Source organism: Marivirga aurantiaca, from assembly GCF_016679925.1.
In the GTDB taxonomy this organism is placed as follows: domain Bacteria; phylum Bacteroidota; class Bacteroidia; order Cytophagales; family Cyclobacteriaceae; genus Marivirga; species Marivirga aurantiaca.
On sequence record NZ_JAEQBW010000001.1, the window covers coordinates 1,038,085 to 1,095,755 of the forward strand.

General features: G+C 36.5%; 44 protein-coding genes, 1 tRNA gene and 1 pseudogene (2 of these 46 only partly in view). 20 read left to right on the forward strand and 26 right to left on the reverse strand.

Translation table 11 applies throughout. The annotated features are described in order from the left end of the window. The 19 genes and pseudogenes from JKA74_RS04425 to JKA74_RS04515 form a co-directional block, all read right to left on the reverse strand. Window positions 1-266, reverse strand: the 5' portion of a protein-coding gene (locus tag JKA74_RS04425; RefSeq protein WP_201429939.1) for a hypothetical protein. 262 nt of this gene lie to the left of the window's left edge; only the first 266 of its 528 coding nucleotides appear in the window; its start codon is at window positions 264-266; its stop codon lies off the left edge, out of view. A 198-nt stretch (window positions 267-464) separates the two neighbouring features. Next, window positions 465-665, reverse strand: coding sequence for a hypothetical protein (locus JKA74_RS04430; RefSeq protein ID WP_201429940.1), 201 nt, complete (start codon window positions 663-665; stop codon window positions 465-467). A gap of 225 nt (window positions 666-890) precedes the next feature. Further along, the gene (locus JKA74_RS04435; protein ID WP_201429941.1) at window positions 891-1,202 is read right to left on the reverse strand and encodes a hypothetical protein; all 312 of its coding nucleotides are present in this window, start codon (window positions 1,200-1,202) and stop codon (window positions 891-893) included. Window positions 1,203-1,369: 167 nt separating this feature from the next. Next, window positions 1,370-1,732: a hypothetical protein gene (locus tag JKA74_RS04440; RefSeq protein ID WP_201429942.1), complete on the reverse strand. Its 363-nt coding sequence runs from the start codon at window positions 1,730-1,732 to the stop codon at window positions 1,370-1,372. A gap of 21 nt (window positions 1,733-1,753) precedes the next feature. Continuing rightward, window positions 1,754-2,098 carry a phage holin family protein gene (locus JKA74_RS04445; RefSeq protein ID WP_201429943.1) on the reverse strand — a complete coding sequence of 115 codons (345 nt, stop codon included), beginning with the start codon at window positions 2,096-2,098 and terminating at the stop codon, window positions 1,754-1,756. A 226-nt stretch (window positions 2,099-2,324) separates the two neighbouring features. Continuing rightward, complete coding sequence (locus JKA74_RS04450; protein WP_201429944.1) at window positions 2,325-2,663, reverse strand: YtxH domain-containing protein; 339 nt, start codon at window positions 2,661-2,663, stop codon at window positions 2,325-2,327. A 22-nt stretch (window positions 2,664-2,685) separates the two neighbouring features. Beyond that, window positions 2,686-2,838 (reverse strand): lmo0937 family membrane protein, encoded by a 153-nt coding sequence (locus JKA74_RS04455; protein WP_201429945.1) that lies wholly within the window; start codon window positions 2,836-2,838, stop codon window positions 2,686-2,688. A gap of 54 nt (window positions 2,839-2,892) precedes the next feature. After that, window positions 2,893-3,072, reverse strand: coding sequence for a hypothetical protein (locus JKA74_RS04460; RefSeq protein ID WP_201429946.1), 180 nt, complete (start codon window positions 3,070-3,072; stop codon window positions 2,893-2,895). A 459-nt stretch (window positions 3,073-3,531) separates the two neighbouring features. Then, window positions 3,532-3,924, reverse strand: coding sequence for a group III truncated hemoglobin (locus tag JKA74_RS04465; RefSeq protein WP_201429947.1), 393 nt, complete (start codon window positions 3,922-3,924; stop codon window positions 3,532-3,534). Window positions 3,925-3,993: 69 nt separating this feature from the next. Continuing rightward, entirely contained in the window at window positions 3,994-4,428 is a 435-nt protein-coding gene (locus JKA74_RS04470; RefSeq protein WP_201429948.1) for an RrF2 family transcriptional regulator, read from the reverse strand. Between the two features lie 423 nt (window positions 4,429-4,851). Beyond that, window positions 4,852-4,989, reverse strand: coding sequence for a hypothetical protein (locus JKA74_RS04475; protein WP_201429949.1), 138 nt, complete (start codon window positions 4,987-4,989; stop codon window positions 4,852-4,854). Between the two features lie 349 nt (window positions 4,990-5,338). Next, window positions 5,339-5,797 (reverse strand): cold-shock protein, encoded by a 459-nt coding sequence (locus tag JKA74_RS04480; RefSeq protein ID WP_201429950.1) that lies wholly within the window; start codon window positions 5,795-5,797, stop codon window positions 5,339-5,341. Between the two features lie 221 nt (window positions 5,798-6,018). Beyond that, window positions 6,019-6,933 carry a glutaminase gene (locus JKA74_RS04485; RefSeq protein ID WP_201429951.1) on the reverse strand — a complete coding sequence of 305 codons (915 nt, stop codon included), beginning with the start codon at window positions 6,931-6,933 and terminating at the stop codon, window positions 6,019-6,021. 483 nt (window positions 6,934-7,416) lie between these two features. After that, window positions 7,417-8,046, reverse strand: coding sequence for a 50S ribosomal protein L25/general stress protein Ctc (locus JKA74_RS04490; protein ID WP_201429952.1), 630 nt, complete (start codon window positions 8,044-8,046; stop codon window positions 7,417-7,419). 41 nt (window positions 8,047-8,087) lie between these two features. Further along, window positions 8,088-9,014 (reverse strand): ribose-phosphate pyrophosphokinase, encoded by a 927-nt coding sequence (locus JKA74_RS04495; RefSeq protein ID WP_201429953.1) that lies wholly within the window; start codon window positions 9,012-9,014, stop codon window positions 8,088-8,090. A 62-nt stretch (window positions 9,015-9,076) separates the two neighbouring features. Continuing rightward, window positions 9,077-9,149 (reverse strand) — tRNA-Gln (locus tag JKA74_RS04500). A gap of 240 nt (window positions 9,150-9,389) precedes the next feature. Beyond that, complete coding sequence (locus tag JKA74_RS04505) at window positions 9,390-9,950, reverse strand: DUF4136 domain-containing protein (RefSeq protein ID WP_201429954.1); 561 nt, start codon at window positions 9,948-9,950, stop codon at window positions 9,390-9,392. Between the two features lie 59 nt (window positions 9,951-10,009). After that, window positions 10,010-13,747: pseudogene (purL, locus tag JKA74_RS04510) on the reverse strand (phosphoribosylformylglycinamidine synthase); the annotation flags it as partial. A 173-nt stretch (window positions 13,748-13,920) separates the two neighbouring features. After that, on the reverse strand, window positions 13,921-14,760 hold the full coding sequence (locus JKA74_RS04515) for an alpha/beta fold hydrolase (protein ID WP_201429955.1): 840 nt from the start codon (window positions 14,758-14,760) through the stop codon (window positions 13,921-13,923). Window positions 14,761-14,973: 213 nt separating this feature from the next. On the opposite strand from JKA74_RS04515, the gene JKA74_RS04520 reads away from it, so the two are divergent. The 7 genes from JKA74_RS04520 to JKA74_RS04550 all read left to right on the forward strand — a co-directional run bounded on the left by JKA74_RS04520 (window position 14,974) and on the right by JKA74_RS04550 (window position 24,566). Further along, a complete protein-coding gene (locus JKA74_RS04520; protein ID WP_201429956.1) occupies window positions 14,974-15,588 on the forward strand; it encodes a TetR/AcrR family transcriptional regulator in 615 nt (204 codons plus the stop codon). Then, window positions 15,572-16,963, forward strand: a complete 1,392-nt coding sequence (locus tag JKA74_RS04525; protein ID WP_201429957.1) for a TolC family protein — start codon at window positions 15,572-15,574, stop codon at window positions 16,961-16,963. The genes JKA74_RS04520 and JKA74_RS04525 overlap by 17 nt, the downstream gene beginning before the upstream one ends. A 20-nt stretch (window positions 16,964-16,983) precedes the next feature. Continuing rightward, window positions 16,984-18,126, forward strand: coding sequence for an efflux RND transporter periplasmic adaptor subunit (locus tag JKA74_RS04530; RefSeq protein ID WP_201429958.1), 1,143 nt, complete (start codon window positions 16,984-16,986; stop codon window positions 18,124-18,126). A 22-nt stretch (window positions 18,127-18,148) separates the two neighbouring features. Further along, window positions 18,149-21,550, forward strand: coding sequence for an efflux RND transporter permease subunit (locus tag JKA74_RS04535; protein ID WP_201429959.1), 3,402 nt, complete (start codon window positions 18,149-18,151; stop codon window positions 21,548-21,550). A gap of 314 nt (window positions 21,551-21,864) precedes the next feature. Continuing rightward, window positions 21,865-22,098, forward strand: a complete 234-nt coding sequence (locus tag JKA74_RS04540; protein WP_201429960.1) for an acyl carrier protein — start codon at window positions 21,865-21,867, stop codon at window positions 22,096-22,098. 141 nt (window positions 22,099-22,239) lie between these two features. Further along, window positions 22,240-23,502, forward strand: coding sequence for a metallophosphoesterase (locus JKA74_RS04545; protein WP_201429961.1), 1,263 nt, complete (start codon window positions 22,240-22,242; stop codon window positions 23,500-23,502). A 122-nt stretch (window positions 23,503-23,624) separates the two neighbouring features. Next, window positions 23,625-24,566: a mechanosensitive ion channel family protein gene (locus JKA74_RS04550; protein ID WP_236587497.1), complete on the forward strand. Its 942-nt coding sequence runs from the start codon at window positions 23,625-23,627 to the stop codon at window positions 24,564-24,566. Window positions 24,567-24,684: 118 nt separating this feature from the next. Here the strand turns inward: JKA74_RS04550 and JKA74_RS04555 are convergent, their stop codons facing one another. Next, on the reverse strand, window positions 24,685-27,504 hold the full coding sequence (locus JKA74_RS04555; RefSeq protein ID WP_236587498.1) for a triple tyrosine motif-containing protein: 2,820 nt from the start codon (window positions 27,502-27,504) through the stop codon (window positions 24,685-24,687). Between the two features lie 414 nt (window positions 27,505-27,918). Here JKA74_RS04555 and JKA74_RS04560 point away from each other — a divergent pair, with 414 nt between their 5' ends. From JKA74_RS04560 to JKA74_RS04590, 7 genes are all read left to right on the forward strand, one after another. Then, window positions 27,919-30,987, forward strand: coding sequence for a SusC/RagA family TonB-linked outer membrane protein (locus JKA74_RS04560; protein ID WP_201429963.1), 3,069 nt, complete (start codon window positions 27,919-27,921; stop codon window positions 30,985-30,987). A gap of 4 nt (window positions 30,988-30,991) precedes the next feature. Further along, window positions 30,992-32,584: a RagB/SusD family nutrient uptake outer membrane protein gene (locus JKA74_RS04565; RefSeq protein WP_201429964.1), complete on the forward strand. Its 1,593-nt coding sequence runs from the start codon at window positions 30,992-30,994 to the stop codon at window positions 32,582-32,584. A 29-nt stretch (window positions 32,585-32,613) separates the two neighbouring features. Beyond that, window positions 32,614-34,119: a PKD domain-containing protein gene (locus JKA74_RS04570; protein WP_236587499.1), complete on the forward strand. Its 1,506-nt coding sequence runs from the start codon at window positions 32,614-32,616 to the stop codon at window positions 34,117-34,119. An 89-nt stretch (window positions 34,120-34,208) separates the two neighbouring features. Continuing rightward, window positions 34,209-35,393 carry a family 16 glycosylhydrolase gene (locus JKA74_RS04575; RefSeq protein ID WP_201429966.1) on the forward strand — a complete coding sequence of 395 codons (1,185 nt, stop codon included), beginning with the start codon at window positions 34,209-34,211 and terminating at the stop codon, window positions 35,391-35,393. A gap of 38 nt (window positions 35,394-35,431) precedes the next feature. Next, the gene (gene bglX / locus JKA74_RS04580; RefSeq protein ID WP_201429967.1) at window positions 35,432-37,720 is read left to right on the forward strand and encodes a beta-glucosidase BglX; all 2,289 of its coding nucleotides are present in this window, start codon (window positions 35,432-35,434) and stop codon (window positions 37,718-37,720) included. Then, a complete protein-coding gene (locus JKA74_RS04585; protein WP_201429968.1) occupies window positions 37,717-38,541 on the forward strand; it encodes a glycoside hydrolase family 16 protein in 825 nt (274 codons plus the stop codon). The genes bglX and JKA74_RS04585 overlap by 4 nt, the downstream gene beginning before the upstream one ends. A 137-nt stretch (window positions 38,542-38,678) precedes the next feature. Further along, window positions 38,679-40,088 (forward strand): sugar porter family MFS transporter, encoded by a 1,410-nt coding sequence (locus JKA74_RS04590; RefSeq protein WP_201429969.1) that lies wholly within the window; start codon window positions 38,679-38,681, stop codon window positions 40,086-40,088. Between the two features lie 371 nt (window positions 40,089-40,459). Here JKA74_RS04590 and JKA74_RS04595 read toward each other — a convergent pair whose 3' ends face one another. Beyond that, on the reverse strand, window positions 40,460-41,854 hold the full coding sequence (locus JKA74_RS04595; protein WP_201429970.1) for an alpha-amylase: 1,395 nt from the start codon (window positions 41,852-41,854) through the stop codon (window positions 40,460-40,462). 432 nt (window positions 41,855-42,286) lie between these two features. Here JKA74_RS04595 and JKA74_RS04600 point away from each other — a divergent pair, with 432 nt between their 5' ends. Continuing rightward, the gene (locus tag JKA74_RS04600; protein ID WP_201429971.1) at window positions 42,287-42,850 is read left to right on the forward strand and encodes a 1-acyl-sn-glycerol-3-phosphate acyltransferase; all 564 of its coding nucleotides are present in this window, start codon (window positions 42,287-42,289) and stop codon (window positions 42,848-42,850) included. A gap of 1 nt (window position 42,851) precedes the next feature. On the opposite strand, the gene msrB is transcribed toward JKA74_RS04600, so the two are convergent. Together msrB and JKA74_RS04610 are read right to left on the reverse strand one after the other, a co-directional pair. Next, window positions 42,852-43,358: a peptide-methionine (R)-S-oxide reductase MsrB gene (msrB, locus tag JKA74_RS04605; protein ID WP_201429972.1), complete on the reverse strand. Its 507-nt coding sequence runs from the start codon at window positions 43,356-43,358 to the stop codon at window positions 42,852-42,854. 198 nt (window positions 43,359-43,556) lie between these two features. After that, window positions 43,557-44,420, reverse strand: a complete 864-nt coding sequence (locus tag JKA74_RS04610) for a substrate-binding domain-containing protein (protein WP_201429973.1) — start codon at window positions 44,418-44,420, stop codon at window positions 43,557-43,559. A gap of 246 nt (window positions 44,421-44,666) precedes the next feature. Between JKA74_RS04610 and JKA74_RS04615 the strand changes: the two genes are divergently transcribed. The 4 genes from JKA74_RS04615 (at window position 44,667) to alr (ending at window position 51,774) form a co-directional block, all read left to right on the forward strand. After that, complete coding sequence (locus JKA74_RS04615; RefSeq protein WP_201429974.1) at window positions 44,667-46,976, forward strand: penicillin-binding protein 1A; 2,310 nt, start codon at window positions 44,667-44,669, stop codon at window positions 46,974-46,976. Between the two features lie 249 nt (window positions 46,977-47,225). Beyond that, window positions 47,226-48,446 carry an ATP-grasp domain-containing protein gene (locus JKA74_RS04620; protein WP_201429975.1) on the forward strand — a complete coding sequence of 407 codons (1,221 nt, stop codon included), beginning with the start codon at window positions 47,226-47,228 and terminating at the stop codon, window positions 48,444-48,446. Window positions 48,447-48,628: 182 nt separating this feature from the next. Continuing rightward, window positions 48,629-50,623: a hypothetical protein gene (locus JKA74_RS04625; protein WP_201429976.1), complete on the forward strand. Its 1,995-nt coding sequence runs from the start codon at window positions 48,629-48,631 to the stop codon at window positions 50,621-50,623. Beyond that, window positions 50,617-51,774, forward strand: coding sequence for an alanine racemase (gene alr, locus JKA74_RS04630; RefSeq protein WP_201429977.1), 1,158 nt, complete (start codon window positions 50,617-50,619; stop codon window positions 51,772-51,774). The genes JKA74_RS04625 and alr overlap by 7 nt, the downstream gene beginning before the upstream one ends. Window positions 51,775-51,862: 88 nt before the next feature. Here the strand turns inward: alr and JKA74_RS04635 are convergent, their stop codons facing one another. Continuing rightward, window positions 51,863-54,145, reverse strand: coding sequence for a golvesin C-terminal-like domain-containing protein (locus JKA74_RS04635; protein WP_201429978.1), 2,283 nt, complete (start codon window positions 54,143-54,145; stop codon window positions 51,863-51,865). Window positions 54,146-54,861: 716 nt separating this feature from the next. On the opposite strand from JKA74_RS04635, the gene JKA74_RS04640 reads away from it, so the two are divergent. Continuing rightward, window positions 54,862-55,125: a hypothetical protein gene (locus tag JKA74_RS04640; RefSeq protein ID WP_236587500.1), complete on the forward strand. Its 264-nt coding sequence runs from the start codon at window positions 54,862-54,864 to the stop codon at window positions 55,123-55,125. Between the two features lie 103 nt (window positions 55,126-55,228). Here the strand turns inward: JKA74_RS04640 and JKA74_RS04645 are convergent, their stop codons facing one another. Together JKA74_RS04645 and JKA74_RS04650 are read right to left on the reverse strand one after the other, a co-directional pair. Next, a complete protein-coding gene (locus JKA74_RS04645) occupies window positions 55,229-56,581 on the reverse strand; it encodes a transglutaminase-like domain-containing protein (RefSeq protein ID WP_201429979.1) in 1,353 nt (450 codons plus the stop codon). 89 nt (window positions 56,582-56,670) lie between these two features. Beyond that, on the reverse strand, window positions 56,671-57,671 hold the 3' end of the coding sequence (locus tag JKA74_RS04650) for a PAS domain S-box protein (protein WP_201429980.1). 1,321 nt of this gene lie beyond the right edge of the window; 1,001 of the gene's 2,322 nt are visible here — the last part of the coding sequence; its start codon lies beyond the right edge, outside the window; the stop codon is at window positions 56,671-56,673.

Consider the following 57,671-nt stretch of genomic DNA (forward strand, 5'->3'; position numbering starts at 1 on the left):
CTTTCAATTAACATATAGAGGAAAGTAACACCGAAACTATACCTTTCAGTTTCCTTGTCTTTATAAGGAGCAAAATTCACTTGTCCACCAAATTTTTCAGGTATATATCTAAATGACAAGCCATAGCCTGTAGCAAATCCTGCCCCTGCACCAATACCAAATTTATACTCATTTTGTGAGCTAAGTGAGTCTGAGTCTTGAGCATGGATTTGCATGCTGATAAGCAGACTAACAACAAATACAGTGATTGACAATGGTTTGTGCATTTAATAAAATATTTGAATTTAAACTAATCCGACTTTAAAGTAAAAGTATAATAACAGCATCTATAATCTTTAAAATCTCAGACTATACATGCTGTTATTAGTCACTTACAATTAATGCTATAACAACTAAATCATCATTTTAATATCGTTTCTTATGATAGAGGATACTTAAATAAAAGTTTGAGTTCAAATCTCATATTATTTTTTGCTACGGGAGGTTATTACCCAACCTACAACAAGAATTATGGCACTAATAATTAAGGGTGTCCAATCAGCTGAACTTACTGCTACCTCCATGCCCAAAAAGCTAAAGCTCTCTGAATCCTGCATAGCCTGGATCCCAAAAACAATTGTTCCTATTAAGCCCACTACCAGTAAAATAATACCTGCAACTTTCATGTTATTTGATTTTAGATGAATTTAGAATAATAAATGAATAACTTCTACACAAACGTTACTATGGTAGACAATGTTTTTTTAAGATTAAAGAGTATTAATACAGGATGTTATCCTGAGCTGAATTAAAAATCAGTGTTTATTTGAATAAAAAAATCACTGAATATTTAATCCAGTGATCTTTCCAATTAACCACACTCATCTGAATGAACGTAGACTTTAAATATATTATAACAAAAGAATCAATAATAAAACAATTATAATGATAGCGCCTACTGATAGATAAACTCCATTGCCTGTAGCTTTTAATTCCTTTTTTATTGATTTAACTTCTTTTCTTAATTCTTTTTTTTCCTCACGGCTCATACCTTCTTTGGAAAGATTGTTAATTTCATCCAATCGATTGAGCAAAGAAGTGACGTGTGCCGGAGTAGCTGTGTTTTCTGTAGGGGTTTCTGCTCCGGAATTGGCCGAAGTTTGAATAGGACTTACAATAACTAGTAAACATGCAGTAAGCAATCCGATCGTTAATTTTTTCATGATATTGAGTTTTAGGTGTATAAAATTATCCACGTGTAAAATTCTCTTACTTTTCCTTCATTATTCTTACATAATGATTATTATATATTACATAAATCTTAGAATTCTATCTTCTATTTGTTCCCTCCAATAATTTAAAGAGGCATAATAATTACTCTTAGCCGATTCTATGTGAATTTATTTTTAATCCTTGTTATCACACCAAACAAGTTTCTATTGATTATATAGGAAGAAATATTTCTCACAACCAGAGATGATAGAAAGCCTATCACTGTTTTATGTCGGCCCCAAATCTGATCTATCACTAAATTGGCTCCGGCAATAAGTCCGGCTTTGGATAAACTTCCGGCCACATCACCTGGAGGAATCAGCTCGCCCACTGTGTTTTTGATGAGCCTTGAGGGATTCAAGGAATTTGTGAATTCTTCAAATGAAGCATTTAACGCTGCTTCTTCATTAAATTTCCGGATTTTTAATTCCTTTATATGGGCTTTTAAGTCCTGGTGGTTATTGATAAAAGTAGGTTCCATGTTTCTTATCAGAATAAATGCTTAATAATTTCGGAAGATAGATTTGATTATTAAATCACGGATAGGATTGCGAAGTATCTTTTTCCGACCTAAAATGAATATAATTCCAACCAATAGATAAAAGCCCCCCATAATCAAAAAACCTCCATAAGTGGATTCCAGTAATTCTGATAAATAAAGACTAAGGCCTATACTTAAGAATAAGAGTACCAAATAGAGCACCAATGCTATGATTGACAAAGCTATAACATTGGGAGCAATTGTGGTGGCTCTTTCTGTTGCCTCCAGTTTTGCCAATTTGATATTGGTTTTCACAAACTGCTTTAAATTGCTTGTCAATTCATCAATTTTTGCTTTATCAAACATTATAGGTTGGTTTTCAGAAGGTAATAGTTGAGATATCCGGATTGCGAATTATTTAATTATTATTTATTCAAACCTTTTAACAACTTTTAGGAAGGATGGCAGGATTGCCCATGCTTCTTTAGCAGAATATTTCGTGGGTTCTGGAAACAAATAATTTATTTAAAACGTAATTTTTTCCGCATAAAAAAAGCCATCTAAAAGCAACTTCTTTTAGATGGCTTGAGGTTTATAGGTTCTGTTTTAAGTTATCCGCTTTGCTGGATGTTTCACTGGCTTTTTCCTTCACCATATCCTTGGTAGTTTCTTTTACCTCACTGGATAATTTTTCAGCTTTGGCTTCAGTATATCCAATCAGTCGCATGGCTCTGTCCCTAATGCTCTCGGTTTCCTGCGCCAACTTCTCCTTAAAATCATGCGTCATTTTATTGACTTCTTCAGATAACTTATCCCGCGTTTTGCGTCCATCGGATGGAGCAAATAAAATCCCTAAGGCCGCACCAGATATGGCGCCAATAAGCAAGCCTGCTAATACTTTCCCGTTCCCATTGTTTTGTGTATGTTCCATGATAGTTTTATTTCTTGTTGATTTATATTCTTCCCCCTCTTATTACTCTTAGAATAATTGCAATTATTGCAATAACAATAAGAATGTGGATAATACCACCTGCACTGTAAGCAAAAAAGCCTACCGCCCAGGCAATTATTAAGATTACTGCAATAACATAAAGTAAATTACTCATAGTACTAAAATTTAGTGAATTGTTTATTTGATGAATTTTGATTTAAAATGCGCTTTAATTTGATTTTTCCATATAAGGTAGTATGTCTCTTTCAAAATATACTAACTCTTTCCTTTTGGTGTCTTCTTCTACTTTGCAATAGTAGATACCAGAAACACAACGACTTATATACAATTTCTGGGAGGGGCGTGTTCTTTCATATACAACTTCCCCCTTTTTGTATTTCGTTTCCATAACTGTTGAAGTTTAGTTAAAAAATAGTTTTACTTTTTATAATTATCTATAAATAAATAATTAATACTGGTTCATTTTTATTAAAAAATAATTAGTCTTTTATATGCTTTACTTTCTCTTTTTCGATTAACATTTTTTGAAAAATCATTTTCTCACATTTCAAAGGTCGTCAGATCAATGCTCCATTTTATTACAAAATGCCTGTCAAATCTTATATGTTTTACTGATATTGTTCGATAAAGGTTGCAAATGTTACGATTAAGCACTTTAAACTGTCGATAAAGTATTTTTTCGTTAATTTGAATTGGCGGGAATTTATTGAATTTTTCATCAACGGCAGGGGTAGGGGTGATGTTTGATATTACAACCTCAGAAGTTGTCTGTTAGGAAAGAATGTCGGATAGAAGTATGCTCTATCTATTTTACATTTTAAAAATGAATAATAGGGATATAATGAAATTAGGTAATTGGGCTTGAAGAATTGTTTCTATAAAATTCAATTTTATAGTTAAACATTTCAGCCATTTTTGCGGCTCTCCACTTAGCCTCTTTGGCTTTATCTCCTGTGAAATTTTCATCTATGGTTTGAAAGAATAACTCTATCCATCTTTCAAAATGGGCTTTTTCTACTGGTAAATTTGCATGTGGAGCAAAAGGACTTCCATAGTAGGTATGCTCACCGAGCAATATGGTTTGCCAAAACCTGTACATTTTTTCCAAATGCTCCGGCCAGCGATCACCAATTTGTTTATTGAAAATATCTGCCAGTTTATCGTCTTCCCGAACTTTGCCATAAAAGTTATCAACCAATTCTTTGATATCATTAATATTTAATATTTCCCTTGGCTCCATTATGATAACGATTTAAATCTTATGAAATTTCTTCAGCTTAGTTGACAAACAAACTATGGTTTTAATTACTCACCTTTTCAAAAAAGTCAATCCCACATTAATCCCTGTTGCAAGTTCGTAAACGCTGGTGGTTTCCAACATGTCCTTTAAGCCATCACGGATTACCTTAAATTTATTGTGAACCGGGCAAGGGAATTCCTCATCGCATTGCTTTAACCCTAAGCCACAGCCTCTGAAAATGGCGTCTCCATCTATTGTAGAGACAATCTGAATCAGTTTGATAGAATCAATTTTACTTTTTTCAATTTTAAATCCACCGGACGGTCCTTTCACTGAATCAACAATTTTATTCCTGGCCAATTGTTGCAATATTTTTGCAGTAAAAGCTTCAGGAGAATCAATCTCTTTTGCGATGTCTTTGAGACTTACCCTTTCATTGTCCAAAGACTTTAAGGCTATATAGAGAGTAGCTCTAATTCCATATTCACAGGCTTTTGAAAACATTTTTCTTTTCTTAAGTAACAAAGTTAAGAATATGGATTAAACAGGACAATTTTATCCGATGAATTTTTCATTTCAGTATATATTTATTTCCAATGGTCACACAGGTATAGTCGGGAAAGCTATTCCTCGGCTGGCAACGCAATTAAGTTAAGGCAAATCTCCTTCTCCCTATGGAGAAGGATGCAAGGTTGAGGTTTAAATTAAAACTTAACTTAATAGCATTGGCTGACCATGAGCACTCATGCTCACCTCATTAAAGAAAATATTCGTATAACTACTCAAGGAAGGAGAGTGGGAAAGGGCTTAAAAGAAAAAAAATCATCCTTTGTTTGCCTGAAATGGACAATCAAAAGGATGATTAATAAATTTCATAAACTTCAGTATTAATACTTCACCGGAAAGCAAAGCTTCAATACAAAGAGTTTAGTTTCTTTTTTTACGTGATCTGTTTTTTGAATTTTTATTTGACTTGATTCCGTTATCTTTTTGTGAGGCTGCAGGAACATTCCAGTTTCCTCCAAAATCAGTGTGCTCTTCTCCGTAAGGCAAATTGTTTTTCATAGTTAGCATATTTTATAACCGGAGTAACCGGTTGGTTCATAATTTACTTATGCTTCAAAATTGAAAAAAAAACATTGCCATTATCTTACACCATCTGTTGTAAAACTTACAATTTTTACTGATTTTATCCTTTTAGGTTAGTGAAAGAGTCAAGGGTGCTGTTTCTGAAGATTGCTCATTTAGACTTTTCGAAGACTTTATGGTGAGTATAAAATAGCTTAACTTCCTACTGTGGTATTATAAGGCCGCAGAAAGTATAGCGCAAAAAAAAAGCCTGGACATTTCCAAACTTCGTTTCCCAAATAAAAACCTCTAAGGTATAAACACTACCTTAGGGTAAATAAATATTTTAACTTATCAATTTTACTTTGATAGCATTTAAACCTTTTTGACCCATTTCTGTCTCAAAAGTAACTTTATCATTTTCATGTACATTATCAATAAGCCCGTTCACGTGCACAAAAACACTGTCCTGAGTCTCATGATCTTTTATAAAACCATACCCTTTTGACTCATTGAAGAAAGTAATGGTTCCTTTTCTGATGGCATCAGCCGGGTCAGGAGCTTCTTGCTTGGCTATGCCAATTTGAATGTCTTCAGCCTTGATGTTTTTCTTTTTCTTGGTAGGATCTGGCGGGGTATCCGATATGTTTCCATACTCATCTACATAAGCCATCATTTCATCTACGCTTTTTCCTTTGTCAGAATTCGCTTTTCGCTCTTCCTTTTTTTGTTCTTTGTCCTGCTTCTTTCTTAGCTTTTTCTTTTCTTTTTCTTTTTTATTAAATGTTTCCTGCGATCTACCCATAATTTGATTTGAATGAATTAAAATTTTAAAAGTAACTGATTTATTTTGGTGAAAATACATTCCATAAACAGAATAAATGGATTTTCAGTTCTTTTACTACACAAAGGTAAGTAAAAAGTGGAAACTTTCAATCATGCACATTTCATGATTTGTGAATTAAATGCTTGAAAGAGAATTATTGTAGCCTTAAATGTGAATGTTTTACAGCTATTTTCATTCCTCTAAAAAATAGAATATTTGGTTTCTGTAGTGAACATTTCAAGAAATTCCATCCCTTTGCTTGAATTCCCTTGTTTGTTAAGACGTGGGCTCCATACTACTATGGAGTATTTTCCCGGATGTACAGCTACTATCCCTCCTCCAACTCCACTTTTCCCTGGTAATCCTATTTTAAAAGAAAAGTCACCGGCCTGGTCATAGAAGCCGCAAAGTTGCATAATGGCATTGATTCGCTTCGTTTTACTGGCAGTAATGATTCTTTCCTTTGAGTATGGATTTACCCCATCATTGGCAAGAAAGAGAAAAGTATGAGCCAGTTCTTTGCAGGTCATTTCAATGGAGCATAAATTCACATAGAAGTCCATTACCACTTCAATATCATTGTGGATATTACCGAAGTATTTCATTAGGTTGATCAATGCTGTATTGATATAGCTCATGGATCTTTCTGAGCTTGCAATTTTTTCAGAATATTGTAAATCAGGAATACCAGAAACCTTTCGTACAAACTCCAGGAATTCTTCTTTTGGATTTTTCAGGTAACTTACCAATACATCGCAAACCACTAATGCCCCGGAGTTGATCATAGGATTCCGAGGCTTCCCATTATCATGCTCCAATTGTAATAAAGAATTAAATGGAGTACCTGAAGGTTCCACTCCAACTCTTTTCCAAAGTTTCTCATCTTCTTGCTTATAGGCCATGGCAAGGGAAAGAACTTTTGCTATACTTTGTATAGAGAATTTTTCATCAGCATCGCCAAAACAATAATGCTGGTCATCAATTGTAGTCAAATGAACACCTAACTTATCAGGGTCTATTTTAGCAAGTTCTGGTATATAGTCAGCTACTTTGCCCTTATGAGGCAATTTTTCCAATTCCTTTCTTATTTTATTAAATATTTGGTTGTAATCCATATAGTGGTTTTACGTTTTCAAGGATTTCTGTTACTAACACATCGCTATTATTGCAATTTTATAGAATTCTAATAACCTGAGTTCGACTATTAATGATAGCGTCATGCCGCAAAATAAAGACTTACTTTTTTAAAAAGTCTTTATTTATGCGGTATCTCATACTATATATAATGAGATTACGGATAATTTTCTTTTTTATGAAAAATGTAATCCCGATCCATCGGGACCGAAATAGCCAGTCCCGCACGAGCGGGAACGTTCTAATGAGTTTTTAGCACAAATTTAAAATCGAACTCAGGTTAATATATTAAATGAAATTGATGTGTGTTACAATTCAACGCTTTATTAACAATTCCGGAACTATAGGTGGAGTAGGAGCCAATCTCTTTGATTGTGGTTTATAGAGTAGGGTAGTAAAAATATGAAAAAAAAAATCCTGTACTTGGGAAAGTACAGGATTTTGAATAAAAATATTATTTGGGTTTAACCCTCTATTGGCTCAGATTCAGTATCATCAGCTGCTGCTTCCGCAATTGCTTCTGCTTCATCTTCTGCTGTTTTACCTCTTAGTGCTCTTGGTATCTCAACTACTGCAATTGATGCTGCGGCAGTATCCAATACCTGAATATTTTCCAGGCTTACAGATTCTACTTTTACTGCTTTACCAAAATCAAGGTGTGAAATATCAACTTCAATAAATTCCGGCATATCTTTTGGTAGTGCTTTCAAGGTAAGCGCTCTTCTTTTGTGAATCAAAGTACCACCTTTTGTAACACCAGGAGCTGTTCCAGTCAAATGAACTGGAATGTTCATTTTAATAGGTTTCCCTTTGTGTAACTCTAAGAAATCGGCATGAAGGATCAATTCATTAACAGGATGAAAAGAAATATCCTGTAAAATTGCCTGATATTGTTCGCCTTCAATGTTTAAATTAACAAAGTGTGCTTCTCCTGTGTAAACCAATGGACGAAAAAGAATCATTGGCGCATAGAAGTGAACTTGTTTTTCACCACCATAGATTACTGCAGGAACCATTGCTTCTGCTCTTAATCTTTTCGCCTCTTTTTTGCCAAGATTTGCTCTCTTATACCCTATAATCTCAACTGTTTTCATAATATATTAATTGTTAAAAGTGAATTTTTGTATTGCTGTATTTATATAAATAATGAACTGATTGACTCATGATCGTGAATTTTTCTGATAGCCTTTGCAAACATATCAGCCACAGTCAATACTTTAATTTTATCGAGCTTTTGTTTTAATGGCAATGTGTCTGTAGTAATGAGTTCATCCAGTGTGGAATTGGCCAGGTTTTCGTAAGCATTTCCAGATAATACGGGATGAGTAATTACTGCTCTTACAGTTTTGGCACCTTTTTCTTTTAGTATGTCAGCTGCTTTGCACAATGTACCTGCTGTATCTATCAAATCATCAAAAAGAATAACATCTTTACCATCCACATCACCAATCACTTGCATGGAGGCTATTTCATTGGCTTTTTTTCTGTGTTTGTCGCACACTACCATGTCTACCTGAAAATGCTTGGCATATCTTCTTGCTCTGGCAGTTCCTCCTACATCCGGTGAAGCAAAAATGGTATTTTCATTAATGCTTTCTTTCAAATAAGGAACAAAAATAGCCGATGCATCCATATGATCTACAGGGATGTTGAAGAATCCTTGAATTTGTCCGGCATGCAAATCGCATGTTACTATTCTATCCGCACCGGCAGCTTCCAATATATTGGCAATCATTTTGGCTCCAATAGCCACACGTGGCTTATCTTTCCTATCCTGACGTGCATAGCCAAAATAAGGCACTACTACAGTTACATTTTCAGCACTTGCCCTCTTGGCCCCATCTATCATTAATAGAAGTTCCATGATATTATCTGCAGGAGGGAAGGTAGATTGAATAAGGAATACATGGCTTCCTCTTATTGATTCTGTGAAGTAGGGTGATATTTCACCATCACTAAATTTGTCAAGCGTAATATTCCCAAGCGGCTTCCCATAACTTGCGGCTATTTTTTCGGAAAGATAACTAGATGCTGAGCCTGAAAATATTTTTACAGAGGACATGTTTTTTAAAGTTTATCACTTAAAAATAATCCCGTCCCGAAAAATCGAGACGGGACTTTTTGTTGCCCGACTAGGTCTCGAACCTAGACTCTTCTGTACCAAAAACAGACGTGTTGCCAATTACACCATCGGGCAATTTTTAATCCCCTTATTGCTAAGAGATCACAAAGGTAATAATGAATTTATTTTGTGCAAACATTGAGAGGAAAATAATTGCTAAATATTTTTAGTGAACTCATTATTTGGTTGCAACTTACTTGTTTTTAGATATATACTTCTCCAGTTGAGATAAGAGAAAATTATCTTTATTATGTCCAGGTAGTTTTATTGGGTGTTTTGTCAGCAGGGGTGGGTCATTATTGATGAGATAGTGTTTTAATTATTTTGTAATTCAAGAGGAATGTACCCATAGTTTTTTAAAATGCTAATTATAGCAATTCGGGTTTTTCTAGGGTCTTGAAAAATTCGATCCCTATATAAGTCAGTAGTATACCCTTGCCAAACCATTAAATGCTCTCTATTATCAGTAAAGTTAATCACAAAAGTTCCCCGATTGATGGGCAATTTCCTCTTGTGATATTTTTCATTTCTTTTCTCTTCTTCACTATTTTTAATAAACTTTTTCATATCAGGTTGGCTGTATCCATGATATTTTAGTTTGCCGTTGTAATAGAAGTAATTTACAAGAAGATTAGCATTAATTCTATCAGGTGTAAAGGTGTAACCTAATAATTCCATATGATTAATGATAGTTTTCTTTATCAATTGATCAGTTCTGGAATCAAACTGGTGTGGGGTATTTACAAAGCAGAAGGTTTCATACTGTTCAAAGTTAGCAATAAAGTTATAGTCATATTCTACAGGATACTCCCTGCCCAGATAGCAACCACTAACTAGTAGAAAAAATGTCAGAAGAGTAAGATATTTAAGTACCATAGTATATGTAACTTTGGTACTTAAAAAATGTTACCTGTTTTTTAGCTATTTTAAATAACTTATTTGCTTGTGGAATAATGGTTTTTGACCCAGGAAAAAGCATTGGTTAATGCTTCAACCCATGGTGAAATTTCATCACCGGCTCTGTTTTCAGGGTAGTTGGCCCAATTCCATGGAAATATACTTCTTTCCAGGTGTGGCATAATGGCCAAATGTCTTCCATCTTTTGAGCAAATGGCGGCTGCGTTAAAGTCAGATCCATTTGGATTGCCGGGATAAGCTTCATAGCTGTATTTAGCAGTTATCTGGTAATCTGATTCATCTTTAGGCATGGAGAATCTTCCTTCTCCATGAGCAATCCAGATACCCATACGGCTACCAGCCATACTTGATAACATGATAGAATCGTTTTGGGGAATATCTACATTGACAAAAGCACATTCAAATTTATTGGAGCTATTATGCTTCATACTTATTTTTTGCTTATGTTCAGGATAAATTAAATCAAGAGCAACCATTAGTTGGCAACCATTACACACACCTAAACTTAAGGTGTCTTTACGGGCATAAAAATTCTCTAAAGCAGATTTAGCCTTTTCATTGTATTTAAAAGCCCCGGCCCATCCTTTGGCAGAGCCCAGTACATCTGAATTGGAAAATCCTCCTGTAAAAACAATGAAATTGACGTCTGATAAATCTTCTTCTCCACTCATCAGATCGGTCATATGAATATCCTTTACGTCAAAACCAGCCATATACATCATATAAGCCATTTCACGGTCACTATTGACGCCTTTTTCACGAATAATAGCTGCTTTGATGCCTGATGGAGTATTCCTGTTTTTATCTATGCCCATTGATGCCCAGCTACCTTTAAAATGTTTAGGGAAATCAAATTTCAACTCCTGTACTTTGTAATTGGTAAACCTTTCCAGTGCCAAATCAGCACCACTTTGCTCACGATCCAGTAAATAAGAAGTCTCATACCACTGATCCCTTAATTCCGGAATAGAAAGGACTAAATTTTGAGTGTTTTTTTGAATGGCAATTGTTTTTTGCTGTTGTATCCTGCCCAAATCAAAAAACTCTATGGAATTGCTTTTTAATTCTTCCAAAACAGATAAATCACTCACTTGTAGTAGTAAGCCCGGTTGCTCACTGAATAAAATTTTCACTAAGTCCTCTTCAGGAATGCTAATGAAATTCAGATCCATTCCCCAGGTGTTATGAGGGAAACACATCTCCAATAAGGAAGTAATCATTCCACCGGAGCCAATATCATGGCCTGCCAAAATCCTCCTATCTGAAACTAATTGTTGAACTAATTCGAACGCCTTAATGAAATGCTCAGTATCTTTAATTTCAGAGGTATTTGTACCAAGCTGGTTGATGCTTTGAGCAAAGGCAGAGCCCCCCAATTCAAAATTATCTTTAAATAAATTAATATAAACTATCCTGCTATTATCAACAGGTTTTAAGGCGGTTTCCACTACTTTTTTGATATCAGATACCTCACCACCAGCTGAAATAATTACTGTGCCCGGAGCAAATACTTTTTCTCCGGATGGATATTTTTGTACCATGGAAAGCGAATCTTTTCCTGTAGGAATGTTTATCCCCAATGAAATGGCGAAATCGCTTACGGCCTCAACAGCTTCATATAAACGTGCATTTTCGCCCTCATTTTTAGCAGGCCACATCCAGTTGGCACTTAATGAAATTCCTTTGAGGCCTTCTTCTATTGGAGCCCAGATGATGTTGGTCAATGCTTCTGCTATTGCTAACTGGGAGCCGGATTTAGGATTGACCAATGCAGTGACAGGCGCATGCCCAATGGAAGTAGCAATCCCTTTTTCCCCCTGAAAATCCAGTGCCATTACTGCTACATTGTTCAAAGGTAATTGAACAGGTCCTGTACTTTGTTGCTTGGCCACTTTTCCGGTGACACATCTGTCCACTTTATTAGTTAACCAGTCTTTACAAGCCACCGATTCCAACTTCAGGACATCTTTAATATAATTTTCCAGTAAATCCTGAGTGTAGTTTATTTTAGCAAATTGAGTTTGTTTTTTAGTGTCAGTCAATAATGTCTTGGGAGAATTTCCAAACATTGATGTCAAAGGCCAATCTACCGGATTCTTTTTACCTTCTTTATCTTCAAAACTAAAATGCTTGTCCCCTGTGATTTCTCCTACTACATAAAATGGTGCCCTTTCCCTGTTAGAGACTTTCTCCAGAATGGGTAGGTCTTTTTCTTTAATCACCAGGCCCATTCTTTCTTGTGACTCATTGCCAATGATTTCCTTAGCTGATAGGGTAGAGTCGCCCACCGGTAGCTTTCTTAAATCTATTTTTCCGCCTGTTTCTTCTACTAGCTCAGAAAGACAATTTAAATGCCCGCCTGCTCCATGATCATGGATGGAAATAATAGGGTTATTGCCGGTTTCAGCCATTGCACGTATAGCATTAGCCACTCGTTTCTGCATTTCAGGATTGGCACGTTGTACGGCATTTAACTCAATCTGGCTTTCAAACTGGCCGGTATCTACAGAGGAAACCGCACTTCCGCCCATTCCAATGCGGTAGTTATCACCACCCATTACCACTATTTTATCACCTTTTTGAGGGATGTCTTTTTGGCTTTCTTCCAGAATACCATATCCAATGCCTCCGGCCTGCATAATAACTTTATCGAAGCCGTATTTCTTGTCATTGTTTTCGTGCTCAAAAGTCAGTACAGATCCTGCAATGAGTGGTTGGCCAAATTTGTTTCCAAAATCAGATGCTCCATTGGAAGCTTTAATAAGAATATCCATTGGAGACTGATACAACCATGGTCTTTCTTTCATACCATTTTCCCAGGGTCTGTCATCCTTTAAGCGGGAATAAGAGGTCATGTAAACAGCTGTTCCGGCCAAAGGGACCCCTGCTTTTCCGCCAGCCATTCTGTCTCTTATTTCGCCTCCGGAGCCTGTTGCGGCACCATAAAATGGTTCCACAGTAGTGGGGAAATTATGAGTTTCAGCTTTTAGTGAAATAGTGGAATTAAACTCTTTTTTAGCAAAAAAATCTGCCTTAGTTTGATCAACGGGTGCAAATTGTTGTACTCTGGGGCCTTTAAGATAGGCTACATTATCTTTATAGGCAGAAACTATTCTGTTGGGATTAACCTTTGAAGTTTTTTTAATTAATTGAAATAATGTGGAAGGCATTTCTTTTCCGTCAATCACAAAAGTTCCATTGAAAATCTTGTGCCGACAATGCTCTGAATTTACTTGGGAGAAGCCAAAAACTTCACTGTCAGTTAACGGTCTGCCCAAATCGGAACTCACTTTTTCCAGGTAGGCTACTTCTTCTTCATTAAGAGCTAATCCTTCTTTGTCATTGTAGGCGGAAATATCATTAATCAGGAGTACTTCCTCAGGTTTTTTGTCAATATTAAAAATACTTTCATTTAAACCCTGGTATTTGGCTTGTAACATAGGGTCAATAGGGGTGGAGAGATTTTCTGTTTGATCAAAAGGTTCTATCCTGGATATTCCTGAAATCCCCATAGTTTGCGTGATTTCCACTGCATTGGTGCTCCATGGGCTTATCATTTCTTTTCGGGGGCCTACATAAGTTTCCTGTAGTTCATCCGGAAGCATCATTTTTTCGGCATCAAAAAGCCAAAGAAGCTTTTCCAAATCGATGGTTGTAAATGGTACTTGATGACCTACTGCATAAATCTGATGAGATCTTCCCTTAAAGAAACTTAGCATGATGAATTTATAAAAGTGGATATTTTTTCGAATTGCAAAGGTAGAAAATCTGGCTAATTTATGTACAGTAAGTTTAAGAGTATTTAATCATTTACTGTTGACTTCAGGAATTGAGGTTCAGACTTGTAAAGAGGTGCTTATTTAAAATCTCAATTAGATTAATTGAGGATAAACAAATAATGAAGGCAGATAGTAATTTTACCAATCCTTTAACTTCCCTCATTGTGATTGCGGAATTTAAACAATTCCCGATGCTGGTCCAGGTAAGCCGCTGAATCTTTTATCAAAGAATTATGACCAGCTTCCAATATTATGTTGTGATACTGATGTACGTGTTTCAATAGATCCAACATATTGTTGGCCGTAATGATTTTATCATACTTACCGGTAATCATATAAGTAGGGATTTTATGTTGGTTGATAATTTTCGCTATTTTTTTCAAGTCAAAGGAAAGGAAGCGAAAAGTTACCCAACTTAAATATACTCTTCGTCTTTTTGCGCGGGTATTCATTTGGCTGTTGGCAAATTTGAGCAAGCTTTTATCCACCAAACCTAATTTCTTTGAGAAGTTGATCAGATTATAAAAATATTTGGGCTTCGTGACCATTGCCCTGAAAAATCGCCTGAAAGAAGTCGGATAAGTGGCCAAACTGTACCAAAAGAGTGTTTTAATGCCGTCAGGGGCTATTAATAAAAGCTGATCTATTTTATCCGGAAATGCTTCCAGGCTAGCCATGGCGAATTTTCCTCCCATACTATATCCACAAACAGCAAAAGTTTGGATGGAATGTTTATCAACAATAATCTCTATAATCTTCTTCCAATCTTCTTTCTTAAGTGGGTGGATTTTGTCTTTCCAGTCACTTTCTCCATGATAAAACAAGTCGAAACTATAAATAGTATATATATCCCCCAGTTTTTCCGCAAAAGGCTCATAGTATTTTCCATGCTGCCCGAAACCATGGAAGGCAAACAATATTTGCTTCCCGTTTCCGGATATGCTATAGTCTAAACGATGACCATCATATATAACTCTGTGGGTTTTCATTTAATCCTGTAGATAAACTTTTTGAATGATCAAGCGGTATTTAATTAAAAATACACCCTTAATTATGTGTTTAAGTAACTGATTATCAATTAATTAAAAATTAATCGGTTTTTTTTTCATTTTATCTAAACAAATTCTAAATTTGCCAGTTGGAAACTCAGGAAACTTGAAACAAAACTAAAGTTTCCTGCTTTATTTTTGCAATATACAAATTTGGATACAGAGAAAAACATATTAGAAGGCGCAAGTAACCTTTTCATGCAGTTTGGTTTGAAATCGGTTACCATGGATGACATAGCAAGTAAAGTTGGAGTGAGTAAAAAAACCATTTATCAATTTTATAAAGATAAGGGTGAAATTATTCAAAATTCGTTAAAAAAGCATTTTGAAGAGCACAAAAAGACCATTCTATCTGCTGTAGAAGGAAGCGATACAGCATTGGATGCCATATTTCAAATTTCCAAGTGCATGAAATCGCAGGTAGAATCAGTGAACCCGGTAGTAATGTATGATCTACAAAAGTACTATCCAAGAGCTTATCATCAGGTGTTGGAGTTCAAACAGAAATTTATGTTGGAATTACTTAAGGAAATTCTCAACAAAGGGATCAAGGAAGGATTATTCAGGCCTGAAATTGATGTGCAAATCTTGGCAATTGTACGAATAGAACAGGTTCAGGCAGCTTTTAATACTTCAATTTTTCCGAGAGACAAGTTTGATTTCTTCAAGGTGAATATTCAAATGTTTGATCATTTTGTACATGGTATTATAACAGAAAAAGGTAGAGAAAAATATAATTACTATATGAATCATGAATATAAATTTTAGAGTACTATTAACGACTATAATAGCAGTGAGTCTGTTTTCAAATAGTGGGAATGCACAGGAAATGGATACCAGCAAGCCCCTAAGTTTGGAAGAATGTGTGGCATATGCACTGGAGAATAATTACAATCTGCGTTCCACCAGATTAGAGGAAGCTATTGCAGAAACACAGGTAGGGGAGACAAGGTCAATGGGGTTGCCACAAGCCAAATTTCAAAGTAATTTGAACTATAATTATGAAGTGCAAAAGGCTTTTTTGCCCAATGCTTTATTTCCTGAAGATCCTAATAATCCTAATCCACCGGATCCTGAAGGTTTCACAGCTGTTCAATTTAGTCCAACTTTTGATGGGAATGCTTCATTTTCCGTATCACAATTGTTGTTTGATGGCTCCTATTTTGTTGGGTTGCAAGCGGCCAAAACGTTGAGGGATTTGAGAAGAAAGGAGTCCAATCAATCTGAAATAGAAATTGTGGAAGCCGTAAGCAAGGCTTATTATTTGGTATTGATCAACCTTGAAAGAAAAGAATTGGTAAATGCCAATCTGAAACAATTGGAGAAGGTATTGTCTGATACTAAAGCACAGTATGAAAGCGGGTTTGCTGAAAGAATTGATGTAGACAGGATTCAGGTAAGTTTGAACAACATTATTACTGAGAATAACAGTATTAATAGAAATTTAGCCTATTCGTATGACTTGCTTAAGTTCCAGATGGGTATTCCGGTTTCCAACGAAATCACTTTATCAGGTGACTTATCTTCTATTTCTTTTAGAGCAGAGGAATATTTAGGCACAGAGAATGAGTTTGATTATGAGGATAGAAGTGAATACAATATCCTAAAAGTTAATGAAGAATTAGCAGGTTTGGACCTTCGTAATAACAAGGCTACTCATCTTCCAAGGCTATCTGCCAACTTCAGCTATGGATGGAACACAGGTGCCAATAACACCAGTGAGTTTTTTGATTTCAATGACCGTTGGTTGAGCTTCGGTGTTGTGGGTGTTAGTTTACAATGGGATTTGTTTACTGGCCTGAACAGGAGTAGCAAAATGCAGAAAAACCGCATTCAGCTAGAGCAATTGGGTATTCAAAAAGAGCAGCTGGAAAACTCTATTGACATGGAAATAATGCAGCTCAAGGGAAATCTGGAAAGTGCTAATGAAAGCATGGAAGTTCAAAAGCAGAACATGGAGCTGGCACAGTCTGTCTATGATCAGACGCAGGAGAAATACAAAGTAGGAGTGGGAAGCAATACAGAGTTGCTGGATGCGGAAATAGCTTCCAAAGAAGCACAGACCAACTACTATAACGCATTATATGAAGCCATTATTTCAAAAATAGAATTAGAAAAAGCACTGGGGATTCTTTATAAATAAAAGCATTAATCTAAAATAAAATGACAATAAAAAATACAATATACGGACTACTTCTGATTGGCTTTTTAGGAGCCTGCGAATCTGAATCAGATACTGAAGAACTAAAATCCCGACTTGAAGAACTTAAGCAGGAAATTCAGGAAAGGAATGCTGAAATTAGTGAAATTCAGAAAGAATTGGCGGAAAAAGACCCTCAATTTGCCGATGAAATGGATAAATCTGTTTTGGTGAGAACAACCGAAGTAGATAAAGGATATTTTCAGCATAAAATACAAGTGCAAGGTGAAGTGGCTTCACGGAAAAATATCGATATGAGCGCTGAAACAATGGGGCGAGTGATACAAGTAAATGTTGAGCCTGGCGATATCGTAAAAAGAGGTCAGACACTCATTCGTTTAGATGCTTCCACCCAACAAAATACTCTTAAAGAATTACAGACATCATTGGAACTGGCGACTAATATGTTTGAAAAACAAGAGAAATTATGGGAACAGGAAATTGGATCAGAAGTACAATACCTGGAAGCTAAAAACAGAAAGGAAGCATTGGAAAGACAAATAGAAACTGTTAAGTCGCAGCTGGATATGTCTTATATAAAAGCTCCTTTTAATGGCAGGGTGAATAGTGTGGATGTGAGGATGGGGGAATTAGCCCAACCCGGAGTACCTATCATCACCATAGTAAGTAATGAGGAAATGTATTTAAAGGCGGATGTTTCGGAACAGTATATTGGGGACTTTGAAGCAGGAGATCCTGTTGAGGTTCATCTACCTGCACTAAAGGAGTCATTTGTTTCAAAGGTAAGCTCAATCAGTTATGTGATTAACCCATCAAACAGAACTTTTCAACTGGATGTGAAACTTACTGATTATGTCAATAAAGTAAAGCCTAACCAATTTGCCAGACTGGATTTGGTAGATTATGAAAATGAGGATGCTATAATAATAAAATCAGATATCATTCAACAGGATAATCTGGGGGATTTTGTATATGTAGTGGAAACACAGGATGGAGTGAAAGTAGCCAGAAAAGTACCCATTAAACGTGGTATGACATATGGTGGTAAGACAGAGGTGTTGGAAGGTTTATCTACAGATGATGTTATTATTTCTGAAGGCTATAGAGATGCTGTTGATGGTATTACTGTGAAAGTAGCAAATTAAACGGCCGTTTAAGCACAATTTTATGAGTGAGCAAAAGAAAAAGAAATTAGAGAAAGAGTTTAGATTGACCTCTTTATCAGTAGGAAACAGAACCACTGTTTATGTATTGACTTTTATAATTGTCATTCTGGGGATATTTTCTTATATTAATTTACCTAAAGAAAATTTCCCGGAAATTACACAACCTACTATTTATGTAGGAACTATGCATCCCGGTAATTCACCGGCTGATATGGAGAAGTTGATTACCCGACCTTTAGAGAAGGAAATCAATACCATTTCCTCAGTAGATAATATTCAATCAACTTCGGTTCAGGATTTCTCCACCATTATAGTGGAATTTACAACCGATACTGATGTGCAAAAAGCTTTACAAGAGGTAAAAGATGCAGTAGATAAGGCTAGATCGGAATTACCATCTGACCTGGATGAAGAACCCAACGTTTTTGAATTGAACGTTTCGGAATTCCCTATTTTGAATATCAACTTATCAGGTAATTATAGTGTGGAAACCTTAAATGATTATGCTGAATACCTGGAGGAAGAAATAGAGAAGTTCCCTGAGATGTCTAAGGCTGAAATCCGCGGTGTTGATGAGAAGGAAGTGAGGATTATGGTGGATCCACTGAAAATGGAAGCCCGTAAAGTAAGCTTTTCCGATATTGAAAATGCTGTTCAGGCTGAAAATATGACTATGTCAGGCGGTAATATCAAAATGGGAGATATCAGAAGAACCGTGGCTATTTCAGGAGAATATACAGATCCGAAGCAGTTGGAGAACCTTATTATTAAAAATGAGAATGCCAGAATTGTTTACTTGAAGGATATTGCTGAGATCGCCTTTGATTATAAGGAAAAGCAAAGTTATGCCCGTCTTAACAATAAAGCAGTAGTGATGGTAGACGCTGTAAAACGTAGTGGCGAGAACCTGCTGATATTAACGGATAAAATTTATGAGGTAGTTGATAAAGCGAAGAAAGAAGTTTTTCCTGATGGGCTTGAAGTTGTAATAACCAATGACCAATCTCAACAAACACGTGATCAGGTGAGTAGTCTTGAAAACAATATCATTTCCGGAGTGATTCTGGTAGTGCTTGTATTGTTGTTTTTTTTAGGTAGTAGAAATGCTCTTTTCGTGGGTGTGGCTATTCCAATGTCTATGTTCATGGCATTTATGATCTTAGGGGCACTTGGTATTACCATCAACATGATAGTGTTGTTTTCTTTAATAATGGCTCTCGGTATGTTGGTGGATAACGGCATTGTAGTGGTGGAGAATGTGTATCGCTTGATGGAAGAGGGATATAGTCCGATACAGGCAACTAAGATTGGAGTTGGCGAGGTTGCCTTGCCTATTATTTCCTCAACGGCCACTACATTGGCAGCTTTCCTGCCTCTGGCATTTTGGCCGGGATTGATTGGTGAATTTATGAAATACCTGCCAATTACATTGATAATAACTTTGGGATCGTCACTTTTTGTAGCCTTGGTGATTAATCCGGTGTTTATTGCCTCTTTCATGAAACTGGATGGAGACGAGGAGTTAAATACCAGAAGGATATGGAGAGTAGCAGGTATAGCAATCGTTTTGGGAATTGTTTTCATTCTTTTGAAAGTATTTGTTATTGGGAATCTTTTAGTATTATTTGGCTTGCTTGGATTATTAAATTCATTCATTTTAATGCCGGCTTCCAGAAAGTTCCAAAGAAGCTTTTTGCCCTCTTTAGAAAGGTTGTATTCACGTACTTTGGCTTTTGCTGTCCGGGGTTATAATCCTTATTTCTTCCTTGGAGGAACAGTTGTAGCACTAATAGGTTCGTTGATGCTTTTAGGTGTTTTTACTCCAAATGTATTGTTCTTCCCTGAAAATGAACCTAAATATGTAAATGTATTCATTGAATTTCCAGTGGGAACTGACGTAGAGCATACTAATGAATTTTCCCTAAAGATAGAAGATCAGGTGAAAGATGTAATAACTCCTTATTCTGATATAGTGGAATCAGTAGTGACCAGTGTGGGTAAAGGAGCCAGTGATCCCGGGGATCCGACTGCCGTAGGACAATCCGAAACACCTAATAAAGGTAGGATTACTGTGAATTTTGTTGAGTTTAAATATCGTGATGGTATTTCCACTACGAAAGTAATGAACGAAATCAGAGAGGCTGTGAGTGATTATCCGGGTGTTTCTATTACAGTTGATAAAGATGCAGCAGGCCCACCTACTGGTAAGCCTATTAACATAGAGGTAACGGGTGAAGATTTCGATGAATTAATAAAGTTAACAGAAAGATTGACAGTTTTTATTAATCAACTCAATATTTCAGGTATAGAAAGATTACAAAACGATCTGGAAACCGGAAAGCCGGAATTAAAAATCAATATTGATAGGGAAAAAGCCAGAAGATTTGGTTTGAGTAGCTTCACTATTGCCAATGAAATCCGTACCGGTTTGTTTGGAAAGGAAATTTCTAAATACAAAGAAGGTGAAGATGATTATGAAATTCAGCTACGATATTCAGATGAATATCGCTATGATGTTGATGCACTCATTAATAAAAAAATCACCTATAGGGATCAGGCTTCCGGTAAAATAAACCAGGTACCTATTAGTGCTGTAGCAGATGTTTCCTATACAAGTACATATGGTTCGATTAATAGGAAAGATTTGAATAGAGTGGTAACTGTTTATTCAAATGTGCTGGATGGGTATAATGCTACTAATATTAATGAGCAAATTGAAGTCGCACTTAGAGACTTTCAAATTCCTACCGGTTACACGGTTAAGTTTACTGGTGAACAGGAAGAACAGGAGAAAGAAATGGCTTTCTTAAGTCAGGCACTTCTATTCGCAGTGTTTTTGATATTCCTTATTATAGTGGCTCAATTTAATAAAATGACGGCTCCATTTATCATTATGAGTTCTGTGATTTTCAGCACAATAGGTGTATTTCTCGGACTGGTAATTTTCCAGATGGATTTTATTGTTGTAATGACAATGATAGGTATCATTTCCCTGGCAGGAATAGTAGTAAACAATGCTATTGTATTGATTGATTTTATTGAAATTAGTAAAATCAATACAAAAATGAATCTGGAGGAAGGGGAATCACTTACCTATCAAATGGTAAAGGATGCAGTGATGGAAGCGGGGAAAACTCGTTTAAGACCTGTTTTATTAACGGCTATCACCACCGTTTTAGGGCTTATTCCCCTGGCTATTGGTTTCAATTTTGATTTCATTGGATTATTTACAAGCTACGATCCTGATTTTTATATAGGTGGAGACTCTGTAATGTTTTGGGAACCTATTTGTTGGACTATTATTTTTGGTTTAACATTTGCAACTTTCCTGACATTGATTATTGTGCCGGTTATGTATCTAATAGCTAATCAGTTGAATGCTAAATTTGGTATTGGAAGGTGAGTTGGTTTTTTTAAATATAATGGGAAAAGTTAATAATGCATAAGGTCATAACAGGGCAGACGATTGAAATCAGCTTCTGAGTTTTAGGATTTAATTCCTGAAAGTAGAAAGTGTTTTTCAATTATCTGTCCTTGGCTTATGGCCATGACTATGCGTATTTCTTTTCGTTCACCAGTAAGTCCTGATTTAAGATTCATACAGTTCTTCATTTAGTAAAATGTCTGAGAAACATGCATTTGTAGGTTTAAATGAGTCAATGAGGTTGTTCAATAAAAGTTATCTGAAAAGTAAATATTAGATGGAAAAAGCATCATATGAAAAATATCTCCAATTTTAAAAAAATCATTCGGGTGTTTCAGCAGTATGGAATAGTGCTGACGGGAAAAAGGAAATCCGCCAATTTTTATAGTGGACTTCATATGGAAAGGATTTTTGTTGAAGGGCTTATCTTTGAATTAGAATATAGTTTAAACAAAGAGTTAGAAGAAAGCAAAGTGGGGAGTGTTGAGACTCCGGAGCAGTTAATTAATTATTTTGTTATAAAATAAAGTATTACCTCTGATAATTGGTAAAATTATTTCGAGTAATCTTTCTCATTTAGAGTTAAATTCTTGAATATGATTTTCAGGGAATGTAGTTAGATCAGACCCCAAAAGGTGTCTATATCATCTCTTTTTAATAGTTATATTATGTCTAAAGTAGTTTTAATACCTTTAGTAGCGGTTGTATTTATATTGTTGGACCTTTACGTCTTTCAGGCCGTAAAGCTTTCTGCTCAAAATGTAAGTACTTTATGGAAAAATATCCTGTTTGGCTTATATTGGGGTATAACCGCAATTACTATTACGGGTTTCTTTTTGTATCATTTTGGTAACCCTGATGCCTATTCGCGTGTTTTTAGAAATTTTTTACTGGTAATTGTATTTATTAATTACTTTTCAAAGTTTTTTGCGGCTATCATTCTTGTTTTGGGTGATATTTTTCGTTTGGGACAATATGCCTTTCAAGTCATACAGAATAAATTTAGTAGTTCTAATGAACCAATCTCCAATGGGAAATCCATTCCACGATCAGAATTCCTCGCCAAATCAGCCTTGATAGCAGGAGCGTTGCCTTTAGCTGCCATGAGTTTTGGAATTATCTCTGGTGCACATGATTATAGAATCCGAAGAAAGACAATTGTACTGCCCAATTTACCGAAAGCCTGGGATGGCGTAAAAGTGGCTCAAATATCAGATATTCATAGTGGCAGTTTTTGGAACAAAATTGCTGTAGAAGGCGGGGTTGACATGCTCCTGAAGGAAAAACCTGAAGTGGTGTTTTTTACCGGGGATTTAGTCAATAATGAAGCGCAAGAAGTCGAGAAATATATCTCCATTTTCAGCAAAGTGAAAGCACCCTTAGGCGTATATTCTATCTTAGGCAATCACGATTATGGAGATTATAAAAATTGGAATAGCCAGAAAGCTAAACAGCAAAACCTACAGGATTTGAAAGAAGCACATGGATTGATGGGATGGAATTTATTATTGGATGAACATAAAGTATTGTATGTTGACAAGGAGCCCTTTGCCGTCATTGGCGTAGAAAACTGGGGTGCAGGAGGCTTTGCCAAGTATGGCGATTTGCAGAAAGCTTATCATGGAGCCGGGGATTTTCCAACAAAAATATTACTGTCTCATGACCCCAGCCATTGGGACGCACAAGTGAGAAAAGATTTCTCTGATATTGATTTGATGTTGGCTGGTCATACCCACGGATTTCAATTTGGAGTAGAAGTAGGAGATTTTAAATGGAGCCCCTCTCAATATGTGTATAAACAGTGGGCTGGACTATATACTGCTGATAACCAACATTTATATGTGAACAGGGGATATGGTTATTTGGGATATCCGGGTAGAATTGGTATTCCACCTGAAATTACAATTTTGGAATTGAAGAGCATTGTGTAGTACTATGTAAGGTAAAGATGTTACAGGTATTAAGGTACATAGTTTTATATTGAGTAACTTTTTAGCTGCAACAGAAGTTAAATATTGGTAAAGTCTTTATCAACTTGTAAACCTCCTTTTATATGCTTGTATTCATACAAGATTCCGATCCTACCAACATTGATGTATCAAAACCCATTACGCAAGTAACTTCCAAGCTGGAATCATGGCTTGACGCCCTTATCAACATGATTCCCAATATGTTGGTGGCAATTATCCTATTCATTGCCTTTTTATTATTAGCCAAGCTTATTAAGAAGCTTTTTAATAAGATATTCAAAAAATCATCCGATAATAAGGCTGTGGAAAACCTTTTATCTACCATTATTTATTATTTAATAATAGGACTCGGGTTGTTCATTATTTTGGGTATCCTTAAATTAGATAAGGCTGTAACCTCCTTATTAGCTGGTATTGGTGTGTTAGGTCTGGCATTGGGCTTTGCTTTTCAGGATATAGCTGCAAATTTTGTTTCAGGCATTATACTGGCTTTCCGAAAACCATTTGTAATTGGTGATATTGTTAAAATTGAGGGTTTTATGGGAACAGTAACCAGAACCAATCTACGTGTAACTGTTGTACAAACTTTTCAAGGTCAGGAAGTGTATATTCCCAATAAAGAAGTGTTATCCAATCCTATTATTAATTATACAGTGTTGGGTGAGCGAAGGATTGATCTGACTGTAGGAATTTCTTATGGTGATGATTTAGATAAAGTACAGGAACTTGTAATAGAAGCAATTAAAAATATAGAAGGGGTAATTCGTAAAGATGATATAATTTTTTCTTACAAAGAATTTGGTGATAGCTCTATCAATTTTGACATAAAATATTGGTTTAAATATCCTGGTGACTATAGTTTTTTTGATATGAGATCCAATGCCATTATGGCAATTAAATCAGCATTTGACAAATCTGATATTACCATTCCGTTCCCAATTCGTACCTTGGATTTTGGAGTCAAGGGTGGAGAAAAGCTTTCTGATATGAAATTAGGAAATGGTGGAGATACTTCTGAATCTTGATAAGGCATTTTTTAGCTACAATAGAAAGCGTTTAAATAAATTGAGCAAATTAAGCTTATAACTCTCCAAAGACTTTAAGTTCTAGTATGAGAGAGGTTAAGCTTGATCAGCAAGGAGTTTAATACTTCAGGATAAACTCTTGTAAGTTCTCGGCTCTTTCCAGGATCAATTTCTTTCTAAGCCTATAGCGTGCTATTTCTACACCTCTTACTGAGATATTAAGCAAATGTGCTATTTCCTTGGTGCTTAGGTTCATCCTTAAATAAGCACTTAGTTTCATTTCCTGGGGACTCAAATTCGGATAGTTATCTTTCAGTCTTTTGATGAAGTCTCCATGCACCTGATCAAAATGTATGGAAAAATGCTCCCAATCATTATCTGAAGCTATGTTCTTATCAATGTTATGGATGATTTTGTTGATCTCATGCTGTACTTCCTGATTTTTGCTCCTTTTAATGATGGCATTCAAATTTGTTTTTACATGGCTAATAAATCCGTTTTTATTAATAAGGTGCATAGTTGAGGTTGCTAATTCCTTATTTTGGATCTCAATTTTGGCTTTTAATTTCTCGTTTTTGAGTCGCTCTATTTCCTGCTCAGATGATTTGAGTTCCGAATCAATTCTATTGATTTCCTTTTCTTTTTCCTCTGTGAGTACCTCAGTTTTCTTTTTATAGTGGAATTCAAAAGCATAGAATATGACAAACAGTAATGCTATGCTCAACCCAAAATAAATTGTATAGGCCACTTTTGTCCGATACCAGGGTGGGCTAATGATAAAAGTGAATGTAGCAGGATTGCTGATTTGGTTGTAAATGTTTTTGGCTTGCACATGAAAGGTGTATTTGCCCTCTTTTAAATTGGTATATTCCTTCACCATTCTGTTACTCCATTCGCTATAGCCTTCCTCTAAATTCTCCAGCCAATATTGGTACTGAGTATTGTTTTGTCCTTCTACAAAAGGAGCACTAAATGAAAAATGAATGGCATTATTTTTAAAAGATATTTCAGGAATTTCCTCTTTAGGTTGGGTGAACTGGATTTTTTGGTCTTTAATATACCTTCCTTTCAATATTAGAGAATCATTGGAAGTAGTTAGTTGTATTTTGTTGATTAGGGCCGAGAAGTTATGGTTAACAGACTTTTGTAACTGATTATTGAAATGAATAAAACCTTCTTTAGCTGCAAATAATACTTGATTTGCCTCTAATGTAATAAGGTTTTGAAGGTCATCATTTAATAATAAATTTAATCTGTTGAAAATGTCAGTATGCTTTTCATAGGTTCTGTTCGATTGTTTTTCCAGGACACCTATGTCCGTCATGCTGGCATAGAATACATTACCAATAGGATCTTCGGAGAGGCTCATAATCTGGCTGTCGTCTCCAAGTAGGCTGTTAAAATAATCATCTTCAATAAATCGATCAGATTTCTTATCATATTGATATACACCATGTTCTGTCGTGAAAATAAGCCGGTTATTCACACGCCAAACGTTAATGAGAAGGGTAGAGGGCAGACCGGATTCTATGCCATAGTATTTGAAAGTAACGGAGTGTAAGTCATCATCTAAATTAATTCTATAGACTCCTTTGTATCCATGGGTCATCCATATATATCCATCCTGATCTTGCTGCATCACCCGGGAAGATTCATTGAACCCTTTAAGTTTTCTTACAAATCTCAGACCCTTAGATGTTTTTTTAAATAGTGCCAAACCTTTATAGTTTCCCTGAAGTACATACTCAGGAAAATTTTTTAGTTCCAGAAAAGTCCATGTTCCCGCAATGGGAGCAATTAAATGCGCTTTCCCGTTTCTTATGCTGTAAGCACCGTTGTGGTGCCCCATGATAGTTTCCCCTCCGATATTACTGATACTATATACTTGTCCAATTGAATTTTCTACCAGATATAGTCGGGAATCGGTTCTTTGAATGTCTTTATAATAAAGCCCGTTATTTGTTCCATAATAAAGTGTATCGTTTTTCAGAAGGGCATCATATCCCGTGCCCGGCAATTCTATCTGTTCATTGGCATGAGTGAAAGGAAGGTTTAATTCAATCATTGAAATACCATTGTTGTGGCCCAGCCATAAGTTTCCCTGTATGTCTTCAAAGAGTGATAAAACAGTTCTATTCTCAATACCTTTCCCTTTATTAAGATGTAGGTCAATATCACCTTTTGCATTTAATATCGCTACCCCCTCATTTTGGGTACCAATGGCTATATTTCCATTGTTAAGTCGTATGGCCTGGTTAATAGCAGCTTTTTGAAGGAATGATTTATTCTGTTGTGACCATTCTGTAAATCCCTGAGATGAGCTAATATAAATGCCTTCATTATATGTACAAATAAGAAGCTGGTCATTGGCAATAGGCAGTATACTTGTAATAGTCTTATTTTTGAAGAATTCCCCTCCATTGATTAGCTGTAAACTATCTTCTCCCATTACTGATAAACCGGTTTCCAGCTGGTTTACATACACCTCATGATTCACCATATGAAAACTCTCTGGATCATATTCCGGATCAATGTTTTTAACGAACTCATCTTTTTGATTGAAAATGAATATATCTTCAAACGTACAGAATATTACCTCATCATTGCGTTCATAAATCCTCCAGGTTTCATCAAAGTTTCTTTTGCTTGCAGGTAATTTATTGGCCAGGGAAATAAACTCAAATATCCCATTTTGATTGGGTATAAAATAGCCGAAGTCCCCCTGACCGGACACATATATTTTCCCATCCGCATTAATAAATACGTAGCGGCATTTGGTGCCTCTTTCCAGGGTATACCTTTCCCAATGCGTGCCATCAAATTCCAGGAGACCAAAATTATTAGCTACATAAATGAGACCCTCCGAACTTTGGGTGATTTTCCAATTCTGAATGCCCCCCACATAATCCTGACTTGAGTAGTATTTGCTGAACGGCAATCCTAAAGGTTTGAATTGAGCATTCAATTTATAGATCAAGAGTAATGAAAATGAAAATGTTAAAATAATGAGTTTATGCATCTTAAAATATGGTGATAAACATTTTAGCAGACGTTCATTCATAGTGATGTATTTGATAGAATTAGATGTAGTGTTTTATTCTCTCTTAAATCTATATAAAATATATCATAAAACCATATTATAGCTATTTTAATGCCTATCTGATGTATTTTTGAGTAATAGATAAAATTGAGTTGATGTATTATTGATGTATTAAATTATTTTGGAGATAAAGATTATTGGCTTTCATTTGGTCAATATAATATCGGGTCAGGTTAAAATTATGTCGGTTTACTGGCTAGTACAACTAGGATTATTCTGATAAAATAAAACCAAAATAACTTAATACATACTATGAAACAGACTTTACTCATTCTCCTCTTTTTACTGACAGGGTATCTGGCCATTGCGCAGGGTACAGTGTCTGGTACTGTCTCTGATCTTTCAGGAGAACCCTTACCGGGAGTTAATATAATGAAGGTTGGCACCAGTGATGGTGTGGTTACTGATCTTGATGGAAATTACACCATCCAGGCTAGTGCTGATGATGTGCTTCGATTTAGCTTTATTGGATTCAGCTCACAAAACATTACTGTAGGAGAAAAATCAGTGATTAACGTAAGACTGGAAGAAGATATCTCATCGCTTACCGAAGTAGTTGTGGTAGGATATGGTAGTCAAAAGAAATCAGTGGCATCAGCAGCAATTTCGAGCGCAGATGTAGAATCAATGGAGAAACTAAGTATTCCGAATGTAGGCCGTTCTTTACAAGGTTTAGTGAATGGAGTTACTGTTAGTGGGGTTTCAGGCCAACCAGGAAGTAATCCGACAATTCTTATACGTGGTGTAGGAAGTAATTCTAATAACAGACCTTTAGTGGTAATTGATGGCTTACAGACACAAGTTGAAAATTTAAATGCTCTTTCTCCAAATGATATTGAATCCATTCAAGTACTGAAGGATGCTGCCTCTACGGCAATTTATGGTACCAGAGGGGCCAATGGAGTAATAGTGGTGAAAACCAAATCCGGAAAACCGGGTCAAATGCAATTAGATTATAATGGCTCCTATTTTATTCAGTCTGCCTGGAAAAAGCCTCAAATGCTAAATGCAGAACAATACGTGGATATCATTAATGAAAAATATGCAAATGGGAATACTAACCTGCCATTAGGTTTTCCTGAGATAGGAACCACTCCTGCGGTGGATACTGATTGGATGGATAGATTATTTACTGATGGTACCATTCAAAACCATAATTTATCAGTAAGTAAAGGCACTGAGAATGGACATATATTTGCCTCACTCTCTTATACCGGTCAAGATGGAATTGTAGCTCCTGAAAAATCATATTTTGATCGTATAACAGTAAGGCTTAATTCTGAAACTAGAATAACAGACTTTATTACATTCGGACAGAATTTATCTGTCACTGCAACGAGGGCTAGTTCTATCCCTGAAAATAATGAATTTGGAACTCCAATAGCTGACGCTATAGTATATGATCCTTTGACCCCGGTTTTTGATAATAATGCTCAATTTGGGTTTGCGCAATCTCCATATGTTCAAAAGGAATATGTTAATCCGTTTAGTAGAATATTCCTTAGCAATAGAGAAACAAATTCTGATCAGATATTCGGAAATGCATTCCTTGAATTTCAGCCAATTAGTTGGTTGAAATTTAGAACTGATTTAGGAGTGAATAGATATAATGAAATAATTGACAATTATTCTCCGGCCTATCAATTAACTCCGGCCTTTATGAATGATAATAGCTCAGTAAGTAACCAAAGCTATAGTAATTTCAGATGGCAGTGGGAAAACTATGTCACTGCTACAAAAGATTTTGGCTTACATAATATTGAAGCTGTTTTAGGTTCTACAGCCATCAGGTTTACTGAGAAGTCTTTTGGAGCTTCTGGTCAAAATTTACCAGTCGAGGCTGTTGAAAATAAAAATTTAAGATATGTCAATTTAACTCCGGACTCTTCAAGAAGGTCCTATGGAGGTGCTAGTGCCCCAAGAATTAATTCCAGTATATTTTTCAGGACTTTGTATAATTATGATGAGAAATATCTGGCCACAGTCTCTTTCCGTAGAGATGGATCTTCAAATTTTGGTAGCGAGTATAGATTTGCAATATTCCCGTCTTTTTCTGCCGGTTGGGTTGCTTCGGAAGAAAGCTTCTTTAATGTCCCATTAGTTGATTTTGCTAAACTTAGGGTGAGTTATGGCTCAAATGGTAGTGATAATATTGGAGCTTTTAATTATACAAGTTTAGTTATTTTTAACAGTACCTACCAGTTTGGTGATGCTACAAATCAAACTATCTATTATGGTGCTACACCAGCAAGTCTATCTAATCCATTTGTAAGATGGGAAGAATCTAAACAATTGGATATAGGATTGGAAACAAAATTATTTGATAACCAGGTTTCTTTCGAACTTGACTATTATAAAAAAGTAACTGATGGCTTATTAATTGTAAATGGAGCTACTCCTATTATTGGAGGTAATAACCCGGCTTTTACTAATGTAGGTCAAATCGAAAATTCAGGTTTTGAATTTAAAATTGATTACTACAAGCAAGTAGGTGAACTCGGATTAGGAGCTACTTTAAATGGCTCAACTCTTAATAACATTGTGACCAGAGTAGACGGAAATAATGGATTTTTAAATGGTTATAACTGGCCTGTAAGAAATGCTTTTATAAGCAGAATGGAAGTTGGTGAACCCTTATTTTATTTTAGAGGCTACCAGGCAGATGGAATTTTCCGAGATGAGTCTGAAGTTTTTAGTCACATCAATAGGGAAGGAGATTTGTTACAACCCAATGCAAAGCCAGGGGATTTGCGCTATGTTGATGTAAATGATGATGGCGAAATCAATCTTGATGACTGGACAAATATTGGTAAGCCCTGGGCTGATTTTACTTTTGGTTTAAACCTTACAGCTAACTATAAAGCATTTGACTTTAATATGTTGATTGTTGGGCAGACTGGCAACCAAATATATAGAACTTTTGAAAGGCAGGATGTAGTAAATAATAATTATACAATAGAATGGCTGGACAGGTGGTCTGAAACAAACCCTGATGGATCTTATCCCAGGGTGGTCACAGGAGCTGTAGATCCTGTTGCCAATAATAATAGTCCATCCAGCTTTTTTGTAGAAGACGGTGATTTTGTAAGAATCAAAAATCTTCAAATAGGGTATTCTGTACCACAAAGTATACTCGAAAAGGCCAAAATCAAGAAAGCCAGAATTTATTTATCAGTCGATAACTTATTAACGCTCACCGGCTATTCCGGATTTGATCCTGAAATTGGAGTATCTAATTACAATGTGGCTGCAGCAGGCATAGACAGAGGGTATTATCCTCAAACGAGAAATTATGGTGGTGGAATTCAAGTAAGCTTTTAATACTATGAAATCAATGAAATTTATTTATATCGCAATTTTAGTAGTGTTTATTTCATCTTGTCAAGACGAATTTATTGAGACAGAACCTCAAGCTACTATTTTAGAAGACAATTACTATCAATCAGAAGAACAGATGTTTAGAGGTTTGATAGCAGCCTATGATCCTTTGCAATGGACTTTTGCAGATGGAGCATGGTCAAGTAGTGTGATGTTGGGTGAGATAAGATCTGATAATGCCAATGCTGGTGGGGATCCATCGGATGGGGATCAGCCCGGTTGGCAGGCTATTGATGACTTCCTTAACACGAGTTTAACTTTGGAAAGTCAGGCTTTCTGGAAAAAAGGTTGGTGGGGAGTGTATAGGGCAAATCTTATTATCAATAATGATAAACTTTCTTCAGAAGTTATAGATGAGTATAAAGCTGAAGCTAAATTCTTAAGGGCTTTTTACCATTTTGACATGTTTAGAACTTTTGGTCCTGTGCCAATTATAGACCATGTTATTTTGGAGAATGAGTATTCGGAAATCGAAAGAGCTAACTTAACAGAGTTGTTTGAATTTATTTCAAACGATTTAGAGGAAGCAATTCCTTTATTACAGGAAGCCAAATATACAGGATCTTTAGCTGGTAGAGTGAGTAGAACTACAGCTCAAGCTTTATTAGGTAAAGTATATTTATACTGGGCAGATTTAGCCAATGATGACCCCAATTTATTTGATCAGGCAGCAACTCATTTAAATAATGTGATTACTTCCGGGCAATATCAATTAGTAGATGATTATCATCAACTATTTGCTTTTGGTGTAAAGAATTCCGAAGAATCGGTTTTTGAAATACAACATACAAATGCAGTTCCTAGTGATTGGGGAGGGGCTGAATTTATTGATGGCAACATGATGACCCAATTGTGTGGAATTAGGGGCTTATGTAGCGACCACCCTGAATATGAAGCAGGTTGGGGATTTCTTTTACCAACAGAGAGCTTGAATAGTCACTTTTTGGACGATGATGCCTATAGAAGAACTGCCAGCATTATTTCTGCGACTGAATTATCTACCGATGGTTGTAATGTAGATTTAGCCGAGCAAAATAGTGCTGATTTTGATGGCTATTTTCAAATAAAATACGCCAATTATAAGGATTATACTGCTCCGAATGGGGGAGATCCGGTCTTACAAAAAGATCCAAATCAACCAGTTATCAGATATGCTGATGTTTTATTAATGTATGCAGAAGCTTTAGAAAGAGGAAGTGGTTCCTCCGGAGAAGCTATGGAACATATTGATATGGTTAGAGAGAGGGCTGCTGGTCCCGGTGACAATTCCGGAAACTTTAGAGATACCCAACAATTGATGGCCGAAGAAGGCCTGACTTTATTGGAAGCTATTTGGTATGAAAGAAGAGCTGAGTTTGCTATTGAAGGGGATAGATGGTTTGATTTAGTAAGATCTGGCAGAGTTGATAATAATTTGTTCAGTGCTCAAAAAGCTTCAAACCTGGATCAATCAAGAATATACCTTCCTATTCCTCAAAGAGATATAGACAATACAGGAGGGTCGCTTACTGAATATCCATCTGCTGAATTATTTAATTAAAGAGTATAACAAATATAAATCCAATGATTATGAAAAAAACAATTTATCAATTAGGGTTATGGTCATTAATTTTGGCCTTAGTTTTTGCATGTGAAGAAGACCCGGTAGAAGCAGAAGAACCTACTGCCAGTTTTCAGTATGAAATAGGGGAAACAGATTTTTTAACTGTTACTTTTGAGAATTTTTCCAAAAATTACGAATCATCTTCCTGGGATTTTGGTGACGGAAGCGAGGGTTCTACTGAAGAGAATCCTGTACATACATATGAAGCTGCAGGTACTTATGATGTAAAACTAACTGTTACTGCTTCATCTGGTGAAACAGCTGAAAGAACTGAATCTGTTGAAGTGACAGATCCTTTAGCAGCTGAAAGAGCTTTAATTGGTGAGGATGGTAAAACTTGGCAATTATTAGCTGACCCTTCTACTGGTCTTAATGCAATTCAGGTTGGTCCCGAAAGCAGAAGCGAAATTTGGTTTGCTGTTGGAGGAACTGGTAATCAGGTTGTGGATCCATGTGTACGTTCATGTATATTTGATGATACCTGGACTTTCAAAACTGACGGTACATACACATTTGAGAATAACGGTGATTTTTGGGCTGAAGGAGGCGTTTGGCCTGAGGAACAAGTAGGATGTTTTGATGCTACTGTAGAGGGGAGTTTCACTGGTATTGACGGAGCTGACTTATCAGGTTGGGATTCAGGAACTCATGAATTTACATATGATGCGGCTAATCAAACAATAACAATTAATGGTGGGTTCATTGGACTGTCTAAAGTTGCTACTAACCAAGAGGTTTTAGAACCACAAGAAACCGTTATATATGATGTTATAAAACTAATAGATTCAAATGTAGATACTTTAGTACTTGAAACCAAATTAGAAGAAGTTGGTGGCTATTGGCAATTTACTTTAGTTAGTTATGATAATCCTGCTGATGAGGTTGTTGTTGAAGCTTGTGAGCCAACGGAATGTACTCCATTAGAAGCAATTTCTCCGGATTTGATTTCTCACTCTTTTGCTTCAAATGATGCTTCCGAATGGAATTTGATGCAACCAATTACTTCAAACTCAGGAATTGAATTAGGGGTAGACGACCCAACTGATGCCTCAGCACCTAAAGTTGGTAAGTTCATCCGAACAGCTCAGCAGTTCCAAGAGTTACAGTTTAAGTTAGATCCTGCAAATGCGATTAACTTCGAAAGCTTAACCACAATTACTATGGACGTATATCTTCCATCTACTAATGATTATTCAGGTGATTTAACTGATAATGTTTTCATTGGTTTTGGAGCTACTGAGTGTCCTCCAAATTGGTGGGAAGATTTACATCAGTATGAGGAAATGGCAATCGAAAAGGATACATGGGTTACTGTTACTTTCCAATTAGATAATCCATCTACTGTTTTGGCTCCAGATAATGGCGCTACTGTTTATGATAGAAATGATTTGGATATGATTTATATTCAAATCGGAGGTGGAGATCATACAGTAGAAGCTGAATTTTTTGTTAGAAACTTTAGTATTGAATAATTAGCCGTTTTTAGCTGCCTAATTTCACGTTTTAAGTGTTTTTAGGCAGCTTTTTTTAATTAAAATTATAATTAAGCAAATTCTATATTATGTTAAAGCTCACCGTATTTTCATTCCTCTTTTTAGTTATTGTTGCTTGTGATGATGCAAACTTACCAGATGATAGATTACCTGAGGTAACAGCTGAACCTTTAACTATTGCTGAAACTGATCAAAATCAGGAAATTACAATTGATTTAATGCTTGATAAGCCTTCTACACAAGAAATTATTGTTAATTATAGCACAAAAAATGGAACCGCACTTGCTGGTTCAGATTATAGAAGCATTCAAAATGAAAATTTAACTATCCCACCCGGAGACTTATCCGCTTCTATTAACTTAACAATTTTAGGAGATGAATTTAAAGAGGATGAAGAAATCTTTTACATTAATTTAACTTCTGCAATTAATGCTTCAATTTCAACCGAAGAAATTGAAATAAAAATAACAGATACGGATACCTTAGAAGAGCCTGGGGGTTCTACTTCTTTTGAAGGCTACGAAAGCCCGCTAGAATACGAAGGCTACGAACTCGTTTGGCAAGATGAATTTGAAGCAGATCAATTATCTGATGATTACACATTTGAAATTGGCACTGGGGGTAATGGTTGGGGAAATAATGAATCTCAATATTATAGAGAAGAAAATACCAGGCTGGAAGATGGATACCTTGTTATTCGGGCAAAAAAGGAAAATTTTGGAGGCAGAGAATATACCTCCTCAAGAATTATTACAGAAAATAAAAAGGAATTTAAGTATGGACGGTTTGATATTAGAGCCAGAATGCCATACGGACAAGGTATATGGCCGGCTATTTGGATGTTAGGAGCAAATTTTAGAGAGGTTAGTTGGCCATATTGCGGTGAGATTGATATTATGGAAATGATTGGTGGACAAGGCAGGGAAAGGATAGTTCACGGAACAGTGCATTGGGATAGTGATAATGGTTATGCTAATTACGGTCATAGCAGAACACTCTCGGACAAAACTTTGTCAGATCAATTTCATGTTTTTTCTATCATTTGGGACGAAAACTCCATCGAATGGCTAATTGATAACCAATCGTATGGTTCTATTGATACTACACCATCTCATTTAGATGAATTTAGAGAAGAGTTTTTCTTTATATTTAATGTAGCTGTTGGAGGTAACTGGCCAGGCTATCCTGATGAATTCACAGAATTCCCGCAAGAAATGTGGATTGACTATGTACGAGTTTTTCAGCAACCATAATTTATAAATTCGTCTACAACCATAAATTTTAATTAACCATGACAAGATTTCTTTGGAGATTAATAGGGATTTCTTTTGCCTTTGCTTTTCTTTTATCCTGTTCCAACCCTAATGAAAAAGTAAGCTCGCAGAGTGAAATTGATTTTAAAGTTGATTCGGTTCTTTCTTTAATGACTTTAGAGGAAAAAATAGGGCAGCTAAACCAATATTCTGTGGGTGAGGAAATGACTGGTCCGGGCAATAAAGATAAAGAGGATAGTATCAAATATCATCAATTACTTAGTGGAAGAGTTGGTTCAGTGCTTAATTTATTGGGGGCAGAAAACACTCGTAAAATGCAGAAACTAGTGGTAGAAAATTCCAGGTTAGGAATTCCTTTATTGTTCTCTTATGATGTAGTGCATGGCTATAAAACTATTTTTCCTATCCCATTAGCTGAAAGTGCCTCATGGAATTTAGAATTAATGCAGAAAACAGCTTCCATTTCGGCTAAGGAGGCCGCTGCATCAGGATTGCACTGGACTTTTGCTCCTATGGTAGATGTGTCAAGAGATGCACGCTGGGGGAGAGTGATGGAAGGAGCCGGTGAAGATCCTTATTTAGGTGCTGAAATAGCAAAAGCAAGAATATTAGGTTTTCAAGGTGATGAACTATCTGATCCACTAACAATTGCTGCTACGGCCAAGCATTTTGCTGGCTATGGCTTTGTGGAAAGCGGTAAAGATTACAATAGTGTCAATGTAAACAGACAAATACTAATGAATCAAATCATACCACCTTTTAAAGCCGCCAATGAAGTTGGTGTGGCCACATTCATGAATGCTTTTAATGATATTGATGGTACTCCTGCTACTTCAAACAATTATTTGCTCCGTGATTTGCTTAAAGGGGAATGGAAATTTAGCGGAGTGGTGGTCTCAGATTGGAATTCCATTGGGGAAATAGTCAATCACGGTACCGCAATTGATTTAAAGGAAGCTAGTCAACAAGCTATAAATGCCGGAACAGATATTGATATGGAAGCAGGAGCTTACATAAAACACTTAAAAAGCTTAATTGAAAATGGGAGTGTATCTGAAGAGGTATTAAATGATGCTGTACGAAGGGTCTTAAAATTGAAATATGATTTAGGGCTTTTTGATGATCCTTATCGTTACAGTGACACTCAACGGGAAAAGAAAACATTGATGACTCCCGAATTTGAGGAAACTGCAAAAGAAATAGCCCTTGAGTCCATTGTTTTACTCAAAAATGATCAGCAACTATTGCCCATCCAATCAGCTCAAAAAATAGCAGTTATTGGCCCCCTTGCCAAAGATAAGGATAGCCCTTTAGGTAATTGGAGAGCGCAGGCTACTGCCCATTCGGCAGTTTCATTATATGAAGGCTTAAACAACACGATAGATGAAAACACAACTCTGGATTATGCTGAAGGGGTAAAGTTATCAATCGGGCCTAATAGTTTTCATGAGAAACAGCAAATAGAACAAGCAGATCGTTCGGGTTTTGAGCAGGCCAAATCTGTTGCCAAAAATGCTGATGTTGTTATTATGGCATTAGGAGAAACAGCATATATGTCAGGAGAGGGTAGAAGCAGAGCTGATATTGGTTTGCCAGGCTTACAGTTAGAGCTGTTAAAAGAAATTTATAAAGTGAATACCAATATAATATTGGTATTAATGAATGGTCGGCCACTTACATTGTCCTGGGAAGCAGAGAATATTCCTGCTATCCTGGAAACCTGGCATTTGGGAAGCCAGGCAGGAAATGCCATTGCCGATGTGCTTGTAGGGAATTACAATCCATCAGGAAAATTAAGTATGTCATTTCCACGAACAGTGGGACAATTACCTATGTCATATAATCATAAAAATACAGGACGACCTACTTCAGGCCCGGGTATGGTCTTTTACACACATCATAATGACGTGGAAAACAGTCCGCTTTTTCCATTTGGTTATGGCCTAAGTTATACGGATTTTGAATATGGTGAAATTCAATTAAATAATACTTCCATGGCGATAGATGGAAGTATCACTGCTTCGATAGAAGTTAAAAATGTTGGTCGTTTGGCGGGGAAAGAAATTGTTCAGCTCTATATTCAGGATGTAATAGGAAGTACTACACGTCCTATTAAGGAACTGAAGGCTTTTCAGAAAGAACTAATAGAGGCTGGGCAAACAAAAACATTTACTTTCAAAATAACAGCAAAGGAACTGTCTTTTTATAGAGAAGATGGAAGTTTCGGTCCTGAAACAGGCACTTTCAGGATATTTATAGGAAACGACTCTGCTACAGCTTCATTTAAAGAATTTACACTCAAATGAGAAGAACTAACTTAGAATTCCTGCTACTTTTATTAATATTAATCTCTTGCCAACCTACTGATCATAAAGATGATTTACTGTGGAGTGATGAGTTTGAATATTCAGGCCCACCGGATGTGGAAAAATGGAACTACCAATTAGGAAATGGCTGCCCGGAAATCTGTGGGTGGGGCAATAATGAGCAACAATATTACACTGATAAGCCTACGAATGTCCGGGTAGAAGATGGTAAATTAATAATAGAAGCCCATCAGACAGATGATGAGAAGAATTTCACTTCTGCTAAATTGACTTCGGAAAATAAAGGTGATTGGAAGTCTGGCTATATTGAGGTGAATGCGAAACTACCTTATGGAAGGGGCACCTGGCCTGCTATTTGGATGTTGCCCAGCCTGGAAAGAGCACTCAATTGGCCGGAGGATGGCGAAATTGATATCATGGAACATGTAGGCTATAATCAAGGGCAAATCTATGGCACTATTCATACACAAGCTTTTAATCATATGAAGGGCACCCACAAATCAGATAGCATATTCATTAGTGATGCCAGTGAAGAGTTTCACACCTATGCCATTAATTGGACAGAAGAAAAAATTGAATGGTATGTTGATGACAGAATGTTTCAAACAATTTCGAAAGGAACTGAGGATAATTCTGGTTGGCCATTTACTAAACCTTTTCATTTAATTATAAACCTGGCTGTTGGAGGTAATTGGGGTGGTAAGTATGGGGTAGATGAGCACATTTGGCCACAGAGGATGGAAATAGATTTTGTTAGGGTGTATAGAAGCAAGCCACAGATTTTGTCAACAACTGACTAAATATTTGCTCTGTTATGGTAATAATTCGCCATTAATATAAAATAGTTCACTTTCCTAATAAAAATTACTGTTGAATTATACTTTAGCTTTAATAATTTTGGTAATATTAAACTTTAACCATCATAAAATTTCGACTTATGTCTAAGAACGGATTATTAATATTGATAACTTGTGTTGCTGCATTGGGAGGGCTGTTATTTGGCTATGATACTGGTGTAATAAATGGTACCCAGTTTTATTTCAGTAAATATTTCGAACTGGATGCGGCTATGAAAGGTTGGGTAGTGAGTTCTGCCTTAATAGGTTGCCTCGTAGGTGCCTTAGCTGCCGGTCCTTTAACCAAAAATCTGGGCAGAAAAGCCAGCTTAATTATTGCTGCCACTTTATTTACCATTTCGGCTGCAGGTTCAGGTTTACCTGAATTTTTACCTCAATCAGTTTCTCTTTTAGTGATTTTTAGAATTATTGGAGGTTTAGGAATTGGTCTGGCTTCAATGGCAGCTCCTACCTATATAGCAGAAATTGCCCCGGCAGATAAACGAGGTAAATTGGTTACTTTTTATCAGCTTGCTGTAGTAACTGGTTTTTTCGTAGTTTTTCTATGTACTTATTTCATTGGGAATAATTTTACAGCTGAGGAAAATGTGACTACTGGTTGGAGATGGATGTTCTGGTCCGAATTAATCCCATGTATTTTATTTCTGGGGCTAACCTTTTTTATTCCGCGCAGTCCCAGGTGGCTTGTTTTGGTAGGAAAAGAAGAAGAAGCCTTAAAAGTGCTTAACAGATTGCATGAAAAAGATGCAGCACAAAAGGAAATTGATGAAATTAAGTTCTCATTGGACAAAGAAAGAAAAACCCAATTAAAGGGAAGTTCAATTCTTCAGAAATCAGTTATACCTATTATCATTATAGGTTCAGTTTTATCTTTATTCCAACAGTTTACCGGTATTAATGCTGTGCTTTATTATGGAGGAGATATCTTCGAGAAAGCACTGGGTTATGGACAGGAAGATGTGCTGCAACAACAAATATTATTGGGAGCTGTTAATTTCCTCTTTACATTTATAGCCATGTTCACAGTGGATAAATTTGGCCGTAAGCCACTTATCTACATAGGATCCATTGGTATGATTACTGGCTTTGTTCTGTTGGGAGGCTCATTGTATTTAGATGCAGTAGGCCTAGTGTCATTATTTGGTGTGCTAATATTTATTGCGGCCTTTGCAATGAGTATGGGTCCTGTAACATGGGTGTTGCTTTCGGAAATGTTTCCCAATAAAATCAGAAGTATGGCCATGTCAATTGCTGTAGCAGTGCAATGGGGTGGAAACTATCTGGTATCTCAAACATTCCCTATGATTGTGGAAAGTGATGCCAACAAAATCGAGACTGGTTTTTGGAATGGTGCATTACCTTATGTAATATTTATTGTATTCATTGTTTTCTTAATCTTCTTTACTAAAAAATATATCATTGAAACCAAAGGAAGATCTTTGGAACAACTGGAAGATATGTGGGAAGAACGATATGGTAAAATTGAGTAAATAAATAAAATATCCCATAAAAAGGCCCTGTATTTAATTTTACAGGGCTTTTTTTATTTAATTTTTATCCCATTCCAACCATAGTAGAGTATACTGAGTCATTAGGTTAGAAGAAAAATAAATCTAATCTGTCATGAAGAAGTTTTTTACTTTACTATTCTTGTTGCTTTTGATTGCATCAACTTTGGTTTATAGCGGAACAGCACTTGTTTCCTAAAATGAAACAGCCGTAAACTACATCAGTTGTAGTAGGTCTAAAGAATTGGTAATGAATGTGTCTCCCCAACACAATTCATTTAACACTAAAAATGCTACCCTAAAGCATTTCAAAAAATAATTTAGGGTAGCATCATTAGGTTTTTCATAGTCTGTTACTTGGTTGACCAAATGGTATAACTATTGGGAGGACTTTGGATTTTCACCCATTTGCCACTTTGTGTAGTGGGTTCCCAATTCGAATTACCTGTATAATCTTTGATTACCTGGCTGCTCCAATTGGTTTCCACCCATCTTTCTTGCCATTGATTGGAAGTGTTGAGGTATACTACTATACCTGGTCCTCCATTTCTACGGGCAACATATTCATCATTGTCAGCATATAATATATTGGTGCTTCCTGCTGAAAGATTTCTGTGAATCCAAATTAAATTGTTTAGCTTGTTCTTGTCCAGCCATTCTTCATAGTCACTATAGAAAATGGTAGGATAACCTTCATGTGTAAGAATATAGGCATAGGCATGTAGTTTATTGTAAATCTCATCGGTGTCATGATTGGCCACAAAAGTCACTGCTTTTTCAGGATCTCTTTTCCATAGCATATCCCCATTTAATTTAGTGAGATCATTACCGTCAAATGCTTCTTCCATTTTATAATAGCAGGCAAAGTCAAAGGCTGAAGAAGTTCTATTGGTACTATTTACCCAGTCTTGCAGTTTTTGGGCATTTCCGTCCCAATATTCGCCTACTGAAAAACCACCTACGTTATTGACCCATTCCCTGACTACCCAGCCGCCAAAACCTTTTACATAATCGAAACGCCAGCCGTCAAACCCCATCACATTTTTATAGTACTTACCTACTCCATCACTTCTGTTCCATAACCAATCCTGCACATAAGGTACCGAGTGGCTTAGATCAGGAAATCCACCGAAAATCCCTTCATCATTGTATACATAGTTATTCGGATGAAAATCTGATGCGGAACGATAGAATTTCCCTGATGCCGGATTGAAATCTGTATAAGTCTGCGTACCGGTAAAAGGATTACTCTCCAGGTCCCCACCACTGTTATGGTTCAATACGATGTCTGCATACACTTCAATATCATAATTATGAGCTGTATTGATGAGGCTTAATAATTCTGTTTTGGAACCGAACCTGGTTTCTATGGAGCCATTTTGGTTAAAATCTCCAAAATCGAAATAATCTGTCGGATCGTAGCCCATCGAATAAGGACCATTCATTGCTTTTGAAACCGGTGGCAGCCAAATGGCCGAAATACCTGCAGCATCCCAATCGGCTATTTTACTTTCAAGAACATCATACCATGTTCCTCCCGCAGGCACATCCCAATAAAAGGCTTGCATCATTACACCGCCTCCGGGGCCGGCAGCTCTTTGGGAACTGTTGTCAGAGTTACTGTTGGCTTCAAAAGGATCAGTAGCTGTTTTGTCCGATACTGGTACTTCCAGATTTTCATTATCTGTACATCCTAAAAGGAATAGTAAAATCAGTATTTTACTTCCTTGCATTATTAATTTTTTCATGATTGTAGTATTTGGTTTTAATTCAAACAAACAAAATAATAATTGGAAATAATAATTAATAACACAATATAATTCCGCAAACGGAACCGCAATCGTTTGCATTCGATCTTGCTTTATTCATATCTGGAATGATTAATCAGTTTTCTGTCATTTCAAAAATTAATGACTGAATATTTTCGAATTTAATTATGTGCAAATCTAGTTTCCAGGTAGTTAACTATTCTGAAAAATCAAGTTCAGGTTCTTTATCAATCAGAAGTATGAAAAGGTAGTATCTTTTATATGTTATACTATACCTATTCACTCCATTCATGGTGATTCATCTGATAATTAGCTCGCTAATATTTCTTCATTTTATGAATATTTTAAATGAAAAATAGCATATTTGAGTTTAGTATCTAAACAATTGAATACGCTTTATAAAATACCAAAATGGGTTATTATTTCTCGAAATTTGTTTTTTGGATTACAGGTTGGAAAGTGGCCGGTGAAATTCCGCAAGGTGTGAAGAAAGCGGTAATGATTGCCGCTCCGCATACTTCAAATTGGGACTTCCTATGGGCTCGACTGGCCTTTTTTATTTTAAGAGTCCCAGTGAGGTTTACTGTGAAAAAAGAATTACTTAAGTTTCCTCTCAACTTAATTTTGAATCCTCTCGGTGCTATTGGGATTGACCGTACTAAAAATCAGATTTCCAATAAAAAACAATCAATGACCGAAGCTATGATCAACCTTTTTGATAAAAGGGATAGACTCATCATTTTGGTGACGCCAGAGGGCACAAGGAGTTATGTTACTGAATGGAAAACAGGTTTCTATCGCGTAGCTGAAGGGGCAAACGTACCCATCCTTTGTGGTTTTTTGAACTACGAACATAAAATTGCAGGAATTGGACCAATGTTTACTGTAAATGGGCAAATGGAACAGCAAATTGAAGATATAAAGGATTTCTATCGTCCTATTAAAGGGAAATATCCTGAAAAAGGAGTGAGATGATTCACTTCTTTTCCTCAAAATCCAAAGCCACTGAATTAAGGCAATATCTTAAACCTGTAGGCTTGGGGCCATCAGGAAAAACATGGCCTAAGTGCCCTCCGCAAGTTGCGCATACTACTTCTGTTCTCTTCATTCCGTAAGCATTATCTTCTGCTTCCAAAACGTTCTTCTCATTAATGGGTTTATAAAAACTTGGCCATCCTGTGCCGCTATCAAACTTCGTTTCCGAACTAAATAGTGGAGTATTACATCCTGCACATGTAAATACGCCCTCTTTCTTGAAGTTATTGTACTTCCCGCTAAATGCCTTTTCTGTACCACTTTCTCTTAATACAGTGTATGCTTCATTCGAAAGACTGGCTTTCCATTCGGCTTCAGTCTTCTGAACTTTAAACTCATGCTTCTTCGTAGTGCTTTGATTTTCTGTTCCGCTACTTTTTTGAGCGCATGATTGAAATCCTAATCCAATCAACAGTATGCCTAAAAATAAATGTTTATCTAATTTCATAATTCCATGGGTTAGATGTGTGAGTACACTTCCAATTGTATCATACTCATTTTATACAAAATTGTTATAAGCTATTTTACTAATGCTCAATTAATTAATCAGCACCATTCTCCTTACCGAAATGTGGATAACAATTCAGCAATTAACATAATCGTAAAAGAAATGTTTGCGATAAAATCTAGGTTTAATAGTCTTATTTCATATACTGTTTCTTTGCCATATTAATTGATTGGTATCTACATTTTCGCTAATAATATTGGCCTCTCTTAATGTATAAATGACATTTTTTAGCATTTTATTGCTTACCCATCCATCTGTAGCCCATTCGGTACCATGGTACCACTTTATGGCATCTTCTTTCATAATACCGTAGCGTTTACTTACCATTTCAACTGCCTCATCATTTTCCATAAATTGCGCACAGGATTTATGAATGACTCGCAATACTTTTGAAACCTGTTTAGGTTGAGAGTTGATAATTTTTTCTGATGCGGCCAGCACAAAGCATGGCCATGGCGTTACATATTCACCAATTTTTTTCAAAAGGTTTTGCTGAACCAGTGGCTTGGTAGTATATTTTTCCCAATAGAACACATCTGTTTCCATTGCATTTAAAGATTGAATGGCCCCTTTAAGATTATTAATAACTTTAAATTGCGCATTGTCAATTTTTTTATCTTTTAAAAGCGCATCTACTATTGGCATCAAGTGAGAGCCCGATCCATATCGACTGATGGCAATCCTCTTGTCATAAATGTCTGCATGGTTATTCAACGGGTTATTAATTCCTGAATGGATCCCCCAGGTCAATGGGCTTTTAACATATCCACTCACTATTTTGGATGGGTTGCCTTTCAGGATATTGCTAACAATTCCCTCTGTAAGCAAAGCACAAATGTCGCAGTCGCCATTTTGAAGGGCTTCTGCCATTTCCCCTGTGCCGCCTTCATAGTTATTCCATATTACTTTGATCCCTACTTCTTCAAATGCGCCTGATTCCAGCGCCAAATGTATGGGTAAATTAAAATGTTCAGGTACCCCGCCAATTCTTATTACTTTCACTCAATTATTTATTTGATTTACTGTACAAACATACTGGTTTTCGATGGATGATGGGCAAAAGCAACTAAGGGAATTTAACCAACACTTCAAATCCTTTTACTTTTAATAACATTTGTCTTCTATTTTACATCTTTCTGCTCAATATTCCCCAAACATCCATCGAACAAGGAATCCATTCCTTTTTTTCTGCTAAATCAGCACTTTTCATAGTGAAATTACGTTCTTCGCAGGATACTTAAACCTGATATGGAGCGAAAGAAGAACCAAAGATTAAAGAATACAATTTTCAAATATTTAGCACTCACGGCTTTATGCTTGTTTTTACTGACAATAGGCTTTTTGTGGAGCATAAAGGCAGGCTTGTTCGGCCCGCTCCCTGACCATGAATCCCTGGCCAAAGTACACAACCCGCAGGCCACTCGTATTGTAGATGAAACAAATGAAAACCTTGGCTATTTATACCGCTTCTATCGTTCAAATGTGACTTATGATGATTTACCACAACATTTGATAGATGCGTTGATCACTACTGAGGATGCTCGTTTTTATGAGCATAGCGGGGTGGATTACCGTAGTTTAGGAAGGGTTTTGTTTAAGACTGTCCTGTTGCAGGATCGGTCCGCAGGGGGAGGAAGCACTATTACGCAACAACTGGTCAAAAACCTTTATCCAAGAGATTATGATAATAAGTTTGAAATCCTGGTAATCAAAATCAAGGAAATCTTTATAGCGCAGAAGCTTGAGAAAATATATTCTAAAAATGATATCCTCACGCTTTACCTCAATACGGTTAGCTTTCCTGACAATACCTTTGGCATTCATGCCGCTTCAAAAACATTTTTCAATAAAGCCGTCAAAGATTTGAGCTTAACAGAGTCAGCAGTATTGGTGGGATCATTAAAAGCAACATATAGTTATAATCCACGTGTTTTTCCGGAGGCTAGCAAGTTGAGGAGAAATGTGGTGCTTTCCCAAATGAAAAATTATGGTAAACTCGATACTGAGCTTTTTGAGGAAACCATATTAACAGATATTGAGCTGGAATATAGATCTGTTAAACCTTCCGAAGGGGTAGCTCCTTATTTTAGGGAACAAGTAAGAAAGCAACTCACCAAATGGGCCGAGGATTATGCTAAAGAGAAAGGAGAAACCATAGATATTTATAGTGATGGTTTGATTATCCATACCACGCTGAATAAGAAACTTCAGATGATGGCTGAAGCTTCAATGAAAGAACATATGGCCGTATTACAAAAAGCTTTCGAAAACAATTGGGGCAATTCTCCTCCCTGGAAGAAGCAGGCTATATATAATGCTATAGTTCAAAAGACGGACTTTTATAAACAATTGGTGAGAGAAGGTAAATCTGAGGCTGAAATCCAGGAGGCTCTTCGCCAAAAGAATGATAGGGAAACCTTTGATTGGTCTGGAACTTCAATAAAAAAAATAAGTTTAATTGACAGTATTCAGAATAGCCTTAAAATGCTCCAGGCAGGATTTCTGGCAATGAACCCTGCTGATGGCGCCATTAAGGCCTGGATTGGAGGCATTGATTTTGAGCACTTTAAATATGATCACGTAGCCCAAAGCAAGAGACAAGTTGGCTCTACTTTTAAGCCACTGGTGTATACGGCAGCCCTGGAAAGTGGTGTAAAACCTTGTGATTACTTTTCAGCCAGTAGTGTAACTTATGCTAACCTGGAAGGCTGGACTCCCACCAATAGCGATACAGAAGATTATACTCATATTAATGTAAACATGCAAGAAGCTATGCGGAAATCCATGAATACGGTTTCCGTGAGGCTGATGGAAGAATCCGGCATTGCCGAAGTATTGAAATTAGCGCATAATGCAGGTATCAAATCTTCACTTCCGCAGGTGCCATCTTTGGCTTTGGGTACTGCGGAATTGAGTATGCTGGAACTGGCAACTGCCTATACCACCTTTTTAAATAATGGGAAACCTTCAGAACCCTATTTTATCACAAAAATAACCAATGCAAAAGGGGAGGTATTGGCGGAATTTAAACCTGCAAAAGATACAGCACCTGCTTATTCAGAAGAAACACGTCAGGTTGTTTTGGAAATGATGCAGTCGGTGGTTAAAAGTGGTACAGCCTCCAGGTTAGGATGGAAATATAAACTTACACAAGATATTGCTGGTAAAACAGGGACCACCCAGAACAATAAAGATGGATGGTTTGTGGGTTTGCTGCCTAATTTGGTTACTGTTTCATGGGTTGGGGCTGATAATGGAGCCATTGGCTTTAGAAGCACTTCTGTAGGGCAGGGAGCTAACTCAGCCCTGCCCATTTTTGGACTGCTCATGCAGAAAGTAAAGGCTGATAAGGAATTGAGCAAAAAATACAATAAAAGTTTTCCCGCTCCTTCTGCAAAAGTTGTAAGGATGATGGATTGTCCACCAACTAAAGAGGATGGGTTTTTTAAGAAGCTTTTTACCAATAAAGACAAAGCCAAGACAAAGAATTTCGATGAGGAAGGCAAACAGAATAAAGGGCTTTTTAAAAAACTAAAAGGGATTTTCAAGAAAGATTAGTCCGGATTATTAGCCACGAAATTTTAATTTTCCCAATTAGATAGCTTATAACTTATAGTATCAGCCCACGTAAACCAAGTGTAGCCTTTCTTTATATGGCAATTTGCTGAATATCCAGTTATTCATAATATTATTTTGTCTTTTATAAAGAAATGATGTTGTTATAAGCTTTAAAGCCCATTTAATATGTTTTTAAATTGGTTATATGGCTTTATTTAATTATATATAAGAGAACTAAAAAAGAAAATTATGGCTAAATGTTTTGCACTAATGGGTTGGAGTTTACCTGTTATAGAAAGTATGCAAAAACTCAATAAACCTTATGTGGTTGTGTCCTTTCCGGATTTTGAAAATTATGCAAAAGAGAATAATATCCCTTTCGTTCCCTATCAATTTGATGAATGGAGTGATACTTCCAACTCACTTGATTTGCATGAAAAGTTAAAAGCTTTTGATGCGGATGTAGCAGTGCCTTTATTTGAAGAAACAGTAGAATGGGCCGGGGCTCTCAACTCCATTTACAGAGATGACCCTCGTGTGTTAAACCGTGCATTTCTGTTTAGAAATAAAGCCATGATGAAAAGAAAAGCACTAATTGGAGGATTGCGTGTAGGCTTATTTGAAGAAGTTCACAACAAAGAAGGTGTAAAGGCCTTTATGAAACGTTTGAACCAGGCCAATTTGCAGATAGATGGTGAAGAAGATAGCTGGGTTCATATCAAACCTTTTGCTTCGGCCGGGGCAGTAGGCCACAGATTATTACGCTCCATGAGTGATGTTGATGAAAAGTGTCAGGATGAGGATTTTCCTTGCCTGGCAGAAAGCCACTTACCGGGGCAGGAGTTTTCTTGTGAGGCTTTCGTACATGGAGGGAAAATTAAATTCCTGAATATAACAGAATACGTAAAATTAGGTTATTCCAATTTCATCCCTGAGGGAAATCTGTTGCATGGCAAGAGAGACAGGATCATGAAGGAAATGCAAAAATTGGTAGATCTGTTTGGTATACAGTATGGTATGATTCATCCGGAATGGTTTCTTACTGAGGACGACACTTTGAGTTTTGGTGAAGTTGCCTGCAGAATACCGGGTGGCCATATATTGGAATTAGCAGGAAAGGCGTATGATTTCGATGCCTTGGGTGCTTTTGTACTATGCCATGACCCTAGCCTGACGGATGAAGAATTGAAAGAAATTCTACCTCCTTTGGATGCACGTCCGAAACAATTTTATGGAAATGTGATGATCTATCCGCATAAAAATTCGATTTCTAAATTAGAAATCCCTGAAGAGTTGAAAGAAGAACCTTACTTCTTAGACCATAACCTCATTCCACCAATGACTACACAAAAAGTAAGTGATAGAGAAGGCTTTGGAAACCATTTTGGTACAGTAAATTTTAAAGGGGAGGATCCGGATAGAATGACTGAATTATTATTGCATTATGAAAATGTAGATTTTTATCATTAATATCATGGGGGAACTTCATTGAAGTTTTCCCTGCTCTTATGAAAATAGTAATTAGAAATAATGTCATGCTTGTTAGTGATAACAAGCATGACTATTCTGAAATTTAATTCAAGTTCTCAAGGAGTTTTTATGAGTGACTTCTTAACATTTCGGAATGAAATACTTTAAATTATTTAGATTAAATGGTGGATCAAACACTAACAGAAAATAACAATCAGAAGTTACAAGAGCTTTTAAATGAGTTTTCTGAGGCAACTTCCCTTACTAAACCTGAAAAAGCTAGTAGGTTAATGGGGCAGATTGATGTCCTGACAGATTCAATGGAAGGTTATTCATTGATTTATAATTCAATAGGGGATATCTCTGAAGCAGGGATCTTTGAAAATTCTCCATGGGCAGATCCGGCCAAATTGGTGGCAGCATTGGTAAATGGCACTTTAAAAAGTGGACACCCCAATTCAACTATTGAGTTGTTAAGCGAGTTGAGACTTTTGGCAATAGCAAAAGGAGATTACAAATCAGGGAAAATTACGGCTGAGGAAGCCAATAATTTCATTCAAGAAGTAATTGTAGCAAATTTGGAATTCGTTTTCAATGAGCCGCTTGAAGAAACACGCCTGATCATGAGTGATCATGAATTGCATAAGGTACACAATCTGTTTCGCTTTTTATCGGACCGTATTCACCTGGATGATGTAAAGGAAACATTGGCAGAAGAACTAACATTAATCTGTGAGCAAAGACCAGTAGTTACTGAAAAGCAAAGGAAAATCATTGCCCTGGTAAAGGAAAAAATTGAACTTGACCCAAATCGTGAAGAAGATAAAAAACTACTAAGCTTCCAGCGCTGTATTTACAGGCCAACCAAAAATACAGTGGGCAAAAGTACGGAGCAGTATAAGAAACTTCTTTTAAGCTTGAATAATACTGAGCTTTATCTTGAAGCCCAGGAAATGAGCCAATCTATGTTGGAATATGGACTGGTAAGTCAATATCATGCAGTTTTATTAACATTTCTAATAGAGGGGAATCACCTGCAAACTGTTCCTGTTTGTATGGGATTGACACCCATTGGAGAAACCAGATGGAATGAACATACAACCTACCTATCGGATATTATTCTGAAAACTGTACATATTTATAATGCCCAGTGTATTTATGGATTGGCAAAAATGCTTGAGAATGGTGTGATAGCCAGAGAGGCGGTGAGATCTGGTCTTTCCAACCTCATGAGCATCAAAATCCATCCTAAAGTAGAAGAAAGAATATTAAAGTCAACCAAGAATCCACATCAGGCAGTAAGTGCGAGGCAATACTTAGTTGGGGCCTTATTTCGGATTCTGGGACAGCCATTAGGTGTAGGGCAGGGGAATAACCCTACCTGCCAAAGTGCGCGGGGCATTAGTATGTGGAGCCAACATGCACCTGCTAAATTAATCAATATGGTGCAAACAGCTGCTGTTACAAATGATTTAAGTTTCCGCTTTGAGGGACAGGAAATTAAAGCCTCTGAAATAGGGAAGGGTCTGGTGCAGAATTTGGATCATAACCTTGATGCAGTATCGGTTACTTTGGTGCCTATGCTTGACCGGGTCTATAACGAAATGATGTTGAGAGGTTCAGGAAGGGCAGAAGACCCCCATAAATGGGTGAATCCTGCACTTTATGGGCAATGGATTCAAATAGGATTTGCTTCAGCTTATGATTATTTCTCCAATGCCATTGTAGATTTTGATGGTTTTGTGAAAGTATTTTATGCAATGTGCCATCCTGAGTATAATGGCGGGCATCATCTTATTTATCCCAATCCTGTAGGAATATTTATTACCTCTTCCAAAGGAGATATGCTTGGTTTTCATGCTGTTTCTTTGTTACGCGTGGAGAAAGACCCTACCGGCCAGTACAGGGCGTATTTCCTTAATCCAAATAATGAGGGTAGACAAGATTGGGGGCAGAAAATTAAGCCTTCAGTGTTTGGAAAAGGGGAGAAACATGGGGAATCATCACTGCCAATACATGAATTTGCTGCACGAACCTATGCTTTTCATTTTAATGACTTGGAAGCAGAAAGCAAGCTGGATAACATTCCATTAGAAGAAATTCAAAAAGTAAAAACATTAGCCAAAGATAGCTGGGGGAAATCATATACCTGGCTGGAAATCAAGAAAAAATGGTAAAACATTCATCAAGAATTGAGCTGAAGAAATCGGCCTATAAAAACAATATAAACTTCATAAGAAAGAAAATAGGCGAACATGCGATCTTATCTTCAGTAGTTAAAGCCAATGCATATGGTCATGGAATAAACACCTTTGTACCTATGGCGGAAGCCTGTGGCATTCACCATTTTTCAGTGGCATCTTCTTTCGAAGCAGAAGAAGTTTTGAAGGCTTGCAAAAAGGAAACTCATATTATGATAATGGGCATACTATATGAAGAAGATATACCCTGGGCTGTGTCGCATGATATAGAGTTTTTTGTTTATAACTATGATAGATTGCCCAAGGTACTCGAAGCTGCGAAGAAATTAGGAAAGCCTGCCAAAGTGCATATTGAAGTTGAAACAGGGGCTAATAGAACAGGCATGAAGAAATCCGAATTTCCCAAGACTTTGACATTCCTGAAGAAGAATAAAGAACATGTTGTGTTTGAGGGGTTATGTACTCATTTTGGTGGTGCTGAAAGTAGGTCAAACGATTTTAAAATTGAAATGCAGCATAAGCGCTATAAAGAATTCCTGAAGCAGTGTAAAGAGAAGAAAATCATACCTAATTTAAGACATATAGCATGCTCTGCCTCCGCATTGGCTATGCCTGATACCGTCTATGATTTGGTAAGGATAGGAGTGGCTCAATATGGTTTCTGGCCAAGTCCTGAAATATACTATACGCATTTAAATGAGATCAATAAGAAAGCCGATTCAGCATTAAAGAGAATATTTACCTGGAAAACGGATATCATGGATATCCGCGATGTGCAACAAGGAGAGTTTATTGGTTATGGTACTGCTTTCCAGGCTACTCATAAAATGACCATTGCTGTGATGCCTTTAGGCTATTCCAATGGTTATCCCAGGGCGCTTTCTAACAGGGGACATGTATTAATTGATGGCAAAAAAGCACCTATTGTGGGACTTATCAATATGAATCTGTTTATGGTGGATATTTCCCACATTAAAAATGCTAAAGTAGGCGATGAGGTAGTGCTGATTGGACGACAAAATAATAATGTAATTAATGTCTCCAGCTTTACCAATAGCACACAGTTACTTAATAATGAAATGCTGAGCAGGTTGCCAGCTGTTATTCCAAGAACGGTAGTGAAATAATGGCAAATAATGGGAGACGATTTTTATTAAAATTAAAATTGTAGAGACGTGAATTTTACGTCTCTACAATTTTAATATTACTTATTTACTACAATATCATAATCCGCAGAATTTTTACAGCCTGTCCTTCCATTTCAATACGCAAATATTTAATTCCTTTCGTGAGACCTGCCCCGGCCAGGCTAACGGGAATACTTCCACGTCCTTCAACCGTTTCATTCCATTCCAGGCCTCCTGAAGCTCCCATGATCTTCAAGTGAAATACCTTTGATTCTTCAAAAGGGGATTTAATATTCATTAATTCCTTCACCGGATTAGGGTATACAACAATTTCATCAGAAGAAATGGAATCTTCTTCCACTTCGGAAATTAAGTTAGGAGAAGGTGCCGAAGCTCTGCTGGCATTATTACCAGTAGGAACTAATTTGAAGGCATCGGCTACCACATAGCCATTTGTATTGTCATTTTTCACCGTAATTTCAGCCTCGTTATCAAATGAATATTCTCCCAAAGAAACCCAGCGGGCATTATTGAGTCGCTGGTTTTTATAAACATCCGCAACACCATCGGAAGAGAGGATTTCATAATGGGTATTTGTGGCACGATTACTATGGGCAAACCATCGTGCAAATACTTCATAATTCCCCGGACTTACGGAGGCTGTATAAACAATGTCTTTATTCCCTTTCTGTCTATTCCCGTCATGAAAATAATCATCTCCATATTTGCTCGTGCCCCCTGATTGGCTTATTGTCCAATTATTGTTGGGTTCCACACCAGAATCAATATTATCTATTATAACAACAGGGTTATTATCAGGTGCACCTGGGCTTGATGTTACAGATTCAAATTTGATGGCATCAGCTACTACATAACCATTCGTATTGGTATTTCTGATACTTATTTTTGCATTGTTGGTAAAATCATAAACTCCCAGAGATACCCATTTTCCCCCATCATTTCGCTGGTTTTTTACCACTGTAGTAGTTCCTTCATCACTTTCAATATCAAAAGGAGTATTTGACGCTCTGTTGCTATGTGCAAACCACCAGGCAAATACCTCATAACTGCCTGAAGGGAGGTCTGTATTAAAAACCACCTTCTTATTGCCCTTACCGGAATTCCTGTCGTGGAAGTAATTATTTTTATGTTTTTTGTTTCCTCCGGAACTACTTGTTGCCCAATTTCCACTAGTAGTGACTTTTCCGGAATTATTGTCAATAACAATTGAGGTGTTGTTAGGGGTATTAGGAATCTCACTATTTGTTCTCGCTGTTAGCTTATTGGAATAGGAAGAATATCCATCCGAATTTTTGGCCCTCACTTTATAATAGTAAGTAGTATTTGGTTCCAGATTTTTATCTGAATAGCTCCTGGTGTTTCTGGAAGTGCTTTTTATTACTGAGAACCCATTATTGGAATTTAATGAACGTTCAATCTCGAAACCATTTTCATTGTTGGAATTGTCTTCCCATTTCAAGGTAAATTGTTCACTGGTAGTGTTGCTTGCCCTTAACTGAGTAGGTGCTTTTGGAGGATTCCCGCCTGTAGTTCCATCTCTTGACTGGGACAACATCCATTCATACAGATTAGGAGAATGAATGGAGTGATTGGTTTTATAGGCTCTATCCCATGATCCGCTATGGCCAACGCCCGCATATATAGTGAAAATAGGAGCGGGGTTGGCCCCACATGCAATCATTCCATTAATAGGTTTTTCTCCTGAGCTGAGTCCTATGGCATTATCATTGGCGCCATGAAAACCCCAGACAGGAATCTCTTTTTCTGCTACTATGCAAGCTTTAGTAAAACTGCCTTTACCGGCTACAGGCGCTAAAGCTGCAAAATAATTAGGTTCATTTTCTTCGGAATAAGCAGTTTCCCATGTGCCCTGACCGCCCATGCTAAGTCCGGTAAGGTATACTCTGTCTGGATCAATCCGGTATTTATTAAGTGCATACTGCACAAATGGAATCACTTCATAACCTTTCCAACCGTGTCTGTTGTTGCCTTGTTGGGGAGATAATACGATGAAACATTCTGTTTTGCCATTTACTTCAAAACACATTTTCTCTCCATTTTTGATAAGTTTTGGAGGGCCATGCTTTTTAACGGCTTCTAAAGCTGATGGTGAGCCATTGCCTCTTTCACCATGGCCATGCAAGAATATTATAGCCGGATAAAGTTTATTGTTGGATTCATAATCAGGAGGGAGGTACTCCAGGTATCCCATTCCGTTGTCGGCAATTCTAGGATCCTGTTGGGCGTATAGGCTGTTTACATAAAAACTTATAAGTATTGTCAATAAAAATGGTATTTTAGATAAACGGATTTTTTTTGGCAAAGCTAATTGCCCATAGTTTTTTTTCATAGTGCTTAGTTTTAATTAAACTGTTCAGTTTAAGAGGTTAAAAAATAGTTGAAATTTTGATGTTGGTGGTAATAGTTTTTGGTAAAAAAAATGTAATTATTTAACGAATAGTAATTAATAAACTGTTACATGATTTTGTATTTAATGTTATAGTATTTTACTGTTAACTAATTAACAACTATGGTTTTAAGTTTATTGCCTCTTCGAAGAATAAAAAATTTTGGCTATTGTACTTTTTAATCAATAAAAGAGCGAATATTAAAATAACAAGATTTTGTTCTTGTGTTATTATTAATAAAGTAAAATTTAATTCTGATTTTCGCGTAATCTCAGTACAGTATTGAATTATGAAAAGAATAGGATGTGTTTTGTTACTTCTGTAGATGATTTAATGTTCATGTGTAGAAAAATATGAATTTTCATGAAAATGACTGGCTAATCTCCGCTTTTACTATTTCTCAAAATAGATGGATTGATAAAGCATAATAAGACTTGCTAAAGAAGATGGAGAGAAATACCTTTTGTCAATTAAGTTAAATTATACCGATTTAGAGTAGTTTTAGAGTCATTTTGAATGACTATTTAGATATAGTTAAGGAAACCGCTATGATCAAAAATTTTACAACGGCCTTTGCATTTACCAAAATTTTGTATATTTGGTTTGAAGCGGTGGGAATCATCGTGGATTTTTGTTCATCACTAACTAAAATATAACTATGACGAATTTACTAAAAGGATTCAAAGCTTACGGTATAATGGCAATAGCTGCTATATTCTTTCTAACAGCAACTTTATCTTCTTGTGGAGATGCTAAAAAAGAAAGCCAGGAAAAAGAAACTACGGAAACAACTACAGAGCCTGCAATAGAAGAGGTTGTGCCTGAGGAACACCCAACAGATGAAGAACATCCTACGGATGAGGAACATCCAACTGACACTACTGAAAATGCTACCGAAGAAGTATCAGAAACAAAGGAATAATTTAATAAAATATAGAGGGGATTAAAAACCCTTACTTAAGAGTTGAAAATGTCCGGATTGTATAATCTTTTATACTTTGCCGGACATTTTTTTATACCAGAATTTATTTACTTTTCCTTTTGAAAGAGAAGGAAGGCATTGCTGAAACTGCTTGTCCATCAACTTCTAGTAGAGGATAAGCTAAGAAATTCATTGGTCCACTATTGGGACCTTGTTCAATGGAAATATCCCTGCCGCGACTCAATTCAATACGATTGGCAGGATGTCTCCCAAAGTAATAAGTAGCAAGTGCAGTATATTTATTCGCTTCACTGATATCGACAGGCCACCATTTTCCTTCAGCATAAAATTCTGCCCAACAGTGATATCCATCTATTCCTCCTTCATTTCTATCGGATGGAATAGCTGCTCCAATAGCAAAACGAGCTGGTATGCCTGCTGACCTGGCCAGGGAAATAAAAAAGGAATGGAACTCCGTACAGTTTCCACCTTTGGAATCACAAGCAAAAACAGCATCTCCTTTGCCATGATTTCCATCTTTTCTGTAGTTCATATTATCAATTATATAATCATAAATTGCCCTTGCTTGCATGAGGTCATCATTCTTTTGCTTTAAACCTATAATGTCATTTGCAATGTCTCCAAACCTGCCTCCAACAGGAACCAATTTACTGGAGGTTAAGTATTTGTCAAGATTGGGCTCTTTTGAAGAATAAGGATTTTTTTCAATACGCTCTACTTCATAAACGATTGCTATTTTTTGTCCGCTATGTTCAGGGCCTAACTCCAGTAATAAAATGGTGTTGTTATTTTCTTTATCCTCAATCATTTGCTGTTTGCCGGGAACCTCAAGTGATTTGATCTTAATCTTTTGAAAATCATCACTTTTTGCTATTGGAATCCACATTTTGGCATTTTTATTCAAATCGGGCAGAGTAGATTTGTATAGAAATTCGAATTTATCCTTGTCCTCAATAATTCCCAAAAGATCATTGGAAGCACCCTCAAATGCCACTCTATGCCATGTTTTATCTTTTCTTTGTTTCCATGAATAAAATGGTTTTCCATTAAGCTTATGCACCGTAGTTTCTGTGACATCCATATCTCCCGGATCACCCGATAGAAAGAAATCAACATCATATACCTCTCCACTTACATCTGCTAAATCCACACAAGCAAAATGTCGTTGTGGCCCAAGATTGGATAAATATTCTGTATGAACCCTGACCAGTTTCAAGCGTAGCTCTTGATCTCCATTTTTGATATGAAAGAATCCATCTCCTTCCAGGGTTTTTTCCGCAATATAGCTTTCAATTCCCACCTCAATATCTGCTATATTAATTTTTTCTTTAACCTTCTTAGAAATGTTGTTACCTACCTTCTTAGCATTTTTTATTTCTGATTGGCAGCCTATAAGCAGTAAAATCCATCCGGCTAATATAATTCGTATGACCATTTTTTTTGAGGTTTCTTTCTAAAAAAGAAGAACCTGCCACATGAGAGCAGGTTCTTAATTGATTATTTAATTATTTATAACGTAACCGATTATTTCCCACCTAGTTTTTTCTTCAACTCCTCATTTTCTTTTTCAGCCTTTTTTAAAGCTGTGATATCTTTCGAAACGGTTGAAATACCAATTACTTCGTTTTTGTCTCCCAGAATGGGTTCGCAGCGGGTTTCTATAATTAAATTACCAGCTTCCATTTCCCTCACTTCTTCAACTTTCACTTTTTCACCTTTCAAAGCCTGGTCATACCTGCTTTTCCACTTTTCCATCTGGTCTTTTGGTAACAGGTTCAGTATATTCATTCCTGCTTTTAGGTCTATGCCCGATTGCTTATATCTTTTTTGAAGTACTTCATTAACCACTAGTATGTTATATTCCCTATCAATGGCAAAATAAGTGTCTTCTGTATTGTTAATCATTCCATCCAATACATAACCTCTTTCTTTCATTTTTTGAGCTACTTCCTCTTTTTGAAGCTCCATGTTTTTCTGTTCTGTAATATCCCGGGAGAATATAGTAGCACCTGTTATTTCACCATTTGTTTCCTTAATAGGATGGATATCATAATGTCTGTAGGTGTTTTCTCCTTTTACGCTACTCTTGATGGTGAAAGAAAGCTTTTCACCATTGAAAGCGCGGTCATAATAGCCTTTCCATTCTTCTTTTACATCTCCCAACATATCCAGGGCATTGCTTCCTTCGGACATGCTTTCATACTGTGTGCCTTTATATCTGTCCTTTATTACCTGGTTCATCACCAGGATGGTATAATCTTTATCAATTAGTATAATGGAGTCGGTGGTATTGTTAATTAATGCATTTAAAGTGGATTCCTTAAAACCCATTTCAGCCTGAGCTCTGGCCATTTCTTCCTGGGTAGCTTCCATTTCCTCCATGTTCTGGCGCATTTCTTCTTCTTGCGCACGCATTTGCTCTGTCATCGATTGTGATTCCTCCAGGAGCACTTTGGTACGTTCATTAGTTTTTGCATTTGCAATGGTAGAAGCAATGTTTTCTCCCAGCTTTTCCACAAACTCCA

Bases quoted from the DNA above. Each gene is read 5' to 3' on its own strand.
- JKA74_RS04480 (WP_201429950.1), bottom strand. From the start codon at position 5,797: ATGGGTAGATCGCAGGAAACATTTAATAAAAAAGAAAAAGAAAAGAAA.
- JKA74_RS04615 (WP_201429974.1), top strand. From the start codon at position 44,667: ATGGAGCGAAAGAAGAACCAAAGATTAAAGAATACAATTTTCAAATAT.
- JKA74_RS04465 (WP_201429947.1), bottom strand. From the start codon at position 3,924: ATGGAGCCAAGGGAAATATTAAATATTAATGATATCAAAGAATTGGTT.
- JKA74_RS04475 (WP_201429949.1), bottom strand. From the start codon at position 4,989: ATGAAAAACAATTTGCCTTACGGAGAAGAGCACACTGATTTTGGAGGA.
- JKA74_RS04530 (WP_201429958.1), top strand. From the start codon at position 16,984: ATGACAATAAAAAATACAATATACGGACTACTTCTGATTGGCTTTTTA.
- JKA74_RS04455 (WP_201429945.1), bottom strand. From the start codon at position 2,838: ATGAGTAATTTACTTTATGTTATTGCAGTAATCTTAATAATTGCCTGG.
- JKA74_RS04565 (WP_201429964.1), top strand. From the start codon at position 30,992: ATGAAATCAATGAAATTTATTTATATCGCAATTTTAGTAGTGTTTATT.
- JKA74_RS04590 (WP_201429969.1), top strand. From the start codon at position 38,679: ATGTCTAAGAACGGATTATTAATATTGATAACTTGTGTTGCTGCATTG.
- JKA74_RS04470 (WP_201429948.1), bottom strand. From the start codon at position 4,428: ATGTTTTCAAAAGCCTGTGAATATGGAATTAGAGCTACTCTCTATATA.
- JKA74_RS04535 (WP_201429959.1), top strand. From the start codon at position 18,149: ATGAGTGAGCAAAAGAAAAAGAAATTAGAGAAAGAGTTTAGATTGACC.
- JKA74_RS04490 (WP_201429952.1), bottom strand. From the start codon at position 8,046: ATGAAAACAGTTGAGATTATAGGGTATAAGAGAGCAAATCTTGGCAAA.
- JKA74_RS04495 (WP_201429953.1), bottom strand. From the start codon at position 9,014: ATGTCCTCTGTAAAAATATTTTCAGGCTCAGCATCTAGTTATCTTTCC.
- JKA74_RS04625 (WP_201429976.1), top strand. From the start codon at position 48,629: ATGGTGGATCAAACACTAACAGAAAATAACAATCAGAAGTTACAAGAG.
- alr (WP_201429977.1), top strand. From the start codon at position 50,617: ATGGTAAAACATTCATCAAGAATTGAGCTGAAGAAATCGGCCTATAAA.
- JKA74_RS04575 (WP_201429966.1), top strand. From the start codon at position 34,209: ATGTTAAAGCTCACCGTATTTTCATTCCTCTTTTTAGTTATTGTTGCT.
- JKA74_RS04595 (WP_201429970.1), bottom strand. From the start codon at position 41,854: ATGAAAAAATTAATAATGCAAGGAAGTAAAATACTGATTTTACTATTC.
- JKA74_RS04430 (WP_201429940.1), bottom strand. From the start codon at position 665: ATGAAAGTTGCAGGTATTATTTTACTGGTAGTGGGCTTAATAGGAACA.
- JKA74_RS04550 (WP_236587497.1), top strand. From the start codon at position 23,625: ATGCTTGTATTCATACAAGATTCCGATCCTACCAACATTGATGTATCA.
- JKA74_RS04585 (WP_201429968.1), top strand. From the start codon at position 37,717: ATGAGAAGAACTAACTTAGAATTCCTGCTACTTTTATTAATATTAATC.
- JKA74_RS04515 (WP_201429955.1), bottom strand. From the start codon at position 14,760: ATGAAAACCCACAGAGTTATATATGATGGTCATCGTTTAGACTATAGC.
- JKA74_RS04445 (WP_201429943.1), bottom strand. From the start codon at position 2,098: ATGTTTGATAAAGCAAAAATTGATGAATTGACAAGCAATTTAAAGCAG.
- JKA74_RS04600 (WP_201429971.1), top strand. From the start codon at position 42,287: ATGGGTTATTATTTCTCGAAATTTGTTTTTTGGATTACAGGTTGGAAA.
- JKA74_RS04525 (WP_201429957.1), top strand. From the start codon at position 15,572: ATGAATATAAATTTTAGAGTACTATTAACGACTATAATAGCAGTGAGT.
- msrB (WP_201429972.1), bottom strand. From the start codon at position 43,358: ATGAAATTAGATAAACATTTATTTTTAGGCATACTGTTGATTGGATTA.
- JKA74_RS04440 (WP_201429942.1), bottom strand. From the start codon at position 1,732: ATGGAACCTACTTTTATCAATAACCACCAGGACTTAAAAGCCCATATA.
- JKA74_RS04560 (WP_201429963.1), top strand. From the start codon at position 27,919: ATGAAACAGACTTTACTCATTCTCCTCTTTTTACTGACAGGGTATCTG.
- bglX (WP_201429967.1), top strand. From the start codon at position 35,432: ATGACAAGATTTCTTTGGAGATTAATAGGGATTTCTTTTGCCTTTGCT.
- JKA74_RS04540 (WP_201429960.1), top strand. From the start codon at position 21,865: ATGAAAAATATCTCCAATTTTAAAAAAATCATTCGGGTGTTTCAGCAG.
- JKA74_RS04450 (WP_201429944.1), bottom strand. From the start codon at position 2,663: ATGGAACATACACAAAACAATGGGAACGGGAAAGTATTAGCAGGCTTG.
- JKA74_RS04640 (WP_236587500.1), top strand. From the start codon at position 54,862: ATGACGAATTTACTAAAAGGATTCAAAGCTTACGGTATAATGGCAATA.
- JKA74_RS04635 (WP_201429978.1), bottom strand. From the start codon at position 54,145: ATGAAAAAAAACTATGGGCAATTAGCTTTGCCAAAAAAAATCCGTTTA.
- JKA74_RS04435 (WP_201429941.1), bottom strand. From the start codon at position 1,202: ATGAAAAAATTAACGATCGGATTGCTTACTGCATGTTTACTAGTTATT.
- JKA74_RS04545 (WP_201429961.1), top strand. From the start codon at position 22,240: ATGTCTAAAGTAGTTTTAATACCTTTAGTAGCGGTTGTATTTATATTG.
- JKA74_RS04620 (WP_201429975.1), top strand. From the start codon at position 47,226: ATGGCTAAATGTTTTGCACTAATGGGTTGGAGTTTACCTGTTATAGAA.
- JKA74_RS04460 (WP_201429946.1), bottom strand. From the start codon at position 3,072: ATGGAAACGAAATACAAAAAGGGGGAAGTTGTATATGAAAGAACACGC.
- JKA74_RS04645 (WP_201429979.1), bottom strand. From the start codon at position 56,581: ATGGTCATACGAATTATATTAGCCGGATGGATTTTACTGCTTATAGGC.
- JKA74_RS04485 (WP_201429951.1), bottom strand. From the start codon at position 6,933: ATGGATTACAACCAAATATTTAATAAAATAAGAAAGGAATTGGAAAAA.
- JKA74_RS04570 (WP_236587499.1), top strand. From the start codon at position 32,614: ATGAAAAAAACAATTTATCAATTAGGGTTATGGTCATTAATTTTGGCC.
- JKA74_RS04505 (WP_201429954.1), bottom strand. From the start codon at position 9,950: ATGGTACTTAAATATCTTACTCTTCTGACATTTTTTCTACTAGTTAGT.